This is a genomic window from Streptomyces sp. NPDC002276 (genome assembly GCF_053891435.1).
The window spans coordinates 171,217-226,693 of the sequence record NZ_JBSFCQ010000004.1; the positions used below are offsets into that span (position 1 = coordinate 171,217).

The window sequence follows — 55,477 nt, forward strand, 5'->3', positions numbered from 1 at the left end:
ACACGGCACGAACGACGCCCAGAAGACCATGGGCGTCATCACCCTGACCCTGATCTCCGTGGGCGCGCTCGGCCACGACGCCGGTCCGCCGGTGTGGGTCATCGCCTCCGCGGGCCTCGCGATCGGGCTCGGTACCTACATCGGCGGCTGGCGCATCATCCGCACGATGGGCAAGGGCCTCACCGACATCGAGTCCCCGCAGGGCTTCGCGGCCGAGGCCGCCTCCACGACCGTGATCCTCACCTCCGCCCACCTCGGCTTCGCGCTCTCGACCACCCAGGTCTGCTCCGGCGGCATCCTGGGCGCGGGCCTCGGCAGGCGCCTCGCCGAGGTGCGCTGGGGCACGGCCGGCCGTATGGTCATCGCCTGGCTGGTCACCCTGCCGGCCGCGGCCCTGGTCGGCGGCCTGTCCGCGAGTGTCGTCAAGCACGGCGGCAACCTCGGTACGGCCCTGATCGCGCTGATCGCCGCCGCCGTGGCCGGATTCATCGTGATCGCCTCGCGCCGCAACCCCGTGCACGCCGACAACGTCAACGAGACCCACGAGGTCACCATCCGCGGCGGCGCGTCCTCGGACGTCCGTACGGCCGCCTGAGTCAAGGGAGTTGACTGATGAGCGTGGACTGGAACGCCCTCGGCGAGGTGGCCGCGGTGAGTGTCGGAGTGACCGTCGGTGTGGTCGTCGTCTTCGCGCTGGGGGTGCTCGGCATCGCCCAGGTCGAGGCCGCCCGCGAACAGGACGGCGGCACCCATGCCCTCGGATTTGCCCAGGCGGGGTTGTGCTTTGTCGCCTGTGCGGCTGTCGTGGCATACGGCATATATCTCATCGTGCCGCAGTTCCACTGAATACCGCTGATCACTGAACCGCATCGAGAGGAGGCCGGGATGACTGAGCTGTTGTCGGGGCTGCGCGTCGACTACACGGACCAGGACGACCCGGTGCTGATCCGGCCCGACGGCAGCCCGGTGGACACCTGGCGGGAGAACTACCCGTACGAACAGCGCATGGAGCGCAAGGAGTACGACTGGCACAAGCGGCTCCAGCAGATCGAACTGCTGAAGCTGCAACGCTGGATCAAGGAGACCGGACGCCGGCTCGTCATCGTCTGCGAGGGACGGGACGCGGCCGGCAAGGGCGGCACGATCAAACGGTTCACCGAGCACCTGAACCCGCGCGGCGCCCGCGTGGTCGCCCTGGAGAAGCCGAGCGAGCGCGAGAGCGGTCAGTGGTACTTCCAGCGCTACGTCCAGCATCTGCCGACCGCCGGCGAGATCGTGCTGTTCGACCGGTCCTGGTACAACCGGGCCGGAGTGGAGCGCGTGATGGGCTTCTGCTCGGAGGACGAGTACCGCCGCTTCATGCGCCAGGCCCCGCTGTTCGAGCGGATGCTGACGGACGACGGCGTCGACCTGATCAAGCTCTGGTTCTCCGTCTCACAGGGTGAACAGCGCACCCGTTTCACGATCCGCCAGGTGGATCCCGTACGGCAGTGGAAGCTCAGCCCGATGGATCTGGCCTCGCTGGACCGCTGGGACGACTACACGGCCGCCAAGGTCGCCATGTTCCGGGAGACCGACACCGAGCAGGCCCCCTGGACCGTGGTGAAGAGCAACGACAAGAAGCGGGCCCGAGTCGAGGCCATGCGCAGCGTGCTGGCCCGCTTCGACTACGCCGACAAGGACGAGGAGGTCGTCGGCAGCCCCGATCCGCGCATCGTCGGCGAGGCGGCCACCTTGCTGGAGGCGGGGGAGGACGACACGGCGGCGGTGTTCTAGGGGCGAGGTCCTTTTGGACCGGTCCTAGTCGCCGTCGCGCGGCACCAGCGTCACCCGGTGGAAGTTGCAGCCGGTCATGGGCGGGTTCCCGGAAGGGGGCCCGCCCGCGTGTGCTTTCAGGGCGACGCTGACCAGGCTCAGCAGCAGATCGACGTCCGTCTCGCAGTCCAGGTGGACGGTCACCCAGCGGGAGCCCGGGATGATCCGGATCGCGGTGGACTCACTGAGGTCGTCATGGAATCGCAGGATCGCCCCGACGGTGAGATGCAGATCCACATCGTGGTCGGAGTGGAAGTGCACGATCTCGCTGTGGACGGACCGCAGCGCCTGCCCCGTGCCACAGCTGGCCGGGCCCGGACTGAGGTCGGGCCAGCCTGTCAGTCGCTGCATGGCTCTCTCGGCCAGGGTCATGTCCCCATCGTGTACTGCTCACCGCTTCGCAACCAGAGGTTGAGCGATTTGTAACCGGGGCGTGAGGTACCGCACACCTCCGGAGTGTCCGGCGTGCGGTACCTCGCACCGGGTCAACTCCCGTCCGCCACCAGCTTTTCGTAGCCCACGAGCCGTACACACGTGGCCACCCCGTCGATGATCTCCTCGATCTCCGAGGCGTCCGGGAAGGAGGGAGCGATCCGGATCGTACGGTCCTGGGGGTCGTCGCCGTACGGATGGGTGGCGCCCGCCGGTGTGAGGGCGAGACCGGCGTCCGCCGCGCGGCGCACCACGTCGCGGGCGCAGCCGTCGGGGACGTCGAGGGTGATGAAGTAACCGCCCCTGGGCGTGGACCAGGTGGCGAGACCGGTGTCTCCCAGCCGGTCGGCGAGGATGCGCAGCACGGTGTCGAACTTCGGCCGCAACAGCTCACGGTGCTTGCGCATATGGGCGCGCACCCCGTCCGCGTCGCGCAGGAACATCACGTGCCGCAGCTGGTTGATCTTGTCGGGTCCGATGGACCGCTTGGCGCTGTACCCGCGCAGCCAGTCCACGTTGGCCGGGGACGAGCCGAAGAACGCCACGCCCGCACCGGCCAGCGTGATCTTCGAGGTGGACCCGAACACGAAGGCCCGGTCCGGGTGTCCACTGTCGGCGCAGGCGTCCAGCAGGTCGGCGATCTCCACCTCCTCGTCGGTGAGGTGGTGCACGGCGTAGGCGTTGTCCCAGAAGATCCGGAAGTCCGGCGCCGCGGCCGGCATCGCGGCGAGCCGTCGTACGGTCTCGTCGCTGTAGCAAGTCCCGTCCGGGTTGCTGTACTTGGGCACGCACCAGATGCCCTTGACCGCCGGGTCCGCGGCGACCAGCCGCTCCACGACGTCCATGTCGGGGCCGTCGGCGGTCATCGGCACCGGGATCATCTCGATGCCGAAGCGCTCGCACAGCGCGAAGTGCCGGTCGTAGCCGGGGACCGGGCACAGGAACGCGATCCGCTCCTCGTCCGCCCAGCGGCGGGCCGCCCCGGGCAGCGTGCCGAGCAGCGCGTGCACCAGACAGTCGTGCATCAGCTCCAGGCTGGAGTTGCCCACGGCGAGCAGCTGCCCGGCCGGCACCTGGAGGAAGCCGGCGAAGATCGCGCGGAGCTCCAACAGCCCGTTCGCGCCACCGTAGTTGCGGCAGTCCGTGCCGTCGGCCGAGGTGTGGCGGCCGTCCGGCAGCGAGAGCAGTTCGGCGGACAGGTCGAGCTGCCGCGCGGAGGGCTTGCCGCGGGTCAGGTCGAGCGACAGCTTCTTCGTGAGGAGGGCTTCGTAGTCGCTCCGGGCCGCGTCGAGGCGGGCCGGGAGGGAATCGGCGCTGTGCGAGGGTGAGGGAGAGGTCACGGAGGTCGACGCTACAAAGCCGCGTCTCACACCACAAACCGATAAGCCCGGCCCCCACCGGCAGTGACCCGGGCGAGGACCAGGCCACGCGACGTCGATGTCGGATTCCCGCCAGCCCCGGTCCGGCGCGTATCGGATGCTGGACACATGCAGAACGGGATGCACACCGACACGGAGCGCTGCGTGCGCGCGGTCCAGTCCAAGGACGCGCGCTTCGACGGCTGGTTCTTCACGGCCGTCACCACCACCCGCATCTACTGCCGGCCCAGCTGCCCGGTCGTACCGCCCAAGCCCGAGAACATGACGTTCTACCCGAGCGCGGCGGCCTGTCAACAGGCGGGTTTCCGGGCCTGCAAGCGCTGCCGCCCCGACACCAGCCCCGGCTCCCCGGAGTGGAACCAGCGGGCCGACCTGGTGGCCCGCGCGATGCGACTGATCGCCGACGGAACCGTGGACCGCGAGGGCGTTCCCGGCCTCGCCGCCCGCCTCGGCTACAGCACCCGGCAGATCGAACGCCAGCTCCTCGCCGAACTCGGCGCCGGTCCCCTCGCGCTCGCCCGCGCCCAACGCGCCCAGACGGCAAGGCTGTTGATCGAGACGACCGGGCTCCCGATGGCGGAGATCGCCTTCGCCGCCGGCTTCTCCTCGATCCGCACCTTCAACGACACCGTGCGCGAGGTCTTCGCCCTCTCCCCGAGCGAGCTGCGCAACAGGCGCCCGAGGACAACGGTGTTGACCCCCGGCACGCTCACGCTCCGCCTGCCGTTCCGCGCCCCCCTCAACCCCGACAACCTCTTCGGCCACCTGGCGGCGACCGCCGTACCAGGCGTCGAGGAGTGGCGGGCCGGCGCCTACCGCCGCACCCTCCGCCTCCCCTACGGCCACGGCATCGCGTCGCTCACTCCCCAGCCCGACCACATCGCCTGCCGCCTCACCCTCAGCGACCTGCGCGACCTGCCCGTGGCCATCAGCCGCTGCCGCCGCATGCTCGACCTGGACGCCGATCCGGTCGCGGTGGACGACCAGTTGCGTACGGATCCGGTACTGGCACCCCTCGTCGACAAGGCACCGGGCCGACGCGTCCCGCGCACGGTCGACGAGGCCGAGTTCGCCGTACGGGCCGTCCTCGGCCAGCAGGTCTCCACGGCGGCGGCCCGCACCCACGCGGCCCGCCTGGTCACCGCCCACGGCGAACCGGTCGACGACCCCGAGGGCGGCCTGACCCACCTCTTCCCGTCCCCGGAGTCACTGGCCGCGCTGGACCCCGAGTCCTTGGCGATGCCGCAGACCCGCCGCACCACCTTCACCACCCTGATCGCCCAACTGGCCGACGGAACCCTCCACTTGGGAGTCGAAAGCGACTGGTCGGAGACGCGCGCCCGCCTCCTGGCCCTCCCCGGCTTCGGCCCCTGGACGGTCGATGTCATCGCCATGCGCGCCCTCGGCGACCCCGACGCCTTCCTCCCCACCGACCTCGGAATCCGGCGCGCCGCCCAGGAGTTGGGCCTCCCGTCGACCCCGGCCGCCCTCACCGCCCGCGCGGCGGCCTGGCGGCCGTGGCGGGCGTACGCGGTCCAGTACCTGTGGGCGACGGACACCCACCCGATCAACTTCCTGCCTGCGTAAGGGAAAACAGAAGTGACGAAGCACCACACCGTGATCGACAGCCCCTACGGCCCGTTGACCCTCGTCGCGGACGAGGACGGCGCCCTGTGCGGCCTCTACATGGTCGACCAGCGCCACCGCCCCCCGGAGGAATCCTTCGGCACCCCCGACGACACCCCCTTCCCCGAGACCACCGCCCAACTACAGGCCTATTTCGCGGGCGAGTTGAAGGAGTTCACCCTCGAACTGCGCCTGCACGGAACCCCGTTCCAACGCACGGTCTGGGACCAGCTCCGCCGCATCCCCTACGGCGAGACCCGCTCCTACGGCGACCTCGCCGACGCCCTCGGCAACCCGGGCGCCTCCCGCGCGGTCGGCCTCGCCAACGGCAAGAACCCCGTCGGGATCATCGTCCCCTGCCACCGGGTCGTCGGCGCGAACGGCAGCCTCACGGGCTACGGCGGAGGCCTGGACCGCAAGCAGCGACTGCTGGACTTCGAGAGCGGGGCGGCGCTTTTCTGATCCCGTCAAAGTGCTTTGTGGGCAAGGGAGTTGAAAGGGGTCGTTCGGCAGGTCCGTGTAGTGTCCTGTCGTGTGCTGGCTGAACAACGACATCAACTCATCCTGCGGGCCCTGAGATCCGGCGGCACTGTCACCGTGACGGATCTCGCCGGCCACCTGGACGCCAGTGCCGCGACAATCCGTCGTGACCTCCTCAAACTGGAAGCGGACGGGTTGCTCACGCGGGTTCATGGCGGAGCGGTCGTAGAGGAGGCCCCCGCGCCGTTCACCGAGGCTGCCGAGGCCCAGGTGGACGCCAAGGACGCCATAGCCGCCGAGGCGGCCAGGATGATCGAGGACGGCCAGTCGATCATCCTGGACTCCGGCTCGACGGTTCACCGGCTCGCCCGCCGGTTGCACGGGCGCCGGATCACCGTGATCACCAACAACCTGGCGGTGTACGAGGAACTCGTCCAGGACGAGCACGTCCAGCTCATGCTGCTCGGCGGCATGGTCGTACGGGAGTCGCGCATGCTGGACGGCTTCATGGCGGAGGACAATCTTCGCCAGGTGCACGCCGACTGGCTCTTCATGGGAGCCTGCGGGGTCCGCGCGGGTGCTCAGGTCATGGACACCACGGTCGCCGAGGTGCCGGCAAGACGGGCCATGATCGCCGCCAGTGACAAGGTGGCGCTGCTAGTCGACGACACCAAGTTCCCCGGAACCGGCATGGTGAAGATCTGCGGTCCGGAGGACCTGGACGTCGTCGTGACCGACGCGGTGCCGGGCGCCGCAGCCTGGACGGCCTTCGAGGAAGCGGGCGTGGACGTGATCCGGGCGAACCCCGTTGGAGCGGTCCAAACCGCCGCTGCCGCCGCTGCCGTCGATGCCGTCTGCGCCTAGCAGTCCCGCTCCTGGCTCAGCCGGCGCAGCAGCTCGGGCAGAGCCGTCCCGATCGGCTCCCGTACGACCTCGTCGGCGAGTTCGTCGTAGGGCGTGGGCTCGGCGTTGACGATGATCAGGCGGGCCCCGTGGTCGGCGGCGACGCCGGCGAGGCCCGCGGCGGGCTGGACCTGGAGGCTGGTGCCGACGGCGATGAAGACCTGGCAGGCCTTGGTGATGGCGGCGGCCTCGCCGAGGACGACGGGGTCGAGCCGCTCGCCGAAGAAGACGGTCGCCGACTTCAGGATGGCGCCGCACTCCAGACACGGCGGATCCGCCTCGCCGGCCGCGACCCGGGCGAGGGCGTCCTTCATCGGCCCCCGCGCATGGCATCCGGTGCAGCTGAACTCCCGTGCGGTGCCGTGCAGTTCGAGCACCTTGCGGGCGGGCAGGCCGGCGAGCTGGTGCAGTCCGTCGATGTTCTGCGTGATGACCCGCACGGGTACGCCGGCCTTCTCCAGTTCGACGATCGCCCGGTGCGCGGCGTTCGGCTCCGCCCCGAGCGCGCGGTTGTCGCGGCGCAACTGCCAGGAGCGGCGGCGGATCTCGGGGTCGCCCATGTAGTACTCGTAGGTCACGAGTTTCTCGGCCTCGGGGTCGCGCCGCCACAGCCCGTTGGGGCCGCGATAGTCGGGGATACCGGAGTCGGTGGAGATGCCCGCGCCACTCAGGAGGGCGACGAGAGGCTTGTTCATGGGCCGAGGGTAGGTCGCCCGGGTGCCGGGAGGCGAACGGATATCAACCGCCCGTCGCCCAGCGGGTCGCCGCGATCACACCGGCCAGTACGGCGGGGCCCGTCCACCACCAGCCCATGATCCGCCGGACGGACGGCAGCGCGCACACCCCCACCACCGCACCGGCGGCACCGATCGCGAGGACGCACGCGAGCACGATCCCGGCGTACGCGTCGTCGTCCCAGGGCCCGGACGGGCGGATGGTCACCGCCGTCCAGCAGCACGACGCGGCGACAAGGGTGAGCAGGACGAGCGGTACGGCGAGGACCAGACGCAGGCAACCGCGGTCGTCGTCCACGGGGGAAGGGCCGGTCATCGGTGCGGTGGGTTCCTTGCCTGGTGCGGATGTCAGGGGCGCGCCGACGGGCGTCGGCGTCCACGTATGGCCAAGGTGAGCGTCTCGCTCGACGCGGCGCTCGTCGTCCGCGACCGCATCCGGCGCGGCCACCGCACCGGGGCCCGCGACGACTCGTGGTGCGAGGTGGACGTGAAGGCCCGGGAGGTCGAGGAGCGAGGGCGAGACCGGGACCGTCGGGAAAGGGTTCAGCCCACCCGCCGTCCGTTCTCCAGCTCCGCCGTCCCCGACCCCTCCGCCAGCACATCGAGCCCGACCAGGACCCGGAGTCCCAGGGAACCCGGCAGGTACTCGGTCAGTTCCCCGCGCGGGACGAGGCGCCACGACAGCAGTTCCTCCTCCTGGAGCCGGATCGACTTGAGGTCGTTCGCGGTGAGGACTCCGCCGTCGTACAGGTAGGCCACCAGCGGCGGGTAGTCCGGCCCGTGGTAGATCCAGTCCACGGCGAGGAGTTGGCCGAGTTCGATGTCGAGGCCGATCTCCTCCAGCGTCTCGCGGCGCGCGCCCTGGCGCGGTGTCTCGCCGTCGTCCGACTCGATGGTGCCGCCCGGAAGTGCCCAGCCCTCACGGTAGTTGGGCTCGACGAGCAGGACGTTGCCCTCGGTGTCGCGGAAGAGCGCGGCGGCCCCGGCGAGGATGCGGGGGAGGCCGGCGAGGTACGTGGCGAAGTCTGGCGTGGTGGTCATTCAGGAAGGGTAACCAGCCCGCGCGGCCGCCTCTCCGAGAGCGCCGGTGTCCCGTCCCGCCGAGGTGAGGCGGCGGGGCGGGACACCACCGTGCGGTGAGCCCGTCAGCCGAGTGGGACCAGGCGGGCGCCCCCGTCGGTCTCGAAGACGGCACCGGTCAGATTGGCGTTGGTGGCGGCCAGGGCCACCACCTCGGCGATCTCCTGTGCCGAGGCGACGTGGCGGACCGGCAGGACGTCGGCCATCTGTGCGAAGTACGCGCGCTTGGCGTCCTCCGGCAGACCGCTCCACCAGGGCGTGTCGACGAGCCCGGGAGAGACGGCGTTCACCCGTATCGGGGCGAGTTCCGCGGCCAGCGGTCTGACCAGGGCCTCGACGGCGCCGTTGAGGGCGGCGATACCGGCGGTTCCCGGCATGCCGGCCCGCGCGGTGATGGCACTGAGCAGCGTGATCGATCCGTCCGGCGCGAGGTGTGGCAGGACCGCCTGGATCGTGGTGATGTGCGGCCAGAACTTGGCCTCGAACGCGCGTCGCAGCATCGTCAGGTCGAGATCGGCGACCGGCCCCGGCCCCTCGCTGCCGGCGGCGGCCAGGACCAGCCAGTCGACACTGCCGATCGCCTCAGCGAGGGCGCTCATCTCCTCGGGGATTCCCGCGTCGGCCCGATGCCCGACCAGCCCGGGATCGGTGTCGGCAAGGGCGTCGAGGCGCTCCTTGCCGCGGCCGACGATATGCACCGTGGCCCCCCGTGCCTGGAGCAGGCGGGCCGTCGCGAGCCCGATACCGGACGTTCCCCCGACCACTAAGGCAGTGTGCTGGGACATGACATCTCCTTATTTCGAACCGTGGCGTCTCGAATTAAGCTAGCCTCCATGGTCATGGACAAGCAACCCCCTTCGGAGTCACGCCCGGGACGCAAGCGCAGCGAGGAGAGCCGGTTGGCGATCCTGGTCGCGGCGTTCGAACTGGTCGACGAGGTCGGCTACGCGGGCCTGACGATCGAGGGAATCGCCCAACGCGCCGGATGCGGCAAACAGACGATCTACCGCTGGTGGCCCTCCAGGGCCCACGTTCTCCTCGAAGCGCTCGCCGTGAAGGCCGATCTGTACGTCACGAACGCCGATCACGGTTCCTACGCCGACGACCTGAGGGCCTTCCTGGAGGACTCGTTCCGGCTCGGCCGCCGACAGCGCGTCGTCGACATCCTGCGCGTCCTGATGGCGGAGGCCCAGATCAACGAGGAGTTCGGCCGGCTCTTCCGCGGCGCCTTCCTCCAACGGCGGCGCGACGCGCTCCAAGTCGTCCTCGACCGGGCCCGGACGCGGGGCGACCTGCCGCCCCGTCCCGCCGCGTCCACCGTCCTGGACATCGTGTTCGGCACCTTGTGGTACCGCGTCCTGGCCACGGGTGAGCCCATGGGCGACGACCTCGTCGAGGAGCTCACGACCCTCCTCACGCGGGCCGCACCACCCCCGACCGGCGCGGCGAGCACCCTGGGAGACCCGCGATGACCCCTTCCCGTACCGTCCTCGTCACCGGCGCCACCGACGGCCTCGGCCTGGCCCTGGCCGAACGCCTGGCGGCGGACGGCGCCGACCTGATCCTGCACGGCCGCGATCAGGCGAAACTCGACCGCATCGCGGACCGGTTCACGGCCCGCGGTACATCCCGGCCCCGGACCGTGACCGCGGATCTCGCCGACCTCGACCAGGTCCGCCGTATGGCCGCCGGGATCCGCGCGTCGACGGACCGGCTCGACGTCCTGGTGAACAACGCCGGCATCGGCGGCGGGCAGCCGGACGGCCGCACCCGCCGTACCAGCGCCGACGGCCACGAGCTGCGCTTCGCCGTCAACCACCTCGCCGGCTTCCTGCTCACCCTCGAACTCCTGCCGCTGCTGCGCGCGTCGGCCCCGGCCCGCATCGTCAACGTCGCCTCCATCGGCCAACACCCGCTCGACTTCGGGGACTTGATGCTGGAGCGCGACTACGACGGCTTCCGCGCCTACGGGCAGAGCAAGCTCGCCCAGATCGCGTCCGGCTTCGAACTCGCCGCCCGCCTGCCCGCGGGCGAGGTCACGGTCAACAGCCTGCACCCCGCCACCTACATGCCGACGAAGATCGTCCTCGCCGAGACCGGATACAGCATCGACACGCTGGAGGAAGGAGTGACCGCCACCTGTCGGCTCGTCACCGATCCGGCACTCGCCGGCATCACCGGACGCTTCTACGACCGCACCCGTGAGGCGCGCGCTCATTCCCAGGCGTACGACACCGAGGACCGACTGCGCCTGTGGCGGGCGAGCCTGGAACTCACGCAAGCCGAGAGTCCGTTGTGATGAGTGCCGCTGACGGTGTTCGCCGCGCGGGCTTCTAGCGGGCCGCCCGCAGCCCGTCGACGACGAGATCGAGGATCCGCCCGGCCCGCGCCTCCGAGCCGGGCCGCGCCGGATCGATCCGCCACAGCACGCTGAGCTGGAGCAGCACGTCCTCAGGGTCGATCCCGGACTTCAGCGAACCGTCGGCGGCCCCCGCCCTCAGGAGTACGTCGATCGCGGCCACGAAGGGCGCGAAGTACTCGTCGTCCGCGCCCCCGTCGGTCGCCGCGTGGATGACCTCGGCGACGCCGTACTTGAGCCGCCCGTAGTGGGCGACCTCGTCCAACCAGAGTCGTAGCGCCGCGAGCGGCGGATGTTCCGCCAGCAGCGCGGGCGCGCGGTCGATCAGGTGCTGGATGTCGTGCCGGTACAGCTCCAGGATCAGCGCCTCCCGGGTGGGGAAGTGCCGGTAGAGCGTCCCGATGCCGACGCCCGCCTGCTTGGCGATCGAGGTGAGGGACACATCATTCGACGCACCGCTCGACGCGGCGATCGCCTCGCGGGCGACGGCCAGGATGCGCTCCCGGTTGTCGAGGGCGTCACGGCGGGTCGGTTTCGGGTTCACGGGTGCGGGCCGTCCGTCCGGTGTCGGATTGCTAAGAGGAGGGTCCTCCGGTACGTTGGTGAATGTACCGGAGGGGCCTCCGTTTCGCTCTCCATTCTGGCACATCCCCACCCGACACCCCGACACCGCAGGGAGCACCGCCATGCCCGAACTCGTCCTGGTCACCGGAGGCAGCGGCTACATCGCCGGCTGGTGCATCGCCGAACTGCTCCGCCGCGGCTACGACGTCCGTACGACCGTCCGCGCCCCGGGCAAGGAACGTGCGGTCACCGACGCCGTCGCGACCGTCGCCGACCCCGCCGGGCGGCTGGGCTTCGCCGTCGCCGACCTCACCGCCGACGAGGGCTGGGACGCCGCGCTCAAGGGCGTCGACCATGTCCTGCACGTCGCCTCCCCGCTCGGCGCCGCCTCGGACGACCCCGAGGCACTGATCGCGGCGGCCCGCGACGGCGCCCTGCGCGTCCTGCGCGCGGCCACCGGGGCGGGTGTACGACGTGTCGTGATGACCTCGGCCGCGAACGCCGCGAGCCCCTCGTCGTACGCCTCGGAAGGCGTCACCGACGAGACGCTTTGGACCGATCCAGACGACCCGACCCTGATCCCGTACCGCCGTTCCAAGACCCTCGCCGAGCGGGCCGCCTGGGACTTCATGCGCGGCTACGACGGTCCGACCGAGCTGACCACCGTGCTCCCCGGCGCCGTCTTTGGACCGGTCCTCACCACCGCGAACCTCGGCTCCGTCGGCATCATCGCGCGCATGGTGGGAGGGAAGATGCCCGGCGTCCCGCGCATCGGCCTCGAAGTCGTGGACGTCCGGGACCTGGTCGACGTCCACATCCGGGCGATGGAATCACCGGAGGCCGCCGGTCAACGCTTCCTGGCCACCGGGGAGTTCGTGTGGATGGCGGACATCGCACGCACCCTGCGCGAGGGCCTCGGCGAGCACGGCCGTACCGTCTCCACGCGCCGCCTACCGGATTTCGCGGTGCGCCTCGCGGCCCGCTTCCTGGACCGGTCCCTGCGCGAGATCACCCCCGCGCTCGGCCGCCGCAACCGGCACAGCACGGAGAAGGCGCGCCGTGTCCTCGGCTGGGAGCCGCGCCCGGCCCGGGAGGCCGTCCTCGACTGCGCCCGGAGTCTCATCGCCCAGGGGGCCGTCTAGTTGACGGCGGTTTCCGCCAACTGCGTGGTCCGTTCGGCCAGTTCACTGATCCGCACGCCGTCGAACCCGAACACCGCACTGCGCACGGTGTTTTCGAGCGGGTCCTTCCACTGTCCCGGGATCGCGGCGGCGCCGTTCAGCACCCCGGCGACCGAACCGGCGGTCGCGCCGTTCGAGTCGGTGTCGAGGCCGCCGCGCACGGTGAGAGTGATGGTGCGGGTGAAGTCGCCGTCGCCGTACAGGAGTCCGGCCGTCAGGACGGCCGCGTTCGGGACCGTGTGGATCCAGCCGAGGCCCGCCGTCTCCTCGGACAGTGTGGTGAGCGTGTCCTCCCAGGTCATCCGGGTCTCGTGCAGCGTGAGCACCCGGCGCACCGTGCGCGCGAGGCGGCAGCCCGGCGGGATCACGGTCAGCGCCGTGTCCAGCGCGTGCCGCACGGTCGGCGCGGTGAACGCCGCCGAGATCAGGGCGGCGGCCCACATCGCGCCGTAGACACCGTTCCCCGTGTGGGACAACACGGCGTCCCTGCGCGCCAGTTGGGCCGCGCGGAGCGGGGCACCCGGGCTGGTCCAGCCGTAGATGTCGGCGCGGATCAGGGCGCCGATCCACTCCTGGTACGGGTTGTCGTACGTCGCCGTCAGCGGCGGCTTGAGGCCGTTGGCGAGGTTGCGATAGGCGGCGCGCTCGGCCGTGTACGTCTGGAGGTACGGCAGGCGCAGCAGCCACAGTTCGCCGACCTGCTCGGTGCTGAAGCCGAAGCCGTGGGTCTCCAGGAGGGCGAGGCCGAGGACGGCGTAGTCGACGTCGTCGTCACGGCAGCTGCCGTGGATCCGGCCGCGCACGCACCGCCGCCACTCGGGGCGCAGTTCGAAGCCGTCGTCCTCGCCGGGAGGCTCCGGCAGGTAGTCGGTGAGCGGCAGGGCGGCGGCCCGCCGGAGATAGCGGTCGATGCGGTCGCGCGTCCACAGGTCGCCCTGCTCGACCGGTTTGCCGAGCATGTTGCCCGCGATCCGGCCCAGCCAGCCCCCGAGGACACGGTCCGCGAGCATCTGCTCAGTACCTACTGGGGTCATGTCCCCGGTCTACCCGATTCCGGGCCCGGCAGCGGCACAGCGGACGCTCAGCGCGGTCCCAGCGTTCGGTCGGGGCATGACGGCGGGGGTGTCCGCCGGTTAAGGTCGCAAGCGGCGCGACTGGCCCTGAAGTGTGCGGGGCCCGTAGAGCAAGGGGATCGCAAGGTGGCGGACGCTGCACAGAGGGGTGCCCACAGGGTGCTCATCGCCGCGGACAAGTTCAAGGGGTCGCTGACGGCCGTGCAGGTCGCCGAGCGGGTGACGGCCGGGCTGCGCCGGGTCGTACTCGATCTGGAGGTCGCGGCGGTGCCGGTCGCCGACGGCGGCGACGGCACGGTGGACGCGGCCGTCGCGGCCGGGTTCGAGCGACGGGAGATACGGGTCGCGGGGCCTCTCGGTGACGAGGTCACCGCGGCCTTCGCGGTGCGCGGCGACACGGCCGTCGTGGAGATGGCCGAGGCGAGCGGGCTGCAACGCCTGCCCAAGGGCGTCTTCGCCCCGCTCACCTCCTCGACGTACGGCTCCGGCGAACTGCTGCGGGCCGCGCTCGACGCGGGCGCCCGCACGATCGTGTTCGGCGTCGGCGGCAGCGCCACGACCGACGGCGGCGCGGGCATGCTCTCCGCGCTCGGCGCGCGCTTCCTGGACGCGGACGGCGAACCGGTGCCCTCGGGCGGCGGCGCCCTGATCGACCTGGCCTCGGCGGACCTCTCCGGCCTCGACCCGCGCCTCGCCTCCGTCGCCCTCGTCCTCGCCAGCGACGTCGACAACCCGCTCACCGGCCCCAAGGGCGCCGCCGCGGTCTACGGCCCCCAGAAGGGCGCCGCACCGGACGACGTGGACGCCCTCGACGCGGCCCTCGGCCACTACGCGAAGATCCTGGAGGAGTCGACCGGCACCAGGGCCGCCGAGTACGCCGTCGCTCCCGGCGCGGGTGCCGCCGGCGGCATCGGTTACGGCGCGCTCCTCCTCGGCGCCCGCTTCCGCCCCGGCATCGAGGTCATGCTCGACGTCCTCGGCTTCGCCGCCGCCCTGGAGGGCGCCACCCTCGTCATCACCGGCGAGGGCTCCCTCGACGAACAGACCCTGCACGGCAAGGCCCCGGCCGGCGTCGCCGCGGCGGCCCGCGCGGAGGGCAAGGAGGTCGTCGCCGTCTGCGGCCGCCTCGCCCTGCCCCCACAGGCCCTCGGCCACGCGGGCATCCGCCGCGCCTACCCGCTGACATCGGTCGAACCGGACGTAGTGAAGTGCATCGCCGACGCGGGCCCGATCCTGGAGCAGGTCGCGGAGAACATTGCCCGGGACTTCCTGGTCTGAGCCCCGCACGAGGAACGCCGAAGGGCCCCGAGCCAAGTAGCGGCTCGGGGCCCTTCGTCTTCGTCTGCTACGACCGCTACCGCTACGGCTGCGCTGCCCGCGCCTCGCGTCGGTTGTCACGGAAGTTGTTCACGCGGCGGGCCGTCGCGAACAGGGGGATCACCGCGCCCATCACCAGCTGGAGCGCGCAGCCCGTCTGGAGGAGCAGCTGGCCGCTCGGGGCGTCGAACGCCCAGGCCGCCAGCAGGCCCATCGACAGGACGATCCAGGCGAGCATCGCGACCGCGAGGCGACCGCGCGGCTTCGGGTACTCGACCCGGCTCACCATCAGCCAGGCGGTGCCCAGGATCGCCATGAGCGTCGCCACGAAGGGCAGCTCAAGGAGCACGATCGAGACCACCGTCAGCGCGCCGAACGGGGAGGGCATGCCCTGGAACATGCCGTTCGGCGGGGTCACGCACGAGAAGCGCGCGAGTCTCAGCACCACGGCCAGCAGCACCACGATCGCACCGACCGCGGCCACTCTCTGGTGCGCGTCGTCCGCGACCATGCCGTAGACGAGGACGAAGTACGCCGGTGCGAGGCCGAAGCTGATCAGGTCCGACAGGTTGTCCAGCTCCGCGCCCATGGGGGAGGAGCGCAGCTTGCGGGCGACGAGGCCGTCGAAGAGGTCGAAGACCGCCGCGCACAGCATCAGGATGACCGCGGTGGCCGCGCTGTGGCGGGCCATGCCGGTCGACTCGTCGTTGCCCGTCAGGTGCGGGATCAGGATGCCGGTGGTGGTGAAGTACACCGCCATGAAGCCGCAGGTGGCGTTGCCGAGGGTGAGGGTGTCCGCTATTGAGAGGCGGAGAGAAAGAGGCATCTCCTCCTCGTCGTCCACCTCATCGGCCTCGGGCACCCAGCCCGCCTGTGTCTCCGGATCAATCACGGTCAATGCGAGTCACCCCAGCCACCGTCTTCTGACCGACCTCCACGTCCACCTCGACACCCTCGGGGAGGTAGATGTCGACACGCGAACCGAAGCGGATCAGTCCGATGCGCTCGCCCTGCTCGACCTTCGTGCCCTGCGGGACGTAGGGGACGATGCGGCGGGCGACGGCGCCGGCGATCTGGATCATCTCGATGTCACCGAGCTCGGTGTCGAAGTGCCAGACGACCCGCTCGTTGTTCTCGCTCTCCTTGTTGAACGCGGGAACGAAACCGCCGGGGATGTGCTCGACCGACGTCACCGTGCCGGAGAGCGGCGCGCGGTTGACGTGGACGTTCAGCGGGCTCATGAAGATGGCGACGCGGGTGCGACCGTCCTTCCACGGCATGATGCTCTGCACCACACCGTCGGCGGGCGAGATGACCCGGCCCCGGGTGATCTCGCGCTCGGGGTCGCGGAAGAACCACAGCATGCCCGCCGCGAGCGCGGTGGCGGGTACGGCCACGGCCTTGGCGGCGCCGGACTTGCGCGCACGTACCAGGCTGAGGGCTGCGGTGGCGACGGTCGGCAGGAGCCACGGCGATGCTCCGCGCGCGAGGCGTACGCCTGCCAGGCTGTCGCGTGGTGCAGAGGTTTGGCTGTGGGGCATGGATGACCTTCGTAGCGGATGATGCCGCACTGTAACGGGGGACGGCGGCTTTCCCGGGATCGTACCGGTCGTGAGCCACAACTGGCTAAGCCAGTAAGTCGAGTCGGCGGCTGAAGAGCGTTGACGGGGTGTGATCTTCTTCTCGAAGAAAACACCCCGAAACGGACAATCAGCCCTGGAATCGATACTCTTCGAGCAACCTGCGCCCGATGATCATTTTCTGGATTTCGGCGGTACCTTCGCCGATCAACAGCATCGGCGCCTCGCGGTAGAGGCGTTCGATCTCGTACTCCTTGGAGAATCCGTACCCGCCGTGGATCCGGAAGGCGTCCTCCACGACCTCCTTGCAGTACTCGGAGGCGAGGTACTTCGCCATCCCTGCCTCAAGGTCGTTTCGTTCGCCGGAGTCCTTTTTGCGTGCCGCATTTACCATCATCGCATGGGCGGCCTCGACCTTGGTGGCCATCTCCGCCAGCTTGAACTGGATCGCCTGGTGCTGGGCGATCGGCTTGCCGAACGTGTGCCGCTGCTGCGCGTAGGAGACCCCCAGCTCGAAGGCACGCTGAGCGACGCCGCAGCCACGCGCCGCCACATTCACGCGGCCCACCTCGACTCCGTCCATCATTTGGTAAAAACCTCGGCCGGTCTCGCCGCCGAGCACCCGGTCGGCCGGAATGCGCAGACCGTCCATGATCAACTCGGTGGTGTCGACGCCCTTGTAGCCCATCTTGTCGATCTTCCCGGGGATGGTGAGACCGGGCCGGACCTCACCGAAACCGGGCTCCTTCTCCACCAGGAAGGTCGTCATCGACTTGTGCGGCGCGGTGCCCTCCGGGTGCCCCTCGTCACTGCGCACGAGTACGGCCACGAGGGACGAGGTGCCGCCGTTCGTCAGCCACATCTTCTGGCCGGTCAGGACGTACTCGTCACCGTCCTTCACCGCCTTCGACGTGATCGCCGAGACGTCCGAACCGAGCGCCGGCTCCGACATCGAGAACGCGCCCCGGATGTCGCCCGCCGCCATGCGCGGCAGGAAGTGGTCCTTCTGCTCCTGCGTGCCGTGCTGCTTGAGCATGTACGCCACGATGAAGTGCGTGTTGACGATCCCGGACACCGACATCCACCCGCGCGCGATCTCCTCCACGCACAGGGCGTACGTCAGCAACGACTCGCCCAGGCCGCCGTACTCCTCCGGGATCATCAGGCCGAAGAGGCCCAACTCCTTGAGCCCGTCCACGATTTGCTGCGGATACTCGTCGCGGTGCTCCAGCTCGGTGGCGACCGGGAGGATCTCCTTGTCCACGAAGTCGCGGACGGTGGACAGGATTTCCCGCTGGATGTCGGTGAGACCGGCGGTCTGGGCGAGTCGCGCCATGGCTACTTCTCCGTCTGCTTCGGCTGGGGGCGGCCGGGCTGCTCGCCGCCGCGCTCCTTGATGTACGTCTCGGTCGGCACCATCACCTTGCGGCGGAACACACAGACCAGCGTGCCGTCCTGCTTGTAGCCCTTGGTCTCGACGTAGACGATCCCGCGGTCGTTCTTCGACTTCGAGGGCGTCTTGTCGAGGACCGTCGTCTCCCCGTAGAGCGTGTCCCCGTGGAAGGTCGGCGCCACGTGCTTCAGCGACTCGATCTCCAGGTTGGCGATCGCCTTGCCCGACACGTCCGGCACCGACATGCCCAGCAGGAGCGAGTAGATGTAGTTGCCGACCACCACGTTCTTGCCGAAGTCCGTCGTGTTCTCGGCGTAGTTGGCGTCCAGGTGGAGCGGGTGGTGGTTCATCGTCAGGAGACAGAAGAGGTGGTCGTCGTACTCGGTGACCGTCTTCCCGGGCCAGTGCTTGTAGACCGCGCCGACCTCGAACTCCTCGTAGGTGCGTCCGAACTGCATGGTCACGCCTCCGGAATCTCGAACTCGGTGGTGCGCTTCATGCCCGCCGCGCGCCCCTTGCCGGAGATGACCAGCGCCATCTTGCGGCTCGCCTCGTCGATCATCTCGTCGCCGAGCATCGCCGAGCCCTTCCTGCCGCCGGCCTCGGACGTGTAGTAGTCGTACGCGTCCAGGATCAACTCGGCGTGGTCGAAGTCCTCTTGGGACGGCGAGAAGATCTCGTTGGACGCCTCGACCTGGCCCGGGTGCAGCACCCACTTGCCGTCGAAACCGAGCGCGGCGGCCCGCTGGGCGACCGCGCGGTAGCCGTCGATGTTGCGGATCTGGAGGTAGGGGCCGTCGATCGCCTGGAGGTTGTTGGCGCGGGCGGCCATCAGGATCTTCATCAGGATGTAGTGGTAGGCGTCCGCCGGGTAGCCGGGCGGCTGCTCGCCCACGACGAGGGACTTCATGTTGATCGACGCCATGAAGTCGGCCGGTCCGAAGATGATCGTCTCGACACGTTGACTGGCTTGAGCGATCGCGTTGACGTTGTTGAGTCCCTGCGCGTTCTCGATCTGCGCCTCAATACCGATCTTGCCGACCTCGAAGCCCATCGTCTTCTCGATCTGCGTGAGCAACAGATCGAGCGCCACGACCTGTTGGGCGTCCTGCACCTTCGGCAGCATGATGCAGTCGAGGTTCTGGCCCGCGCCCTCGACGACCGTGACGACATCGCGGTACGTCCACTCGGTCGTCCAGTCGTTGACGCGCACGACCCGCGTCTTGCCCGTCCAGTCGCCCTCGTTGAGGAACTTGACGATGGTGTGCCGCGCGTCGGGCTTGGCCAGCGGCGCGCACGCGTCCTCCAGGTCCAGGAAGACCTGGTCGGCCGGGAGACCCTGCGCCTTCTCCAGGAAGCGCGGATTGCTGCCCGGGACCGCGAGACAGGAGCGCCGCGGGCGAAGCCGGTTGACGGGGGCGGGCGTGGTCATGCGGGGACCTCCAAGGGGTCGAGCAGGGGGTCGAGCTTGTTCGCCTTCCGGATCTCGTCGACGATGCGGCCGATGATTCCGGTGATGTCGAAGTCCTTCGGGGTGAAGACCGCGGCCACGCCCGCAGCCCTCAGCTGTTCGGCGTCACCATTGGGGATGATCCCACCGGCGATGACAGGTATGTCTGTGGCACCGGCCACACGGAGCCGTTCGAGCACGTCCGGCACCAGCTGGGCGTGCGAGCCCGACAGGATGGACAGGCCGACCGCGTGCACGTCCTCGGCGACGGCCGCGTCCACGATCTGCTCCGGGGTCAGCCGGATGCCCTGGTAGACCACCTCGAAGCCGGCGTCACGCGCGCGTACGGCGATCTGCTCGGCGCCGTTGGAGTGCCCGTCCAGGCCCGGCTTGCCGACCAGGAAGCGCAGTTTGCCGACGCCCATCTCGCGCGCCGTCACATCCACCTTGCGGCGCACCCCGGCCATCGCCGAGCCCTCCTCCGCGGGGACCGCGACCGGCGCCGACGAGACGCCCGTGGGCGCCCGGAACTCGCCGAAGACCTCCCGCAGCGCCCCGGCCCACTCGCCGGTCGTGACACCGGCGCGTGCGCACTCCAGAGTGGCCTCCATGAGGTTGTCGGTGCCCTTGGCGGCCTCCTTCAGCCGCTCCAGCGCCTTGCACGGGCGCGGGTGGTTGAACGGCGGCTGGTAGCGCGTGTCCCGCCAGTGCTGCAACGACGCGATGACCCGGGCCTCGACGGCCGGGTCGACCGTCTGGATCGCTTGATCAAGGTCGGCGGTGAGTGGATTGGGCTCGGTCGTGTTGAAGATGTTGACTCCGACGATCTTCTCTTGACCGGACTCAATACGACCCCGCCGCTCCGCGTGCGAGGACACGAGCTGCGACTTCAGATAGCCCGACTCGACGGCGGCCATCGCGCCGCCCATCTCCTCGATGCGGTCGATCTCCGCGAGGGACTCCTCGACCAGGGAGGCCACCTTCGCCTCGATGACATGGGAGCCGTCGAAGATGTCCGCGTACTCCAGGAGGTCGCTCTCGTGGGCGAGCACCTGCTGGATGCGCAGCGACCACTGCTGGTCCCAGGGCCGGGGGAGCCCCAAGGCCTCGTTCCACGCCGGGAGTTGCACGGCACGCGCGCGTGCGTCCTTCGACAGCGTCACGGCCAGCATCTCCAGCACGATCCGCTGGACGTTGTTCTCCGGCTGCGCCTCGGTCAGCCCGAGCGAGTTGACCTGGACGCCGTAGCGGAACCGGCGCTGCTTCGGGTCCTCGATGCCGTAGCGCTCGCGCGTGATCTTGTCCCAGATGCGGCCGAAGGCGCGCATCTTGCACATCTCCTCGATGAAGCGGACGCCCGCGTTCACGAAGAAGGAGATACGGGCGACGACATCGCCCCTGCGGTCCTCGGGGATCTGCCCGGACGCGAACACCGCGTCCAGGACGGCGATCGCGGTGGACATCGCGTACGCGATCTCCTGGACCGGGGTGGCCCCGGCCTCCTGGAGGTGGTAGCTACAGATGTTGATCGGGTTCCACTTGGGGATGTGGTTGACCGTGTAGCAGATCATGTCGGTCGTCAGCCGGAGCGAGGGCACCGGCGGGAACACGTGCGTGCCCCGGGAGAGGTACTCCTTGACGATGTCGTTCTGGGTCGTCCCCTGGAGCTGGGTGATGTCGACGCCCTGCTCCTCGGCGACGACCTGATAGAGCGCCAGCAGCCACATGGCGGTGGCGTTGATCGTCATCGAGGTGTTCATCTGGTCCAGGGGGATGTCCTGGAACAGCCGGCGCATGTCACCGAGGTGCGCGATCGGCACGCCGACCCGGCCGACCTCGCCGCGGGCGAGGATGTGGTCGGAGTCGTAGCCGGTCTGCGTCGGCAGGTCGAACGCGACCGACAGACCGGTCTGGCCCTTGGCGAGGTTGCGCCGGTACAGCTCGTTGGACGCCTCTGCCGTGGAGTGACCGGCATACGTGCGCATGAGCCACGGCCGGTCTTTCTGGCGCTCAGTCATCGATGACCTCAGTGTCCTCAGATGTTCCGGAAGCGGTTGATCGCGTCGATGTGCTGGGCGCGCTTCTCCTCGTCGCGCACGCCGAGGCCTTCCTCGGGGGCGAGGCATAGGACGCCGACCTTGCCCTGGTGGAGGTTGCGGTGGACGTCGTAGGCGGCCTGCCCGGTCTCCTCCAGGGAGTACACCTTGGAGAGCGTCGGGTGGATCTTGCCCTTGGCGACCAGCCGGTTGGCCTCCCAGGCCTCGCGGTAGTTGGCGAAGTGCGAGCCGATGATCCGCTTCAGGGACATCCACAGGTAGCGGTTGTCGTACTCGTGGTTGAACCCGGAGGTCGAGGCGCAGGTGACGATCGTGCCGCCCTTGCGGGTGACGTAAACGCTTGCGCCGAAGGTCTCGCGGCCCGGGTGCTCGAAGACGATGTCCACGTCCTCGCCGCCGGTGAGTTCACGGATCCGCTTCCCGAACCGCTTCCACTCGCGCGGGTCCTGGTTGTGCTCGTCCTTCCAGAACCGGTAGTCCTCGGCGTTGCGGTCGATGATCGCCTCGGCGCCCATCGCCCGGCAGATGTCGGCCTTTTGCGGGCTGCTCACCACACAGATGGGGTTGGCGCCGCCCGCGAGCGCGAACTGCGTGGCGTACGAGCCGAGTCCGCCGCTGGCGCCCCAGATCAGGACGTTGTCGCCCTGCTTCATGCCGGCGCCGTTGCGGGACACCAACTGCCGGTAGGCGGTGGAGTTCACGAGCCCCGGCGCGGCGGCCTCCTCCCACGACAGGTGGTCCGGCTTGGGCATCAGCTGGTTGGACTTGACGAGCGCGATCTCGGCGAGCCCGCCGAAGTTGGTCTCGAAGCCCCAGATGCGCTGCTCGGGGTCGAGCATCGTGTCGTTGTGCCCGTCGCTCGACTCCAGCTCGACGGAGAGGCAGTGCGCGACGACCTCGTCGCCGGGCTTCCAGGCGTTGACGCCGGGGCCGGTGCGCAGGACGATGCCCGCGAGGTCGGAGCCGATGACGTGGTACGGCAGGTCGTGTCGCTTGGTCAGCTCGCTGAGCTTGCCGTAGCGCTCCAGGAAGCCGAAGGTCGACAGCGGCTCGAAGATCGAGGTCCACACGGAGTTGTAGTTGACGCTCGACGCCATGACGGCCACCAGGGCTTCGCCCGGGCCGAGTTCGGGCACCGGGACGTCGTCCAGGTGGATCGACTTGCGGGGGTCCTTGTCGCGGGTGGCGAGGCCCGCGAACATGTCCGTCTCGTCCTTGTGCACGGTGATCGCGCGGTACGACTCGGGGATCGGCAGGGCGGCGAAATCGGCCGGAGTCGAGTCCGGCGACTGGATCGCGGCGAGGATGTCCTTCACGGTCACGGTGTTGCCTCCGGCGAAGTGCGCCCTGAGGGAGGGGCGCCGATGGTTACGTCGGTGCTGCTGCTGAGGGTGGGTGGAGAGGTGCCGTCGGTTCGGCGGGTGGTGCTTCGGCAGCGCTTTGTGGCGCGGGAGGGTGCCTGTGACGCAGGCGTCCGGGCGCGCACCCCAGTGGTGGGTTGCGGGGACAGCCGACGTACGAGAGGTCTCTCTACGCCGGCCGCCCGGACACCTTCAACGTATGACACTGCGTGTCACCCCGCAAGGCACCGAGTGCCATGAATCGCTCTCAGGTGAAATCTTTACGTAACAAATGAGCGATGATCGATCGAACGGGGTCTGAAAGGTGCGTGAAAAGGTGCTCTGACATGCCAAAACGGCCACCCCGGAGGGTGGCCGTCATCACATCGTACGGAAGGGCTCAGCGGTCCCTGAGTGCCTCTTCGATGGTCCGCATGACCTCGTCCAGCGGGGCGTCGGTGCGGGCGACCGTCACCAGGACCTCGCCCTGCTGGTGCACCATCGCGGTGGCCGGCTTGGGGGTCGTGGTGCGGCCGGCGCCGATGCCGCTGCCGAACGTCTTCCGTACGATCCCGAAGGCGTGGTCGAGCTGTGCCTCCACGTCGCCCTGGCCGCCGGCCCGCAGCCAGCGCCGCAGCACGTGGTTGTGGGCGGTCACCACGGCCGAGGCGGCGACCTCGGCGAGCAGCGGGTCGTCGTTGGCGTCGTCGTCGTGCGCGTGCTCGTCGAAGTGGCCCAGCAGATAGCGCGTGAACAGCCGCTCGTAGCGGGCCACCGACGCGATCTCCGCCTCGCGCAGGGTGGGCACCTCGCGCGTCAGCTTGTAGCGGGCGACCGAGATCTCCGGCTGCGCCGCGTACATGCGCATGACTTCCTTGATGCCCCGGCACACCGTGTCGAGCGGGTGCTCGTGCGCGGGGGCGGCGTTGAGGACCGCCTCGGCACGGATCAAGGTGTCGTCGTGGTCCGGGAAGATCGCCTCTTCCTTGGAGCGGAAATGGCGGAAGAACGTCCGGCGCGCGACCCCGGCCGCCGCCGCGATCTCGTCGACGGTGGTCGCCTCGTACCCCTTCGTCGCGAACAGCTCCATCGCCGCCGCCGCCAGTTCACGCCGCATCTTGAGGCGCTGGGCGGCGGCACGACTGCCCGCGGCACTCTCCGGTGCGTCGGGCGCGGCTGCGGTACGTGAGGGCTTGGCGGGCTGGGGCATGACCCGAACGTACTGCATGTGCGCAGCTTGCCGCGCACGTCGGGGGTTTCCCCCGCCCGCCAGGGGCAGGGGCCCTCCGGGGGGACCGAGCAGCCCGCCCCAGTCCCCGTCGCCGTCCTCGTCGCGCCCGAACCAGTCGCCGGGAGGCTCAGCGGCGGGCATATTCGCGGAAGCCGCGGCCCGTCTTGCGGCCGAGGCAGCCCGCGGCCACCAGGTGCTCCAGGAGCGGCGCCGGAGCGAGGCCCGGGTCGCGGAACTCGCGGTGCAGGACCTTCTCGATGGCCAGGGAGACGTCGAGCCCGACGACGTCCAGCAGCTCGAAGGGGCCCATCGGGTAGCCGCCGCCCAGCTTCATCGCGGCGTCAATGTCGTCAAGAGACGCGTAGTGCTCCTGCACCATCTTGATCGCGTTGTTGAGGTACGGGAAAAGCAGTGCGTTGACGATGAATCCCGCTCGGTCACCACAATCAACCGCATGCTTCTTGATCTTGACGCAGACCTCGTGAACTGTTGAGTGGACGTCAACATCCGTCAACACTGTACGGACGACCTCGACCAGCTTCATCGCCGGTGCGGGGTTGAAGAAGTGCATGCCGATCACGTCCTGCGGACGCGAGGTGGCACGGGCGCACGCGACGACCGGCAGCGACGAGGTCGTGGTGGCCAGGACCGCGCCCGGCTTGCAGACCTTGTCCAGCGTCGCGAACAGCTGCTGCTTGATCTCCAGGTCCTCGGCGACCGCCTCGACGGCCAGATCGACGTCGGCGAACGCGTCGTAGGAGCCCGCCGGAGTGATCCGCTCCAGGGTCTCCGCGGCGGCCTCGGCGGTCATCCGCCCCCGGTCGACGGAGCGCGAGAGCGACTTGCCGATACGGGACTTGGCGAACTGCGCCTTCTCCTCGCTGCGGGCGGCGAGGACCACGTCGTACCCGGCCTTGGCGAAGACCTCGGCGATACCGGACGCCATGGTCCCGGAACCGGCGACCCCGACCGAGCGGACCGTACGGCCCGGGGTGAGCCGCGCGCCCTCCGGCGGGGTCAGCGCGTCCCGCACGACGGTCGCGCTGCCTTCAGCCTCGTAGGAGTAGAAGCCGCGGCCCGTCTTGCGGCCGGTCAGGCCCGCCTCGCTGAGCTGCTTGAGGATCGGCGCGGGGGCGTGCAGGCGGTCGTGGGACTCGGAGTACATGGCCTCCAGGACCGTGCGCGCGGTGTCGATGCCGATGAGGTCGAGCAGCGCGAGCGGGCCCATGGGCAGTCCGCAGCCGAGCCGCATCGCCGCGTCGATGTCCTCGCGGGAGGCGTACTTCGCCTCGTACATCGCGGCGGCCTGGTTGAGGTAGCCGAACAGCAGCCCGTCCGCGACGAAGCCGGGCCGGTCGCCGACCGCGACGGGCTCCTTGCCCAGCTCGATCGCCAGCTCGGTGACGGCGGCGACGGCGGTGGGCGCGGTCAGCACCGAGGAGACCACCTCGACCAGCTTCATCGCGGGCGCCGGGTTGAAGAAGTGCAGCCCGAGCACCCGCTCCGGCCGCGCCGAGTCGGCGGCGAGCCGGGTGACGGACAGGGCGTTCGTGCCGGTCGCGAGAATCGTCCCGGGACGCACGATCCCGTCCAGCTCGCGGAAGATCTGGTGCTTGATCTCGTACGACTCCGGGGCCACCTCGATGACCAGGTCGGCGTCGGCCGCCGCGCTCAGGTCGGTGGAGGTGCGGACCCGGGCCAGGGCGTCGGTGCGCTCCTGCTCGGTGAGCCGGCCGCGCCGCACGGCGTGGGCGGTCGCGGTCTCCAGGGCGGCGACGGCGTGCGCGGTCGCGGCCTCGCTGACGTCGATGCCGACGACCTCGCGGCCGGCCCGGGCGAGGACCTCGGTGATACCGGTGCCCATGGTGCCGAGACCGACGACGGCAATGGTCTTGAACGGGGACAGGGGAGCGTCGGACAGGGGAGCTGCCATCGCGGGACTCCTGGAATGAGGGTGACGACTGGGAGCGCGCGCCGTACGCCGAGGGGCGCACGGGGTGCGAGAAGGAGTGCGGGTGGTGCCGGGCAACGAGCGCACACGCCCGGCGAGTTGAGAGTTCCGACCGGCCCTGTCCCAAGCCGTGTCGTACTGCGGCACACGAGGTGCCGAACCGACTGCACTCGCGATGGCTGCGTCACCAGGCCACCGCAAGGAGATACACGAGTGGGTAACTCGCTCACCTGAGCTTAACCGGTGGGTAACGAGCGCGCCAGCCCCCGGAGTTTGTGATGTAGGTCCCGTCTGTCCCGCGACCCCCATAGGCTCGGTTTCATGGACGAAGAGTTGCGATCACTCACGGAGCGCTTACGGGAGGAGTCGGGTGGGACGGGGTCCTACGAGCGCCTCGCGGCGACCGGTGACCTCGACGAGCTGGCGGAGGTGCTCACGGCCGTCGGACAACCGCTCTGGGCCCGGGAGTTGGCCGCGTTCCGGCTCGGCCTCGCGGGCGACCGGCGGGCCTTCGAGTCCCTCGTCCTGTTCCTCAACCACCGCGACCCACCGCGCTGCGCCTCCGCCGCGTACGCCCTCGCCCGCCTCGACGACCCCCGCACCGCCCGCGCGGCAGCCGCCCTCGCCACCAACGAACTCCGCGTCGCCTACGCCCTCCACCCCGTCCGACTCCTGGCCGACCTGCGCGCCCCCGAGTCCGTCCCCGCCCTCATCACCACCCTGGAGCGACGCCTGCGCCCGCACGACCCGTACCGCCGCGTGGCCCTCGCCTGTGTACAGGGCCTCGGCGAACTGGGCGACCCCCGCGCCAGACCGGTCCTGAACGACGCCCTCGCCCACCCGGCACTGGCGGAGGCGGCGGTGCACGCGCTGGGGCGGATTCCCCGGCAGCGCTGAGCCGCTCAGTCGGTCGCTTCCCTCACGTAGCGCACCTCGGGAACCGGGACTCCGTCCACCTCGTACGGCTCCTCCGCCCCGTCCGCCCGGAAGCCCGCCCGCTCGTAGAAGCGGCGGGCGCGGGCGTTGCCCCGGACGACCCAGAGGTACACGCGGTCGTGACCGAGGGCCGCGCACCGCCGCAGCGCCTCCTGCATCAGGGCCCGGCCGACACCGGTGCTCAGGTGGTGCGGGTCGAGGTAGATCGCGTACAACTCGGCTTCCCCCGTGCGGACTTCACCGTCCCGGTACGGCCCGACCGCGGCCCAGCCGACGATCTCCTCGCCCCGCTGGGCGACCAGGTTCACCACGCTGCCGTCGCCCCGCGCGAAACGGGCCCGGCGGCGCTCGGCGTCGTCCTTCGCGCTGAGGGCGTCGAGGAAGGACTGCGGCATGAGGCCCCGGTACGCGAACTGCCAGCCGAGCACACGGATTTCGGAGACGCGGTCGCAGTCGGCGAGGACCATGGGGCGGATCTGGAGGGGGTCGGCATCGTCCATGGCGGGCACCCTAAGGACTCGGCCGCCGGGTCGGCCCCTGATTATTCACCGATCACCGCGAAGGCCTCGATCTCCATCAGGAACTCCGGCCGCACCAGCGCGGCGACCTGCACGGCCGATGCGGCCGGGAGTCGGTCGTCGGGTATGTGGGCGGCGCGGGCCGCGCGGATCGCCGGCATGTACGCCATGTCCGTGACGAAGAAGGTCAGTTTGACCACGTCGTCGAAGCCGGCGCCCGCCGAGGCCAGGCAGCGGCGGAGGTTCTCGAAGATCTGGCGGGCCTGGGCCGCCGCGTCGCCCTCGCCCACGAGCTTGCCGTCCTCGTCCAGGGCGAGCTGGCCGGAGATCGCGACGAAGCGGCCGGTGCCGATGACGACGTGCGTGTAGGCCGTCGCGGGGGCGACGCCGTCGGGGGCGGGAATCCTCGTCAGTTCACTCATGCGTCCATGGTGGACCATGGGTCTGACAACGAGGATTCCCGCCCCCGAGGGGCCGTCAGGGAGTGCTCAGCCGCGGAAGCCCAGCAACCCGTGCAGCGTCGAACCGTGTGCCGTGCTCGTCGCCGACTTCGCCGTGGTCAGCGGTTTCGGGTCGGGCGTCTTCTGGCACACCGCGTCGACCTCGCCGCCGCCGCGCGGCACCGTGCCGTCGGTCAGATAGGTCGCCAGGTACTTGTCCAGGCAGGCGTTCCCGCTCAGCGTGATGCCGTGGTTCCCGCCGCCCTCCTCGACCACGAAGCTGGAGTCGGCCAGCAGCTGGTGGACCGTCGCGCCGCCCTGGTACGGGGTCGCCGCGTCGTTCGTCGCCTGGAAGAGCAGCACCGGCGGCAGCTTGCCGTTGGCGATGTTGATCGGCTGCTCGGACTTCGTCGGCCAGAACGCGCACGGCGCGTTGTACCAGGCGTTGTTCCAGACCATGAACGGCGCCTTGTCGTAGGCCGCCCAGTTGTCCTTGCGCCACTGGTTCCAGTCGCGCGGCCAGGACGCGTCACGGCACTGCACGGAGGTGTAGACGCTGTACCCGTTGTCCCCGGAGGCGTCGATCGCGGCGAAGTTGTCGTAGGCCTCGACCAGGGGATCGGCGTTCTTGTCGTTGACGTACGCGGCGAACGCCTCGGCGAGGTAGGGCCAGTAGCCGTTGTAGTACCCGCCCGGGATGAAGGTGTCCTCCAGCTCGGAGGCGCCCACCTTGCCACCCGCCGGCTTCTTGGCCAGCGCCTTCCGCATCGCGTACCACTTGGCCTCGATCTTGGCCGGGTCGGTGCCGAGCTTGTACGTCGAGTCGTACTTCGCGATCCACGCCATCAGCGCCTGCTGACGGTCGTTGAAGGCGTAGTCCTGCCCGAGGTTGTCGTCGTACCAGACACCCGTGGGGTCGACGATGGAGTCCAGCACCAGGCGGCGCACGCGCTCCGGGAAGAGCTTGGCGTACACGGCGCCCAGGTAGGTGCCGTACGAGTAGCCGAAGTAGTTGATCTTCTTGGCGCCGAGCGCTGCCCGGATCGAGTCCATGTCCTGCACGGCGCTGATCGTGTTGATGTACGGCAGCACGCTCGCGTACTTCTTGCCGCAGGCCGCCGCGTAGGCCTTCACGCGCGTGAGGTTGGCCTTTTCCAGCGCCGGGGTGCTCGGCACCGAGTCGGGGCGCACCGGGTTGAAGTACCCGGGCTCGCAGTCGAGGGCCGGTGTGCTCTTGCCGACGCCGCGCGGGTCGAAGCCGATGACGTCGTACTGGGACGCCACCGCCTTGGGCAGCGAGGAGGCCACGAAGCCCGCGAGGGTCAGTCCGCTGCCGCCGGGGCCGCCGGGGTTGACCAGCAGGGGCCCCTGGTACGTCTTCGCGGTGTGCGGCACCCGGGACAGGGCGAGCGTGATCCGCGTGCCGTGCGGGTTCGCGTGGTCGAGCGGCACCTTGACGCTCGCGCACTGGAGCGTCGGATAGTCGGTGGTGGCACAGCTCTTCCAGCTGAGCTTCGCCGCCTGGACGGTGGTCGTGGGATGCGTGGTGCTCGCGTCGGCGGGGAGAGCGGTGACCGTCCCGGCCACGACGACGGCGGCACCGCACAGTACGGCTGCGCGTTTTCTCATGAGTCCTCCCAGGACGGAGAGGCGGTGGACCACGGTTCTCGCGGTCGGTCCTCGCCGCATAGTCCCGAAAAGCCGGGGTGGAGGAACCTGTTCAGCCGATACTTGACCCAATTGGGCCGCCGGATGCGCTCGAACGCCCTCAGATGAACGAGAGCTGCGTCGGCTCGCCCACCGGCTCGTCGACCGGGTCCGCCGGTTCGGGAATCCGGCGCGGCATCCCCGCGCGCGCGGGACCGATGCCGTACTCCTGCGCCAGGTCGTGGACCTGACGGGTGATCCGGCGCTGGTACCACTTCGGGGCGTACGAGCCCTCCGCGTACAGCCGCTCGTAGCGGCGCACCAGATGCGGGTGGTGCTGCCCGAGCCAGGCCATGAACCACTCACGGGCACCGGGCCGCAGATGCAGCACCAGGGGAGTCACCGAAGTCGCCCCGGAGGCCGCTATCGCCCTTACGGTGGCGCGCAGTTGGGCCGGGTCGTCGCTCAGGAAGGGGATCACCGGGGCCATCAGGACGCCGACGTCGATGCCGTGCTCGGTCAGGGTCCGTACGGCGTCCAGGCGCCGCTCCGGGGAGGGTGTGCCGGGTTCGACCGTGCGCCACAGCGCCGGATCCGTGAAGCCGACCGAGACCGAGATGCCGACGTCGGTGACCTCGGAGGCCTGCACCAGGAGGTCTAGGTCGCGCAGGATCAGGGTGCCCTTCGTCAGGATCGAGAAGGGGTTCGCGTGGTCGCGCAGGGCGCCCAGGATGCCCGGCATCAGCCGGTAGCGGCCCTCCGCGCGCTGGTAGCAGTCGACGTTCGTGCCCATCGCTATGTGCTCGCCGAGCCAGCGCCGGGAACCGAGCTGGCGGCGCAGCAGGTCGGGCGCGTTCACCTTGACCACGATCTGCGAGTCGAAGCCGAGGCCGGTGTCGAGGTCCAGATAGCTGTGCGACTTGCGGGCGAAGCAGTACACGCACGCGTGGGAGCAGCCCCGGTACGGGTTGACCGTCCACTCAAAGGGCATGCGGGAGGCCCCCGGCACCCGGTTGATGATCGAGCGGGCCCGCACCTCGTGGAAGGTGATTCCGCGGAACTCGGGCGTGTCGAAGGTACGGGTGGTCACCGCGTCCGCGCCGAACAGCGCTACGTCGGCCGTCCGGCTGTGGCCGTCGGACTCCAGGGTGAGGTTCTCCCAGCGCATGACGCCTCCTAGGTAGGCCTGCCCCCCGAGTGAAACACTTGTTCGAATTACTGTGCAAGTGTCATTCCCTACCTCTTCCGACGCCCTGGGGCACCCCGATTTGGGTGACCGAGTGCGGGGGTGGTTGGCTTGCCCCGACCCCGAGAACGCAAGTCCTGGAGGAACGAAATGGCGCAGGTCGAGGCCACCACCGAGCGGGTCGTCGCAGCCGACGCGGAGAAGGTGTTCGACGCCCTCGCCGACTACACCGGCACGCGCGCGAAGCTGCTGCCCGAGCAGTTCAGCGAGTACGAGGTGCGCGAGGGCGGCGACGGCGAGGGCACCCTCGTCCACTGGAAGCTCCAGGCCACCAGCAAGCGCGTCCGCGACTGCCTGCTGGAGGTCGGCGAGCCGACCGACGGCGAACTGGTCGAGAAGGACCGCAACTCCACCATGGTCACCACCTGGCGGGTCACCCCGGCCGGTGAGGGCAAGTCCCGCGTCGTCGTGACCAGCACCTGGAACGGCGCCACCGGCATCGGCGGCTTCTTCGAGCGCACCTTCGCCCCCAAGGGCCTCGGCCGCATCTATGACCTGGTCCTCGACAAGCTCGCCACCGAGGTCGAGAAGTAGACCCCAAGGGCCAAGCCCCCAGGGCGCGTTGACGCCCTGAGGGCTTCCCTCACCGGTTCGAGTGGATCTCCGTTCGAGCCGGGCGTACGCCGTAACTCGTCACGCTTGCTCGCAGTTGTCGCCTAAAGCGGGAATTGTGCGGCAGGCGCGACGAGGGGAGCGGTACGTGGGCGGGACGACTCTGGTGCAGGACGAACAGGCCCCGGCACCCCCGGAAGCGCCCGTCCCCGCACCCGTCGACAAGGCCGAACTCAGCCCGCGCCGCGTGCGGTTGGTCTTCCTCGGCCTGATGCTCGCGCTGCTCCTCGCCGCCCTCGACCAGATGATCGTCGCCACCGCGCTCCCGAAGATCGTCGGCGAACTGCACGGCCTGGAGAAGATGTCCTGGGCGATCACCGCCTACCTCCTCACCTCCACGGTCGGACTGCCGGTCTACGGCAAACTCGGCGACCTCCTCGGCCGCAAGAGCGTGTTCCAGTTCGCGATCGCGGTCTTCGTGATCGGCTCCGCACTCGCGGGCCGCGCCCAGTCCATGGACCAACTCATCGCGTTCCGCGCGGTGCAGGGCATCGGCGCCGGCGGACTCATGATCGGCGTCCAGGCGATCATCGCGGACATCGTGCCGCCCCGGCAGCGCGGCCGCTTCATGGGCCTGATCGGCGCCACCTTCGGACTCGCCTCCGTGGCGGGCCCGTTGCTCGGCGGCTACTTCACGGACCACCTCTCCTGGAGGTGGTGCTTCTACGTCAACGTGCCCTTCGGCGTGGTGACGTTCGCCGTCGTGACCGTCGTACTGAGACTGCCGAAGCCCACCGTCAAGGCCCGCCTCGACATCCTCGGCGCACTGCTGCTCGCCGCCGCCTCAACCTGCCTGGTGCTGCTGACCAGTTGGGGCGGCACCGAGTATGCCTGGGGCTCGCGCGTCATCCTCGGCCTCGGCGCGGGAGCCGTGGCCGCAGTCGTCCTCTTCGTCGTCGCCGAGCGCTTCGCGCCCGAACCCCTCATCCCGTTACGGCTGTTCAGGGACGCGGTCTTCAACGTCACCGCCCTGGTGGGCCTGGTGATCGGCGTCGCGCTGTTCGGCGCCGCCAGCTATCTGCCGACCTTCCTCCAGATGGTCGACGGGGCGAGCGCCACCGAGTCCGGACTGCTGATGCTGCCCATGATGGGCGGCATCGTCGGCGCGTCCATCGTCTCCGGCCAACTCATCAGCCACACCGGCCGCTACAAGATCTACCCCGTCCTCGGCAGCGCGCTGGCCACCCTCGGCATGTGGCTGCTGTCCCGGCTCGAAGTCGACACGTCCCGGCTCCAGTACAGCGTCTGGATGGCCGTCCTCGGTGCCGGTATCGGACTGGTGATGCCCGTCCTGGTCCTCGCCGTGCAGAACTCCGTACGGCCCGCCGACCTCGGCACCGCCACCAGCGCCAACAACTACTTCCGGCAGATCGGCGGCAGCGTCGGCGCCGCGATCTTCGGCACGCTCTTCGCCGACCGGCTCACCGACGCGCTGCGCGACCGCCTCCCCACACGCGCGGGGGCGGGCCTCCCCGACCCCGAGTCCATCACCCCGCAGCTCGTCCACGCGCTGCCCCCGGCGCTGCGCGACAGCTACATCCGGGCCTACGCCGACGCGATGCCCCGGATCTTCCTCTACCTGGTGCCGGTGCTCGCCCTCGGCCTGTTCATCGCCTTCTTCCTCAAGGAGACCCCCCTGTTGAACCATGCAGCGTCCCACAACGCCCCCGCCGAGACCGCGGAGACCGCGCCCTTCAACTCCCCGATCCCGCAGGCCCGTTCGGCCTACGCGGCCGGAATCCCCGTCTGTGGAACGGTCCAACACCCCGACGGGACCGTCGTGCCCCGGGCCGCGCTCACCCTCATCGACGTGTCCGGACAGCAGATCGGGCGTGGCGCCAGTGGCGCGGACGGGCGGTACGCGCTGTCGACGCCCGGCTCCGGGTCGTACGTCCTGATCGCGGCGGCGGGCGGGCACCAGCCGCAGGCGGTGTCGGTGACCGTGGGGGAGCGGCCCGTCGAACTCGACGTCGTCCTCGGCGGCGCCGGACGCCTCGCCGGGAGTGTGCTGACCGCGGACGGCACCCCGGTGCGGGAGGCCGCCGTGACGCTCACCAATGTGCACGGCGAGGTGGTGGCCAGTACCCGCAGCGGACGCGAAGGCACCTATGTGATCAGCGAGTTGGTGGCCGGTGAGTACACCCTCGCGGCCAGCGCGCCCGCGTTCCGCCCCGCCGCGCTCCCCGTCAGCGTGCAGTCCTCCCGCGAGACCCGGCAGGACGTCGAACTCGCCGGCGGCGCCGTGCTGCGCGGCACGGTCAGGGCGAGCGGCGGGCGGCCCGTCGAGGACGCGCGCGTGACGCTCCTCGACGCGGCGGGCAACGTCGTCGACACCCTCACCACGGGCCCCGACGGCACCTTCCGGTTCGTCGACCTGTCCTCCGGCGAGTACACGGTGATCGCCGCCGGGTATCCGCCCGTGGCCACCGTGCTCCAGGTGGCGGGCGGGGGACGCACCGAGCGCGATCTGCAACTCGGCCACGAGGACTGATCCCCTGCCCCACGGGGCGCGCAGGCGCACGCCGGTGCGGATTGGATGGAACCAATTCCAGGAATGCCGCACATCGCCACCGGACGCCCCCGTAGCGTGGTGGATGGCGGCACAGATCTTGCGGAGCCGTGGGGAGAGAGGGCCTGGGCCATGGACCGTGGCACCGAGCGGGAGGCGCCTCCCGGCCGCGGAGCCGGGGACGACGTGGTGAGCGAACACACCGCGGCGGGCCGTATCCCGCTGGCTGTGATCCTGATCGACCGCGACGGACTCGTCTCGCACTGGAGCCGGGGCGCCCGGCGGCTGTTCGGCACCACCAAGGAAGAGGCGATCGGCCAGACGGCCGTCGACCTGCTCCCCGTCTCCGGCGCCCTGCCAGACGAGCAAGAGGCCACTCCCTACGGCGCGTTCGACGCCTACGACGGGCTCGGCCCCGACCTGGAGTCCTCCCTCGACGGACAGCTGTCCTACCCGGCCGCAGGACGCGCCCGCCTCACCGTGCCCGAGCGAAGCGAGACGGGGGTCCTCCTGGCCGAAGGCTGGGGGAGCGACCGCGTGGACGTCCTGTGGTGGGCGTACCCGCTGGTCGGCCCCGGCCGCGAGCGGCTGCTCGTGCTCGCCGCCGACGCGGGCGGCCTGCGCCAGGACCTGCCCGAGGCGGACGGCGCCTTCGAGCGCATAGCACCCGGCTTCGCTCACCACACCGACTTCTCCGGCGCCGACGAACTCGCCCGCAGGCTCCCCGAGATCCTGCCCAGCATGAGCGTCGACGAGAGCGCCCGCATCGTCGCCCAGGTCCTCGAACTGGGCTATCCCGTCCTGGAGTTCAGCCAGAACGAGCGGGTGCCGGTGACCCCGGACTGGGGCGTCGCCCGCCGCGCCGAGCGCAAGGCGCGCCGCGAACGGGCAGCGGCGGCGGTCGCCGAGGGCCTGCCCGTGCCCGAGGAGGTCGTGGACGAGCGCGAGGACCTCGAATACGCCGCCGTACGCGAGCGGTTGGAGTTCCTCAACGAGGTCAGCGGACGCATCGGCACCTCGCTCGACCTCGCCACCACCATCGTCGAAGTCAGCCGGGCCGTCGTCCCCCGCTTCACCGACGTCGCGGGCACCTATCTGCGCGAACAGGTCGTCGCCGGCGAGGGGTTCCCGGACGGTGTGCCGGACACCACCACCATGTGGCACCGGGTCGCGCTGGAGCACACCGACGAACCCGGCCGCTGGGACGACGTCGTACCGGTCGGCGAGGCCATGCCGTTCCCGGCGCACACCCCGTTCTTCCAGTGCATGACCACCGGCGAACCCGTGCTCGTGCCGCGCATCAGCGAACAGATGGGGCACATGATCGCCTCGCAGTTCGAGAAGCGCGACATCCGGCCACTCATCACCGGCCGCTCCATGCTGGTCGTCCCGCTCAAGGCACGCAATGTCGTCCTCGGCTTCATGATCCTGCTGCGCCACCCGGAGCGCGTCGAGTTCAACGACATGGACCGCGTCACCGGCGCCGAACTCGCCGCCCGCGCGGGCCTCGTGCTCGACAACGCACGCATGTACACCTACCAGGAGAGTGTCGCCGAGACCCTCCAGGACAGCATGCTGCCGCACATCCCGGCACGCATGGCGGGCTGCGACATCGCCACCCGCTATCTGCCCGGCACACTGCTCGGACGCGTCGGCGGCGACTGGTTCGACTCGGTGAAACTGCCCGGCGCCCGCACCGCGCTCGTCGTCGGCGACGTCATGGGCCACGGCCTCAACTCGGCAGCGATGATGGGCCAGTTGCGCACCGCCGTGCAGACCATGGCAGCCATGGACCTCCCGCCCGCCCAACTCCTGCGCAACCTCGACGACTTGGCACAGCGCCTCGGCGACACCTACCTCGCGACCTGTCTCTACGTCGTCTACGACCCGATCGCGAGCGAACTCCACATCGGCAACGCGGGCCACATCCCGCCGGTGATCGTGCGGGCCCGGGACGGCCGCAGCGAGCTGCTGGACCTGCCCACGGGCGCGCCCATCGGCGTCGGCGGGGTGCCCTTCGAGGCGGTCCGCGTGCGCGTGGAGCCCGGCGACCGGCTCGTGATGTGCACCGACGGTCTGGTCGAGGTGCGCGGCGAGGACATCGGCGTAGGACTCGCGACGCTGAGCGAGTCGGCCGCGCATCCGGCCGCGTCCATGGACGACGCCTGCGACACGATCATCCGCTCCCTCAACACGCGCGGCGGCCGCAAGGACGACGTGGCCCTCCTGATGGCCCGACTCAACGGCATCGAGCCGGACGACGTCGCCGAGTGGCGGCTCGCCCTCGACCCGGCCGAGGTCGGCCGGGCCCGCGCGGTGGTCCGCGAACAGCTCCACGAGTGGGGCCTCGCCAAACTCGCCGACACCGCCGCCCTGTTGGCCGACGAACTGGTCACCAACGCCGTACGGCACTCCCACGGCCGCCGGATCGAACTGCGCCTGGTGCGCGGCGACACCCTGCTGTGCGAGGTGGACGACGATGACCCCACCCTGCCGACCCTGCTCAGCGCGGGCCCCGACGACGAGTTCGGGCGCGGACTGCATGTGATCGGCACACTCGCCCGCGAGTGGGGCGCCAGCCGTACCACCGCGGGCAAGACCGTCTGGTTCGAACTCACCCTGCCCCGCCGCTGAAACCCTGCCGCGCCACTGAAGCGCAGGTGACCGAGGGGGCGCGCGGGGCGCACATCGGCGTACACGTGTCGAATGAGCGGTGAAGGAATGCGCCGTGTGCTTGTGAGCGGGACCCGGGCGCGATAAACCGTACTGGCCCGTCACTTACGGCGGAACGGCCTTGCATCCTGGGGAGTTGGGCATGAGCGTGACCAGTCGGTACCGGGACGCCTGGGAGGGTTTCTGGCGCGAGGCGCCCGAGGAACAGGGGGCCGTCTTCTGGGACGCGTCGCCGACGCAGACGGTGGGACTCCATCTCGCCCTGTTCGAACCGAAGTTGCGGGACCCGGGCCTCCAGATGATCGACCTCGGCTGCGGCAACGGCACGCAGACCCGGTTCCTCGCCGACCGCTTCAACCATGTAGTGGGCGCCGACCTCTCCGCCGCGGCCGTCGACCACGCCCGGCACGCGGACCCGGCGGGGCAGGCGACCTACCGCCTGCTGGACGCGTCCGACAAGACCGAGGTCGAGACGCTGCACGCCGAACTCGGCGACGCCAACGTCTATATGCGGGGTGTGCTGCACCAGGTCGACGCCGACGACCGGCAGCCGCTGGTGGACGGGATCGCCACGCTCGTCGGGGGGCGCGGCCATGTCTTCCTCGTCGAACTCGCCGAGGCCGCCCGCCCGATCATCGGCGGTCTGGCCCAGGACCCGGAGGGGCCGCCCGCGAAGCTCGCCCCGATCCTCCGGCACGGCATCGCCCCCGGCGAGGTGGCCGACGACGAGGTGCCCGAACTCCTCCGCGCGGCCGGTCTCACCATCCTCGCGAGCGGTGAACTCCCGCTGATCACCACCGAGTTCAGGCCCGACGGCGCCCGCATCGAGCTGCCGTCGAAGTGGCACATCGCGGGCCGCGCGACCAGTTGAGGCGACAGGGGGAGGCGGGGCGGCTCACCGCCTCCCCCTGCCCGTCCTATCTATCCGAACTGGTGCTTGAGGAACGACCCGGACCACGCCATCAGGTCCGCGGGCACGTAGTACCCCTTCTCGTCGTTGATCGCGTCCCAGTTCTTCGCGATGTCCTCGACGGAGGCGTCGCCCCCCTCGTGCGCGTACCCCTCCGTCGAGGCCAGGAAGACCCGCGCGAAGCGGCCCGCGCCGGCCGTGTAGATCTCCCCGCTCACCGGGACGCTCTCGTGCGCGAGGTAGGCCACCATCGGCGCCGCCGCCGACGACGGCATGTACGGCATACCCGCCACGGTCGCGGCGGGCTCCTCGTCGGGGCCGCCGCCCATCCGGGTCATCGCGGCGGGCGCGATCAGGTTGACCTTGATGTTGTGCGGCTCGCCCGCCAGCTTCGCGCTGCGTGCCATGCCGACCGTGCCCGCCTTCGCGGCGGCGTAGGACAGGTTGTTGTCCATGCCGAACATGCCGCTGGAGGTGGTGAGGACGACCCGGCCGTAGCCCTGCTCGACGAAGTGCGGCCAGGCGGCGCGCATCGTGTTGAAGGAACCGAGGAGGTGGACGGCCAAGTGCCGTTCCAGGTTGTCGAGTTCGATCTCCGGCAGGCCCGCGTAGCGGATGATCCCGGCGTTGTTGACGAGGACGTCGATCCGGCCGAAGGTCTCGATCGCGGTGCCGATGATGGCCTCGCCGCCCGCGGTCGTGGACACGTCGTGGGTGTCGGCCACCGCCTCGCCGCCCGCGGAGATGATCCCGTCGACGACCTTCTGCGCGGGTCCGGCGTCCGAGCCCTCGCCCTCCATCGACCCGCCCAGGTCGTTGACGACGACCTTCGCCCCGCGCTCCGCCAGCAGACGGGCGTAGGCGCGGCCGAGGCCACGGCCCGCGCCGGTGACGACGGCGACGCGTCCCTCGAAGCTGAACTCGCTCATGCCTGACTCCTGTCGTACGCGTCACACACCGTTGTCGACGCTGTCATGGTGATCGTCCTACTGCGTGGAGCTGCCCGGACTACCAGGTGACGGGCAGCTCACGGATGCCGCCGGCGAGATCGTCGGCGGTCCGGAAACTGAGCTCGTCGAAGGGGACCGCGAGCTTCAGGGTCGGGACACGCCGATAGAGCGTGCCGTACACGACCTGGAGCTCGATCCGTGCGAGCTGCTGGCCGAGGCACTGGTGGATGCCCCAGGCGAACGCGTGGTGATGGCGTGCCTCCCGGCCGATGTCGAACTTCTCCGGCTCGGGGAACGCCGCCGGGTCCCAGTTGCCCGCGGGCAGCGGTACGACGATGCCCTCGCCCGCCTTGATGGTCACGCCCTCGATCTCGATGTCCTCGCGGGCGATCCGCCGCTGCCCGAGCTGCGGGACCGTCACATAGCGCAGGATCTCCTCGACCGCGTTCGCGACGACCTTCGGGTCGTCCGTCTCCTGAAGCACGGCCAGCTGCTCCGGGTTCTCCAGGAGCAGGGCGGTGCCCAGCGTGATCATGCTGGAGCTGGTCTCGTGACCGGCGATCAGCAGGATCATGCAGAGGAGGGTGGCATCGGGAAGGGTGATCTCGCCCGCTTTGATCCGCCCGGCGAACTCCGAGATCACGTCGTCGGTCGGCTCCTCCGTCTTGGCCTGGAGCAGCTTGGCCAGATAGCCGGCCAGCGCCCCGTTGGCCGCCTGCTGCTCCTCGACGGTCTTGTCGCTCCGGGTCGCGTAGGAGGCGTGCTCCTGGAAGAAGTCGTGGTCCTCGTAGGGCACACCGAGCAGGGCGCAGATCATCAGCGAGGGCAGCGGCAACGACAGCGCGGTGACCAGATCCACCGGCTTGGGGCCCGCCAGCATCTTGTCGATGAGCTCGTCGGTGAAGCGCTGGATGTCCGGCCGGAGCTTCTCCATCCGGTTGCGCGTGAACGGAGCCGTCATCATGCGGCGGATCCGCGTGTGGTCGGCGCCGTCCGCGTTGAAGATGGTCAGCGGGTGGTGGTGATGGGTCGCCTTCATGACCTCGTTCGGAAACGGGAACCCGGGCTGTTTGTCGTCCGAGCTCACCCGGGGGTCCGAAAGGATCACACGCTGCGCGGCATGCCCTGTGACGAGCCAGGGGGTGCTGCCGTCGAAGATCCGGCCCCGTGACACGGGCGCCTTGTCGTTCAGGGCGACAAGCGCGGCCGGCGGAGCGAACGGGCACCGGCTGTCCTTGACGCCCGGGTAGTCGAAGATCTCCGGGTCGGGGGCGGCCAGATCTGTCTCGGCCATGGTCTTTCCTCCAACGAGTGAGGGTGTGGGGGGAACGGGGGACGCTCTGCTACTCCTCGATACGGATCGCCAGCGCCGGGCACACGGCCGCCGCGTTCCGTACGTCGTCGGCCAGTTCGGCCGGCGGGTTCTCGTTCAGCAGGACGACGATGCCGTCCTCGTCACGCTGGTCGAACACGTCCATCGCGGCGGCGACGCACTGTCCGGCGGCGACGCATTTGTCCTCGTCGACGACAACCTTCATGACAACTCTCCTGATCGTTCAGTGGGCCGGGGAGGAGACGGGGGCGGGGGAAGAGACCGAATCGACGATCTCCTGACGGCGCTGCCTGGCCTGCTTGGGCATGTTCCAGCCGAGGATCCCGGTGACCCGGCCGCCGCTGCGGTACCGCGCGACGAACCGACGGGCCGTCAGGTCACCGTCCACGACGTCCACTTCGGCATCGGCCGGCAGGAATCCGTGTACCTGGAGCTTGGCGTCGAACTGGTCGGTCCAGAAGTACGGCACCGGTTCGTACGGCCGGTCGTCGCCGAGGATCGCGCCGGCGACCGCCATGGCCTGCTCGGTGGCGTTCGTCCGGTTCTCCAGCCGGATCAACCGGCCAAGCTGCTCGTGGTGCCAGCGGGCCACGTCACCCACGGCGTAGATCCCGGGCGCGGCCCGGCAACGCGAGTCGCACACCACGCCGTTGTCGAGTTCCAGCCCGCTGTCGGCCAGCCACTCCGTCGCCGGACTCGCCCCGATCGCGACCACGACCACATCGGCGGGCAGTACCTCGCCGGTGCTCAACTCCACGCCGGAGACGCGGCCTTGGGCACTGGTGAACCCCGAGACACCGTTCCCGAGCCGGAGCCGCACGCCCCGCTCGGTGTGCAGCTCCGCCAGCAGTCCCGACACCAGCGGGCCCACCTGAAGGGCCAGCGGTCCGGCGAGCGGTCCTGCCAGGGTGACGTCCAGGTCCAACATCCGTGCCGTAGCGGCGATTTCGGAGCCGAGGACTCCTTCGCCGACGACGACCAGACGGGACCCGGCGAGCAGATCGGTGCGCAGGGCGAGCGCGTCGTCGAGGGTGCGCAGCACATGCACGCCGGTCAACTCGCCCTGTCCGGGCAGCACTCGGGGCCGTACCCCGGTGGCGATCACGATCGCGTCCGCGCTCAGCTCGCGCCCGGACTCGGTGCGTACGGTCCGGGTCGCCGTGTCGAGGGCGACGGCCGGATCGCCGTAGACGAACTCGGTGTCCAGGCCGCTCAGCGTCTCCTCGGTGCGCAGCGCGGCCCGCTCGGGGTCCCAGGCGCCGGAGAGGATCTGCTTGGACAGCGGCGGCCGGTCGTACGGGGCGTGCGGTTCGGCGCCGAGCACCGTGATCCGGCCGGTGTACCCCTTGCGGCGGAGGGCCTCCACCGTGGTCAGCCCGGACGCGGAGGCGCCCACCACCAGCACGTGGGCCACGGCCCCGGTGTCGTCCTCGATGCTCATGTGCGGCTCCGTTGCTGCGTCGTTGCGATGTACTTTGCGGGTGCTCACACGAGGTAGCGTCCGCCGTTGGTGCTGAGGGTCTGGCCGGTGACGTAGGAGGCCTCTTCGGAGGCGAGGTAGGCCACCGCGTAGGCGACGTCCTCCGGCAGTCCGGCGCGCTTCATCGGCATGGTGGCGGCTGCCTTCTCCACGTCGACGGGGCCCTGGCGGACCAGCGGGGTGTCGATGAAACCGGGCGGCACGTGGTTGACCGTGATGCCCTTCTCGATGTACTCGATCGCGAGGGCGCGGGTGAGGCCGATGACACCGCCCTTGGAGGACGCGTAGTGGGCCATCGCGGGCGCGCCGGTCTGCGCGGAGGACGAGGAGATGTTGATGATCCGGCCCCAGCCCGCCGCGACCATGTCGGGCACGATCTCCTGGGTGACCAGGAACGGGCCCTTGAGGTTGATCGCGATCATGCGGTCCCAGGACGCCTCGGAGATGCTGGTGAACGGCTCGTAGGCGGTGATGCCGGCGTTGTTGACGAGGATCGTGATGGGACCGAGGTCCTCGCGGGTACGGGCCGCGGCGGCTGCCACCGCGCCGGCCTCGGCCGCGTCGCCCGAGACGGCGATCGCCGTACCGCCCGCCTCCTGGATGGCCGCCGCGGTCTTCTCGGCGCCCTCGGTGTTGAGGTCCCACACCGCGACCGCGGCTCCCCTGGCCGCGAGCACCTTCGCGATCGCCTGGCCGATGCCCCGGCCGCCACCGGTGACGACGGCGACCTTTCCTTGCAGTGACATGTGCGCTCCCTTGCGCTCGTGCGCGGTGCCGGAGAAGGGGCACCGGTGGTTCGTCCGGCTATTCGCCCAGGGCCTCGCGGGCCGCCGTACGGGCGCCTACGGCCTTGGGGAAGCCGGTGTACCCGGCGGAGTGGTAGATGACCTCGGCCAGCTCGTCCCGGGTCACCCCGTTGGTCAGGGCCACCCGGACGTGGGTCTTCAGCTCGGTCTCGGCGCCGAGCGCGATCAGGATGCCGAGGGTGACGAGGCTGCGGTCGCGCGGGGCCAGACCCTCGCGGCCCCACAGCGCGCCCCACACGGTGGACAGGCCGATCTCGACGAGATCCTCGCCGAACTTGCCGTCCCGCATGTCGAGATCGCCCTCCGCGGGCACCACCCCGGGCAGCGCGGCACGAAGGGCTTTCAGCCCCGCGGCGCGCAGATCGGTGGTTTCCTTGACGTCTTCGACGCTCATGCGTGACTCCCGGTGCATGCGGATTGCATTCGTCCCAAACGAAAGTTAGATCAAACGGTCGGTACAATCAATGCCTGTCGCGGATATGGCTGGTCCAAGCTCTCTCCGTCATCGCCATTGATCGGGCCAAGTCCCTCATCTACTCTCGGTCTGAATATTCGACCGACTGGTCGAACTATCAAACCAGGCTCATGTGGGAGCCGCAGCCCCAGTCACCATGGAGCGCAAATGAGCGAATCTTCGAAGCCGGCGGTCCAGGACCGGGTCGACGTCCTCGTCATCGGGGCCGGCGTCACCGGCATCTACCAGCTGTACACCGCCCGCGAGGCGGGCTTCTCGGTGCGGCTCCTCGAAGCGGGCACGGGTGTGGGCGGCACCTGGTACTGGAACCGCTACCCCGAGGCGCGCTTCGACTCCGAGAGCTACACCTACGGCTACCTCTTCTCGAAGGAGCTGTGGGAGGAGTGGGAGTGGTCGGAGCGGTTCGCGGGCCAGCCCGAGATCGAGCGCTACTTCAACCACGTCGTCGACAAGTTCGACCTGCGGCAAGACATCCGCACCGGCGTCAAGGTGACCTCGGCCGTCTTCGACGAGCCCTCCGGCACCTGGACCGTCCGGGGCAGCGACGGCACCGAGGTCAGGGCCCGCTACGTCGTCGCGGCCACCGGCAACCTCTCCGTGCCGTTCATCCCGGGCATCCCCGGCCGCGAGGACTTCCGCGGCGAGCAGCACCACACCTCGCGCTGGCCGAAGACGCCCATCGACTTCACCGGCAAGCGGGTCGCCCAGATCGGCACCGGCTCCAGCGGGGTGCAGATCATCTCCGCGATCGCCGACGACGTAGCGCAGTTGACGGTGTATCAGAAGGACGCGGACTGGCTCACGCCGCTCAACAACGGGCCGATCACCGCGGAGGAACAGGCGGAGCTGAAGGCCAACTACGAGTCCATCCGCGACACGTTGAACACCTCGCCCAGCGGCTTCCTGCACCAGATCGTCATGCGCTCCGGCCTCGACGACAGCCCGGAGGACCGCCAGGCGTTCTACGAGGAGCGTTGGAACGGTCCAGGCTTCACGAAGCTGACCGAGCACTACATGGACATGCTGTCGAACGAGACCGTCAACGCGGAGTGGTGCGCGTTCATGGCCGACAAGATCCGCAGCATCGTCAAGGACCCCGAGACCGCCGACAAGTTGATCCCCAAGGGGCACGGCTACGGCGGGCGTCGGCCTCCCTTCGGCACCGGCTACTACGAGACGTACAACAAGCCGAACGTCTCCCTCGTCGACATCAACACGACGCCGATCACCCGCATCACCGAGGACGGCATCGAAACCGCCGACGGTGTCGAGGAGTTCGACATCATCATCTGGGCCACCGGCTACGACTTCGGCACCGGCGCCCTCAACAGGCTCGGCGTACAAGGCCGTCAGGGTCTGTCGCTCAAGGAGTACTGGTCGGACGGCCCGCGCACCTACCTCGGTGTCGCCACGGCCGGCTTCCCCAACTTCTTCTTCCCCGGCGGCCCGCACGGCGCGACCGGCAACAACCCGCGCTACGCCGGCGACCAGGTGGAGATCATCACCGACGCCATCGTCCACGCGCGCGACCACGGCTACGACGTCGTCGAGGTCACCGAGGCCGCCGAGGAGGAGTGGACGGACAGCATGAACAACAGCAAGATGTCCTCCTTCCTGGAGAGCAGCTACTTCTACGGCGGCAACATCCCCGGCAAGCCGGTCAAGCAGCTCCTCAACCCGACGGGGCGGTGGGCGCTCCAGGAGGCGATCAACACCGTCAAGCAGAACGAGTTCCCGACCTTCGTGCTCACCAAGGCCGAGGCTCCGGACGCCTGAACGCCCCGACGCCCGTGCCGCCCTGGACGTGGGCGGCACGGGCGTCGGGGTCCGTGCGGTGCGGTCGGCCGGACTACGGCAGGAAGGTCGTCGTCCGGTACTGGAAGCGCCACTCGCCCTCGTGCCGGCGCAGGACGTCGTCGTAGCGCCCGACCAGCTCCACGGACCAGCCGGCGTCACCGCGTCCGAAGAACGCGAGGTTGCTGGTGGCGGTCACCTCGTCGTCGGTCGCGGAGGTGACGACGGTGTTGGCCACCAGGTGCAACTGCGGCTTCTGGGGCTTGAAGCCGCCGAAGCCCTGCCGGATCGCCTCCCGGCCCTCGAACTTGGCCATGCCGACGATCTCGGCGACGCCGTCGGGGGTGAACAGGGCGGCGACGTCGTCGGGGCGGTCGGCGTCCAGGGCCTGGGCGTAGGCGGCGATGGCGGTCTGCACGGCCGCGGTGACGGACGGGTCGATCGAGGTGGTCATCTCACTCCAAGGTCGGGAAGTCTCAAGTGGGCTGAGGGGCAAGGCCGTCACGCCTGGTACGTGGTCTTCCTGCGGTGCAGCAGCCAGGTGCCGTCCTGGCGGCGCAGGGTGTCGTCGTAGTGCCCGACCACGCCGATCGCCCAGCCCGCCTCGCCGCGCTGGAGGAAGACCACGTCGCTCAGCGCGCGGGCCTCGTCCTCGCCCGTGGACGTCACGACGGTGTTGGTCACCAGGTGGAGCTGCGGCTGGACCGGCTCCCATCCCTTGAAGGCCGCGTGGATCGCGTCGCGCCCCTCGACCGGGTCCATGCCCGGTATCTCCAGGACGGCGTCGGGCGTGTACAGCACGGCGAGGTCGTCGGTGCGGCCGGCGTCCTGGGCCTGGGTGTGCGCGCCGAGCACGGCCCGTACGCCCGCCACGACCCACGCCTGTGTGGATTCGCTCATTCTTCGCTCCAAGGTCAGGGTGTTTCGACCACTCAGTCTATTGATGAGTCGAAGATAAAGGGAGGGGGGTGCGCCGGATTCGTTGACCGATCGGTACAATCACAAATAACATGCGGGCGGCTGGTCAACGGGGACTGCCGCCGAAGGAGGCGTGAACATGACGAAGCGTTGGAAGCAGCGTCCGCCGGGCTCGACGTGGGGCGATTGGGGCGATGACGACGAACTGGGTCGCATCAACCTGCTCACCCCCGAGAAGGTGCTCCAGGGGGTCCGCGAGGTCGAGCACGGCATCAGCTTCAGCCTGAGCCTGCCGCTCGACTATCCGGGCGGGAGCGAGCTGAACCAGCGACGCTACCCTCCGATCCTGCGGCCCACCGAGGACCTCGAACACAAGCAGGACGTCTTCTACAACATCAAGGCGCGCGAGCACTTCTCGCCGCACCTCAGGGACGTCTGGTCCGACGACGTGGTGACCCTCTGGCTCCAGTACTCGACCCAGTGGGACGCACTCGCCCACCAGGGCCAGGAGTTCGACGCCGACGGTGACGGCGTCGAGGAGGCCGTCTACTACAACGGCTACCGTGCGGACACCGACATCGTCGGACCGCAGGAGGACGCCAAGGGCGACGGCAGCGGCACCCTCGGCTTCGCCCGCCACCTGGGCCTTGAGCACATGGCGGAGCACGGGGTCCAGGGCCGGGGCGTCCTGATCGACCTCGCCCACCACCTGGGCAACACCTGGCAGCCGGTCAACCTGAAGACCCTTCAGGAGATCATGGCGGCGGACAACATCGTCGTCGAACCCGGCGACATGCTCCTCCTGCACACCGGCTTCGACACCGCCGTGATGGCCTGGGGCAAGAACCCCGACCCCGTGGGCATCCACACCACGGCCTCCTACCTCGACGCGTTCGACCCGGCGCTGCTGGAGTGGATCGCCGACTCGCAGATCTCGGCGCTGATCTCGGACAACTACGCCGTCGAGGGCGTGGGCGTCGGCCCCGAGGACAACACCCCGCACTCGCTGCTCCCGATCCACAACCTCTGCCTCTTCAAACTGGGCGTCCCGCTGGGCGAGTTGTGGTACCTGGAGAAGCTGGCGGCCTGGCTCCGCGAGCACGACCGCAGCCGCTTCCTGCTCACCGCGCCCCCGCTCAACCTGCCCGGCACCCAGGGCAGTCCGCTGACACCGGTCGCGACCGTCTGACCGCCTGACAGCCGCTACGACGGGAAGGGCCCCCAGAGATTCTGGGGGCCCTTCCCGTGCGCCTCGTCATACCGCGGCGATCCGCCGTACCGTGTCCGCGATCGTGTCCCGCGACGGCAGCCAGACGTGCTCCAACGAGGGCGCGTACGGCGCCGGGACGGACGGCGGGGCCACGCGCGTGACCGGGGCGTCCAGGTGCCAGAAGCCCTCGTCGACGGCCATCGCGGAGAGTTCCGCGCCGACGCCGAAGTCCCGTACCGCCTCGTGCGCGATGACCAGGCGGTTGGTCTTGGCGAGGGAGGCGAGGACCGTCTCGCGGTCCAGCGGGGCGATCGTGCGCAGGTCGATCACCTCGACGCTGATGCCCTCGCCCGCGAGCAACTCCGCGGCGGCCAGGGCGTCCTGGACCATCCGCGACCAGGAGACCAGGGTGATGTCGGTGCCTTCGCGGATCACCTTCGCCTTGCCCAGCGGGATCAGATGGTCGGCCGGGGGCTTGGGGCCCTTGAGGCCGTACTGGAGCCGGTTCTCGACGAAGACCACCGGGTTGGGGTCCTGGATCGCGGCGCGCAACAGGCCATACGTGTCAGCGGGGTTGGACGGCATCACGACCGTCAGGCCGGGGATGTGCGCGAGGATGGCCTCCAGGCTCTGCGAGTGCTGGCTGCCCGAGGAGCGGCCCGCGCCGAACTGGGTGCGCACGACCAGCGGCATGGAGGCCCGGCCACCGGTCATGAAGCGGAGTTTGGCGGCCTGGTTGAGGAGCATGTCGAGGCAGACGCCGATGAAGTCCATGTACATGATCTCGACCACGGGCTTCATCCCGGCCATGGCCGCCCCCACCGCCGTACCGACGATGGCGCTCTCGCTGATCGGCGTGTCCCGCACCCGGCCGGGGAAGGCCTGCGCGAGTCCCCGGGTGAGCCCGAAGACGTTGCCGCCCGCGCCGACGTCGATGCCGGCCACGAACACGCTCGGATCGGCGGTCAGTTCATGCTCCAGGGCCAGTCGTACGGCGTCCATGGAGCGGAAGATCTCGGCGTCGGCCGGGAGCGGCGCGGGCTCGGGGAGGGGGAGGCGAGGAGCCGAGACGTAGTCGTGCAGGGTCTCGGGGGCCGGTTCCGGCAGGCTCCGCGCCCAGTCGATCGCCGCCTCGATCTCCTTGTCGATCTCCTCGTCCACGGCGTCGGCCGCCGCCTTGTCCAACTGGCGGCGGGCGATCAGCAGCGGGTCGCGCTCCTTGGCGGCGGCGACCTCCTCGGCGGGGCGGTAGCGCTCGGGGTCGCCCTCGTAGTGGCCGTGCCAGCGGTAGGTCTCGGCTTCGAGCAGGACCGGACCGCCGCCCGCGCGCAGCCGCGCGACCAGCCCTGTCATGGTCTGCGCCACCGCCAACACGTCGTTGCCGTCCACGTATTGGTACTCGATGCCGTATCCGGCGGCGCGCGCGGAGAGCGGCGCGCGGTGCTGCTCGGACTCGGGGGAGAACTCGGAGTAGTGGTTGTTCTCACAGAGGAAGACCACCGGCAGATCCCATACGGCGGCCAGGTTCACGGCCTCGTGGAACATGCCCTGGGCCACCGCCCCGTCCCCGAAGAACGCCACCACCACGTCACCGGCCGCCCGCAGTTTCGCGGCGGTCGCGACCCCGGCGGCGATCGGGAGGCCCGCGCCGACGATGCCGTTCGCGCCGTAGATCCCGAGACCGGGGTCCGCGATGTGCATCGAGCCGCCGCGGCCGTGGCAGGTGCCCGCGTCCTTGCCCATCAGCTCGGCCATCATCGACGCCGAGTCCAGGCCCTTCGCCAGGACGTGGCCGTGGCCGCGGTGCGTGGAGGTGATGCCGTCGCGCGCGCCGAGCGGCCAGCAGGCGCCGACGGCGCTCGCCTCCTGGCCGATCGACAGATGCAGGAAGCCCGGGATCTCCGTCGCCTTGTAGAGGTCGGAGGCCCGCTCCTCGAAGCGGCGGATGCGGCGCATCCGCCGGTACATCTCCAGGAGCTGGTCCGTCCGTGCGGTGCCGGTGGCGGTTCCGATGTGGTGCGATGCCTGAGTCATACGGTCCTCGCTTTAATGTACCGTTTGGTCTAGCAAACTAGAGCGACGTCCCCGGGGCCGCTTCCCCCAGGCGTGCCGCAGCGCGGCGCCTGTGCGGGCCCGGGACAACACGCACGTCGTCACAGCCAGGGGAGAGAAGACATGCCACGACCGCCGGGTCATGGGCCGGGCTTCGAAGTCAGACGCCAGAAGATCATCGACACCGCGGCGTCCCTGTTCGCGCAACAGGGCTACGCGGCGACCTCCATCAACGACCTGGGCCGCGCGGTCGGGCTCGCCAAGGGTGCCCTGTACTACTACATCGGCTCCAAGGAGAACCTGCTCATCGAGATCCAGTCGCGGGTGCTCGGCCCGCTGCTGGCCCGCGCCAAGGAGATCGCGGCCCTCGACGAGGTGCCGCTGCTGCGGCTGCGGCTGCTGTCCGAGTCGCTGCTGACGATCATCTTCCGCCGGCTCGACCACATCTGGGTCTACGAGCACGACTACCGCAGCCTCAGCGGCGACGAGCTGGAGATCGTGCTGCGGCAGCGCGCCGACTTCGAGCACCTGATCACCGGCCTGCTCACCGAGGCCGTCGAGGAGGGCAGCTTCCGCGCGGTCGAACCGCACCTGGCCACCCTCCAGTTCCTCAACCTGCACAACCACACCTACCAGTGGGTGCGGCCGGGCGGCAGCTGGGACGCCGCGTTCCTGTCGGGCGAGTACTGCTCGACCCTGTTCCGCGGTTTCGCCGCGAACGTCGGCGAGCTGCCCGATGTCGAGGCGCTGGCCGTCGAGTTCAAGCGGGCCAGGCCCGAACTGCCCCTGGATCCCGAGGCGTTGTGGGAGTCGGAGGCGGTCTCCGTCGCGAGCTGACCGGATCCGCGGTGCGCCGCCGCTTCGGCGCACCGCGGGACCCGTCGCCTCACGCGCCCTTGACGAGGGCCTTGGCGATGACATTGCGCTGGATCTCGTTCGTGCCCTCGCCGATCTCCAGGATCTTGGCGTCGGCGTAGAAACGGGAGATCTCCGACTCGCGTACGTACCCGTAGCCGCCGTGGATCTGAACCGCCTGCGAGGCGGCCCGGTTGGCGACCTCCGAGGCGTACAGCTTGGCCATCGCGGCCTCCGTGCTGTGCGGGCGGCCCTGGTCGGCCAGCCACGCGGCGCGGTACACCATCCAGCGGGCCGCCTGGTACTCCGTACCGATGTCGGCGATCTTGTGCGCCACGGCCTGGAAGTCGGAGAGCGGACGCCCGAACTGGTGCCGTTCCTTGGCGTGTTTGATCGCGAGGGCCAGTGCCGCCTTGGCCAGCGACAGTCCCAGCGCCGCCACGCTGATCCGGCCGCCGTCGAGCACGGACAGGAACTGCTTGAGCCCGTTGCCCTCCTCGCCGATCAGATGGTCGTCGGAGACCCAGCAGTCGGTGAACACCAACTCCCTTGTGTCCATGGCGTGCCAGCCCAGCTTCTTCAGCTTCGCGCCGACCGTGTAACCGGGCGTCCCGGTCGGCACGTAGAAGGTCGCGTAGCCCTTGCGGCCGTCCGCGCCCTTGCCGGTCGTGGCCAGCAGGGTGACGCCCTGGCTGATGTCGGTGCCCGCGTTGGTGATGAACATCTTCGTGCCGTTGATCACCCAACCCCCGTCCGCCCGGCGGGCGGTGGTCGCGATACCGGCCGCGTCGGAGCCCGCGTCCGGCTCGGTCAGCCCGAACGCGCCGATCGCCTCGCCCTTCGCCAGCGGGGTCAGCCAGCGCCGCTTCTGCTCCTCGGTGCCGTACGCGAGCAACGGCAGCGTGCCGATCGTCGAGTGCGCGTTCCACGAGGAGGCCACCGACTGGTCGGCGGCGCCGAGTTCCTCCATCACCGCGACATAGGTGACCGTGTCCGAGCCCGCCCCGCCGTACTCCTCCGGCACGAGCATGCCCATCAGGCCGAGTTCGCCCAGCTTGGTGAAGATCTTGGTGGGGAAGATCTCGTTCTCGGACCACTCGGCCGCGTGGGGCGTGATCTCGTTGGCCGCGAACTCGCGGACCATGTCCTGGAGAGCGAGGGTCTCCTCGGGCAGGTCGAAGTCCATGTCACAGTCCCTTCGGGGTCAGCAGCACCTTCAGGTGCTTGGCCCGGTCGGCCGCCAGGTCCTCGAAGACACCGGCTCCTCCCGAGAGCGGAAAACGGCCGGTGATCAGGGCGGAGGCATCCAGACGTCCGGTGCTCATCAGATCGATCACGCGCGGGATGTCGAAGTTGTAGCCGAGCGTGCCGACCACCGACCGCTCGTAGAACACGAGTTGGCCCATGTCGAACTCGACGCTGCCGTGTCCGACGCCGGCCAGTACGACCCGTCCGCCACGCCTGACGATCGACACGGCCTGGCCCGCGAGGGCGGGCACGCCGGTCGCGTCGATGACGACGTCCGGGCCGATGCGGTTCGTTCGCACGAACACCTCGCGCCGTACGTCCACCGCGCGCGGGTCGAAGGCCTCGGTGACGCCGATGCCGAGCAGCATCTCGCGGCGGCCCGCGAGGGGTTCGCTCACGAACAGGCCCGCGGCGCCCGCGATTTGGGCGGCGAGGACGACTGCCACGCCGATCGGGCCGCCGCCGACCACGAGAACGTTGTCGCCCGGCTTGACCCCGGCACGTGTCACCGCGTGCAGGCCTACCGCCAACGGCTCCGCCACGGCGGCGAGTTCGTCGCTCACGTTGTCCGGGAGGCGGGTCAGGCCGGCCAGCGGGACGGTGACGCGTTCCGCGAAGCCGCCGGGGGAGGCGAGGCCCACGGAGCCGCTCTTGGGGCAGATGTGGTACTCGCCGCGCGTGCACCAGAAGCAGGTGCCGCAGCGCCAGACGGGGTCTGCGGTGACGCGGTCGCCGATGTTGATGCCGGGTACCGGTGTGCCCAACGCGGTTACTGTGCCGCTGAGTTCGTGGCCGAGGGCCAGGGGTGGCTTGGTGCCGGTGAGAGGGTGGGGGCCCTCCCGGATCATGTGGGGGCCTTCTAGGTATTCGTGGAGGTCTGTGCCGCAGACTCCGCACCAGGACACTTCTACGACGGCCTCGTGCGGGGCTGGGTCCGGTGGTTCGGGTACTTCTTCGAGACGTAGGTCTTGTGCACCGTGCCAGACGAGTGCCTCCATGCTTTCCGCCCCTTTCATGTCGTGTTTTGGGTGCCGGCCGGTGGGGGCTGGTCGCGCAGTTCCCCGCGCCCCTTGGGTGACTTGCGGCTCAGGAAGTTGTGGAGTCCCGTGGTTGCGTCCTCCGTGGCGAACACGCCCGTGAACAGGGACCGTTCGAGCGCGAGCCCCGCTGCCATGCCTGCGTCCGTGCCGTGGTCCACTGCCTCTTTGATCGCTTCCAGGGCTGCCGGTGGGCCCTCGGACAGTTGGCGGGCGTAGGTCAGGGCGGCTTCCCAAACGGAGCCCGGCGGGACGACCTCGTCCACCAATCCCAGCCGTAGCGCCTCGTCCGCCTTCACCCTGCGGCCGGTCATCAGGAGGTTCTTCGCGCGGGACGGGCCGATCAGGCGGGCGAGGCGTTGCGTGCCACCCGAACCCGGCATGATGCCCAACTGGACCTCCGGCTGGGCGAAGACCGCGTCCTCCGCCGCCACCCGGTAGTCCGCGGCCAGGGCCAGTTCCATACCGCCGCCGAGGGCGTAGCCGGTGACCGCCGCGATCACCGGCATGGGGAGGCGGGACACCTCGTCGAACGTGCGTTGCAACGCGCGGTTCCAGCCACGTATCTCCTCCGGGCCCATCGCGGCCAGGGCCTTGATGTCGGCGCCCGCGGCGAAGAGCCGTTCGCCGCCGTAGAGGACCACGGCCCGTACCGCGGGGGAGTCGGCCAGCTCGCGTACGCGGGCGGACAGCTCCTCCCTCTGGAGGGAGTCGAAGGCGTTCATCGGCGGGTTGTCGAGGCGGAGTGTGACCACTGGTCCTTCGGTGTCCAGCCGGATGCGTGGCACGTGGGAACCCTCCTCGTCAGCAGAAGCGGCGGAAGCGGCGGCACCTGCGCCCGGGTGGTTGTCGATGCGCACGTGCCGTCGTAAAGTGCGGCTCATAAGGTTTTATAGACCAAGGGGTACACTAAATTATGTGAGTGGGCAACCGACCGGTCGGGATCCGGTTTGCCCCATGAGCCGTGGTCGAGCCGTGTTCAGCGCCGAACACCACAGAGCGAGAGTGAGCCGTGCACAATTTCGCGAGCATCCTCGATTACCACCTGGCGCAGCGGCCCGAGGCCGTCGCCGTCGTCCAGGACGAGCGTTCTCTGACCGTCCGTCAACTGCACGAGCGGGTGAACCAGTTGGCGGCCGGCCTGGCGGAGCTGGGCGTCGGGCGCGGCGATGTCGTAGGTCTGCTGCTCTACAACCAGCCCGAATTCCTGGAGCTGGTGTACGCCACCAACCGGCTCGGCGCGGTGTTCCTGCCGCTCAACTACCGCCTCTCCGAAGAGGAATGGCAGTACATCCTGGGGCATGCCCAGGCCAAGGTGATCGTCACCGAGCCGGAGTTCGTCCGGGCGGTCGAGCGCAGCGCCGGGTGTCTGACGGATCTGGAGCACCGGGTGCTGATCGCCGGGGGTGAGCCCTCCGAGGAGCCGTGGACCGACTACGAGGAGTTGCTGGCCCGCCACAAGGGGGAGCGGGTGGAGCCCGTGGACGTCGAACTCGACGATCTTCAGCGGCTCATGTACACCTCCGGGACGACGTCTCGGCCCAAGGGCGTTCGGATCACCTACGGCAACCTTGAGGCGAAGAACCTCGCGCACATCGTCCACTTCGGGCTCACGGCGGCGGACACCACGCTGGTGTGCGGGCCGCTCTATCACGTGGGTGGGCTGGACATGCCCGCTCTCGGGGTGCTGCACGCGGGCGGGAGCGTCGTGCTTCAGCGGAAGTTCGATCCGCAGGGTGTGCTGGACGCGATCGAGAAACACCGGGTCACCAATGCGTGGCTGGCGCCCGCCATGGTCAACGCGGTGCTTGAGGTGCCCGACCGCGAGGAGTACGACACCAGTTCCGTGCGCTTCATCCTCGGGGGTGGTGAGAAGACTCCCGAACCGGTGCTGCGGCGCATCATGACCGCCTTCCCCAACGCCTGGTTCGCCGATGCCTACGGGCTGACCGAGACCGTCTCCGGCGACACCTTCCTCGACCGCGAGCACTCGCTGTCCAAGCTCGGGTCGGTCGGGCGGCCCGTGCCGCACACGCGCGTGCGGATCGTCGACGACACGGGCGTCGAGGTTCCGGCCGGTGAGCTGGGCGAGATCACGCTGCGCGGGCCGAAGGTCTTCGCCGGTTATTGGAGAGATGAGAAGGCCACGGCCGCCGCGCTGCGGGACGGCTGGTTCCACACCGGCGACATCGGGCACGTCGACGAGGACGGCTTCCTCTATATCGACGACCGGAAGAAGGACATGATCGTCTCGGGCGGTGAGAACATCGCCACGCCCGAGGTGGAGCGCGTGCTGTACGAGCACCCGGCCGTTCTGGAGGCCGCCGTGGTCGGGCTCAACCATCCCCGGTGGGGTGAAGTGCCGCGCGCCTTCGTGGTGTTCAGGCCCGGCGAGGACGCCGGCGCGGAGGAGCTGCGGGAGTTCTGCCGGGCCCGGCTCGCCAAGTTCAAGGTGCCGGCCCGCTTCGACATCGTCGACGAGCTGCCCCGCACCCCGTCCGGCAAGGTCCTCAAGCGGACCCTGCGCGACATCCCCGCGGAGGGCTGAGCCATGACCGACGTGAGCGACCTGAAAGACGTGAACGCCCAACTCCGGCTCGACGGGCGGACGGTGTGGGTCACGGGCGCGGGGAAGGGGCTGGGCCGGGCGGTCGCCGTCGCGCTGTCCCAGGCGGGTGCCACCGTGGCCGCAACCGCCCGTACCGCCGCGGACCTTGAGAGTCTGGAGGCCGAACTCGCCGCGCACGGCGGCAAGGTGCTGGTGCTGCCCGGTTCGGTCGCCGACTCCACCGTCGTACGGACCATCGTCGAGCGCATCACCGACGACACCGGGCGCCTCGACGCGGTCGTCAACTGCGCCGGTACGAGTCCCCACTTCACCCGCAGCGAGCGCGTCACCGACGAGGACTGGCAACAGGTCATCGACGTCAATCTCCAGGGCACCTTCTACTGCTGCCGCGAGGCCGGCAAGGTGATGCTGGAGCAGCGCTCGGGTTCGATCGTCAACGTCTCCTCGGTGCACGCCCGTACCGGCTTCGAGCGGATCGCCGCCTACGCGGCCAGCAAGGGCGGGGTCGAGGCCCTGACCAAGTCCCTCGCCGTCGAGTGGGCCGACCGGGGCGTTCGCGTCAACGCCCTCGCGCCCGGCTACTTCCACACCGACCTCAGCTCCGGGCTGCTGGCCAGCCGCTGGGGCGAACGCATCGTCGACAGCACGCCGTTGGGCCGCGTCGGCGATGTCGAGGAACTCGGCGGTGCCGCCGTCTTCCTCGCCTCGGACGCCTCGCGCTTCGTCACCGGGACGACGCTCACGGTGGACGGCGGGTGGACCGCGCGGTAGCGCCCGCGGTCACCGCCGCGGGGCGGGCCGCACGGTGAGTGTCTGCTGCGCGTGCCCGACCGGGCCGTCGACGTCGTGCAGCACGGTGCTGGTGAGGCCCTGCCCGGTCGGCCCGAAGGTCACCGTGGTGTCCAACCCCGTCCAGCCGCCCACGGGTTGGCGGTGCAGATGGACGGTCAGGTCGACGTTCGGGTAGATCCACGCGGTCGGCGGCTGCCATACGGCGATGCCGTTCGCGGTGTCGACCAGGGCGAGGTAGGACGCGAGCGGGCTGCTGGGCTCGCCCGCGACCAGGGTGTGCGGGGTGGAGATCCAGGCCGTCGTGCGGCCCGGCCGGGGCGGCGCGAGCGGTCGTACGTCCACGGAGGCGATGTAGCCGCCGGGCCACAGGGCGGACATCTCCCACCGGTCCAGCTCCTCGGGCGGGGGGAGCCGGTCGGCGGGGCCGCCCGCGACGGCGGAGGTGTCCAGCGTCGCCAGGTACCAGGCGCGGGCCCGCACCACCGGCCGGTCGGCGACCCGCACCACGGCCTCGACCAGCTC

Annotated in this window: 54 protein-coding genes (2 of these 54 running past the window's edge); 20 read left to right on the forward strand and 34 right to left on the reverse strand. The window is 69.9% G+C overall.

Going from position 1 to position 55,477, the window contains the following annotated elements:
* The 3 genes in view from ACWIHT_RS12780 to ppk2 are tightly spaced (at most 39 nt apart) and all read left to right on the forward strand, a layout consistent with a single transcriptional unit that may run on beyond the window.
* Positions 1-595, forward strand: the 3' portion of a protein-coding gene (locus ACWIHT_RS12780) for an anion permease (protein ID WP_456167346.1). Its footprint begins 560 nt before the window's first position; the window shows 595 of its 1,155 coding nt (coding positions 561-1,155); the start codon falls outside the window, past its left edge; the stop codon is at positions 593-595.
* Positions 596-612: 17 nt separating this feature from the next.
* Positions 613-846 (forward strand): hypothetical protein, encoded by a 234-nt coding sequence (locus tag ACWIHT_RS12785; protein ID WP_456167348.1) that lies wholly within the window; start codon positions 613-615, stop codon positions 844-846.
* A 39-nt stretch (positions 847-885) separates the two neighbouring features.
* On the forward strand, positions 886-1,776 hold the full coding sequence (ppk2, locus tag ACWIHT_RS12790) for a polyphosphate kinase 2 (RefSeq protein WP_456167350.1): 891 nt from the start codon (positions 886-888) through the stop codon (positions 1,774-1,776).
* A gap of 24 nt (positions 1,777-1,800) precedes the next feature.
* Here the strand turns inward: ppk2 and ACWIHT_RS12795 are convergent, their stop codons facing one another.
* Entirely contained in the window at positions 1,801-2,187 is a 387-nt protein-coding gene (locus ACWIHT_RS12795) for a luciferase domain-containing protein (protein ID WP_456167352.1), read from the reverse strand.
* Between the two features lie 113 nt (positions 2,188-2,300).
* A complete protein-coding gene (locus ACWIHT_RS12800; protein WP_456167354.1) occupies positions 2,301-3,587 on the reverse strand; it encodes an aminotransferase class I/II-fold pyridoxal phosphate-dependent enzyme in 1,287 nt (428 codons plus the stop codon).
* 147 nt (positions 3,588-3,734) lie between these two features.
* Here ACWIHT_RS12800 and ACWIHT_RS12805 point away from each other — a divergent pair, with 147 nt between their 5' ends.
* From ACWIHT_RS12805 to ACWIHT_RS12815, 3 genes are all read left to right on the forward strand, one after another.
* On the forward strand, positions 3,735-5,213 hold the full coding sequence (locus ACWIHT_RS12805) for an AlkA N-terminal domain-containing protein (RefSeq protein WP_456167356.1): 1,479 nt from the start codon (positions 3,735-3,737) through the stop codon (positions 5,211-5,213).
* Positions 5,214-5,225: 12 nt separating this feature from the next.
* A complete protein-coding gene (locus tag ACWIHT_RS12810; RefSeq protein ID WP_456167358.1) occupies positions 5,226-5,714 on the forward strand; it encodes a methylated-DNA--[protein]-cysteine S-methyltransferase in 489 nt (162 codons plus the stop codon).
* A 72-nt stretch (positions 5,715-5,786) separates the two neighbouring features.
* On the forward strand, positions 5,787-6,596 hold the full coding sequence (locus tag ACWIHT_RS12815) for a DeoR/GlpR family DNA-binding transcription regulator (RefSeq protein ID WP_456167360.1): 810 nt from the start codon (positions 5,787-5,789) through the stop codon (positions 6,594-6,596).
* Here ACWIHT_RS12815 and ACWIHT_RS12820 read toward each other — a convergent pair.
* The 4 genes from ACWIHT_RS12820 to ACWIHT_RS12835 all read right to left on the reverse strand — a co-directional run bounded on the left by ACWIHT_RS12820 (position 6,593) and on the right by ACWIHT_RS12835 (position 9,234).
* Positions 6,593-7,330 carry an SIR2 family NAD-dependent protein deacylase gene (locus tag ACWIHT_RS12820; protein ID WP_456167362.1) on the reverse strand — a complete coding sequence of 246 codons (738 nt, stop codon included), beginning with the start codon at positions 7,328-7,330 and terminating at the stop codon, positions 6,593-6,595. The two genes, ACWIHT_RS12815 and ACWIHT_RS12820, sit on opposite strands and share 4 nt — an antisense overlap.
* 43 nt (positions 7,331-7,373) lie before the next feature.
* Positions 7,374-7,685, reverse strand: coding sequence for a hypothetical protein (locus ACWIHT_RS12825; protein WP_456167364.1), 312 nt, complete (start codon positions 7,683-7,685; stop codon positions 7,374-7,376).
* A 227-nt stretch (positions 7,686-7,912) separates the two neighbouring features.
* Positions 7,913-8,410: an NUDIX domain-containing protein gene (locus tag ACWIHT_RS12830; protein ID WP_456167366.1), complete on the reverse strand. Its 498-nt coding sequence runs from the start codon at positions 8,408-8,410 to the stop codon at positions 7,913-7,915.
* A gap of 104 nt (positions 8,411-8,514) precedes the next feature.
* Positions 8,515-9,234 carry an SDR family oxidoreductase gene (locus ACWIHT_RS12835; protein WP_456167368.1) on the reverse strand — a complete coding sequence of 240 codons (720 nt, stop codon included), beginning with the start codon at positions 9,232-9,234 and terminating at the stop codon, positions 8,515-8,517.
* A gap of 54 nt (positions 9,235-9,288) precedes the next feature.
* Between ACWIHT_RS12835 and ACWIHT_RS12840 the strand changes: the two genes are divergently transcribed.
* Both ACWIHT_RS12840 and ACWIHT_RS12845 read left to right on the forward strand, forming a co-directional pair.
* Positions 9,289-9,921 carry a TetR/AcrR family transcriptional regulator gene (locus ACWIHT_RS12840; RefSeq protein ID WP_456167370.1) on the forward strand — a complete coding sequence of 211 codons (633 nt, stop codon included), beginning with the start codon at positions 9,289-9,291 and terminating at the stop codon, positions 9,919-9,921.
* Positions 9,918-10,748: an SDR family NAD(P)-dependent oxidoreductase gene (locus ACWIHT_RS12845; protein WP_456167372.1), complete on the forward strand. Its 831-nt coding sequence runs from the start codon at positions 9,918-9,920 to the stop codon at positions 10,746-10,748. The genes ACWIHT_RS12840 and ACWIHT_RS12845 overlap by 4 nt, the downstream gene beginning before the upstream one ends.
* Before the next feature lie 34 nt (positions 10,749-10,782).
* On the opposite strand, the gene ACWIHT_RS12850 is transcribed toward ACWIHT_RS12845, so the two are convergent.
* Positions 10,783-11,352, reverse strand: coding sequence for a TetR/AcrR family transcriptional regulator (locus ACWIHT_RS12850; RefSeq protein ID WP_456167374.1), 570 nt, complete (start codon positions 11,350-11,352; stop codon positions 10,783-10,785).
* A 142-nt stretch (positions 11,353-11,494) separates the two neighbouring features.
* Here ACWIHT_RS12850 and ACWIHT_RS12855 point away from each other — a divergent pair, with 142 nt between their 5' ends.
* Positions 11,495-12,514 carry an NAD-dependent epimerase/dehydratase family protein gene (locus ACWIHT_RS12855; protein WP_456167376.1) on the forward strand — a complete coding sequence of 340 codons (1,020 nt, stop codon included), beginning with the start codon at positions 11,495-11,497 and terminating at the stop codon, positions 12,512-12,514.
* Here the strand turns inward: ACWIHT_RS12855 and ACWIHT_RS12860 are convergent.
* Positions 12,511-13,587, reverse strand: a complete 1,077-nt coding sequence (locus ACWIHT_RS12860) for an ADP-ribosylglycohydrolase family protein (protein WP_456167378.1) — start codon at positions 13,585-13,587, stop codon at positions 12,511-12,513. The two genes, ACWIHT_RS12855 and ACWIHT_RS12860, sit on opposite strands and share 4 nt — an antisense overlap.
* 198 nt (positions 13,588-13,785) lie before the next feature.
* Here ACWIHT_RS12860 and ACWIHT_RS12865 point away from each other — a divergent pair, with 198 nt between their 5' ends.
* Positions 13,786-14,904 carry a glycerate kinase gene (locus ACWIHT_RS12865; RefSeq protein WP_456167380.1) on the forward strand — a complete coding sequence of 373 codons (1,119 nt, stop codon included), beginning with the start codon at positions 13,786-13,788 and terminating at the stop codon, positions 14,902-14,904.
* An 82-nt stretch (positions 14,905-14,986) separates the two neighbouring features.
* Here ACWIHT_RS12865 and pssA read toward each other — a convergent pair whose 3' ends face one another.
* The 9 genes from pssA to ACWIHT_RS12910 form a co-directional block, all read right to left on the reverse strand.
* Positions 14,987-15,805, reverse strand: a complete 819-nt coding sequence (gene pssA, locus ACWIHT_RS12870) for a CDP-diacylglycerol--serine O-phosphatidyltransferase (RefSeq protein WP_200711556.1) — start codon at positions 15,803-15,805, stop codon at positions 14,987-14,989.
* 22 nt (positions 15,806-15,827) lie between these two features.
* Positions 15,828-16,484 (reverse strand): phosphatidylserine decarboxylase, encoded by a 657-nt coding sequence (locus tag ACWIHT_RS12875; protein WP_200711547.1) that lies wholly within the window; start codon positions 16,482-16,484, stop codon positions 15,828-15,830.
* A gap of 169 nt (positions 16,485-16,653) precedes the next feature.
* A complete protein-coding gene (locus ACWIHT_RS12880; RefSeq protein ID WP_019071294.1) occupies positions 16,654-17,859 on the reverse strand; it encodes an acyl-CoA dehydrogenase family protein in 1,206 nt (401 codons plus the stop codon).
* A gap of 2 nt (positions 17,860-17,861) precedes the next feature.
* Positions 17,862-18,374: a MaoC family dehydratase gene (locus ACWIHT_RS12885; protein ID WP_456167382.1), complete on the reverse strand. Its 513-nt coding sequence runs from the start codon at positions 18,372-18,374 to the stop codon at positions 17,862-17,864.
* A gap of 2 nt (positions 18,375-18,376) precedes the next feature.
* The gene (locus tag ACWIHT_RS12890) at positions 18,377-19,348 is read right to left on the reverse strand and encodes an HpcH/HpaI aldolase/citrate lyase family protein (protein WP_456167384.1); all 972 of its coding nucleotides are present in this window, start codon (positions 19,346-19,348) and stop codon (positions 18,377-18,379) included.
* Positions 19,345-21,384: a protein meaA gene (locus tag ACWIHT_RS12895; RefSeq protein WP_456167386.1), complete on the reverse strand. Its 2,040-nt coding sequence runs from the start codon at positions 21,382-21,384 to the stop codon at positions 19,345-19,347. The genes ACWIHT_RS12890 and ACWIHT_RS12895 overlap by 4 nt, the downstream gene beginning before the upstream one ends.
* 17 nt (positions 21,385-21,401) lie before the next feature.
* Positions 21,402-22,745 (reverse strand): crotonyl-CoA carboxylase/reductase, encoded by a 1,344-nt coding sequence (gene ccrA / locus ACWIHT_RS12900; protein WP_456167388.1) that lies wholly within the window; start codon positions 22,743-22,745, stop codon positions 21,402-21,404.
* Positions 22,746-23,163: 418 nt separating this feature from the next.
* Complete coding sequence (locus ACWIHT_RS12905) at positions 23,164-23,973, reverse strand: TetR family transcriptional regulator (RefSeq protein ID WP_200711542.1); 810 nt, start codon at positions 23,971-23,973, stop codon at positions 23,164-23,166.
* 148 nt (positions 23,974-24,121) lie between these two features.
* The gene (locus tag ACWIHT_RS12910; protein ID WP_456167391.1) at positions 24,122-25,927 is read right to left on the reverse strand and encodes a 3-hydroxyacyl-CoA dehydrogenase family protein; all 1,806 of its coding nucleotides are present in this window, start codon (positions 25,925-25,927) and stop codon (positions 24,122-24,124) included.
* A 339-nt stretch (positions 25,928-26,266) separates the two neighbouring features.
* On the opposite strand from ACWIHT_RS12910, the gene ACWIHT_RS12915 reads away from it, so the two are divergent.
* Positions 26,267-26,842, forward strand: a complete 576-nt coding sequence (locus ACWIHT_RS12915; RefSeq protein ID WP_456167393.1) for an adenylosuccinate lyase — start codon at positions 26,267-26,269, stop codon at positions 26,840-26,842.
* A gap of 5 nt (positions 26,843-26,847) precedes the next feature.
* On the opposite strand, the gene ACWIHT_RS12920 is transcribed toward ACWIHT_RS12915, so the two are convergent.
* The 4 genes from ACWIHT_RS12920 to ACWIHT_RS12935 all read right to left on the reverse strand — a co-directional run bounded on the left by ACWIHT_RS12920 (position 26,848) and on the right by ACWIHT_RS12935 (position 30,654).
* Positions 26,848-27,381 (reverse strand): N-acetyltransferase family protein, encoded by a 534-nt coding sequence (locus ACWIHT_RS12920; protein ID WP_456167395.1) that lies wholly within the window; start codon positions 27,379-27,381, stop codon positions 26,848-26,850.
* Positions 27,382-27,422: 41 nt separating this feature from the next.
* On the reverse strand, positions 27,423-27,821 hold the full coding sequence (locus tag ACWIHT_RS12925; RefSeq protein WP_456167397.1) for a RidA family protein: 399 nt from the start codon (positions 27,819-27,821) through the stop codon (positions 27,423-27,425).
* A gap of 66 nt (positions 27,822-27,887) precedes the next feature.
* On the reverse strand, positions 27,888-29,468 hold the full coding sequence (locus tag ACWIHT_RS12930) for an alpha/beta hydrolase (protein ID WP_456167399.1): 1,581 nt from the start codon (positions 29,466-29,468) through the stop codon (positions 27,888-27,890).
* Positions 29,469-29,607: 139 nt separating this feature from the next.
* Complete coding sequence (locus ACWIHT_RS12935; protein WP_456167401.1) at positions 29,608-30,654, reverse strand: Rv2578c family radical SAM protein; 1,047 nt, start codon at positions 30,652-30,654, stop codon at positions 29,608-29,610.
* Between the two features lie 168 nt (positions 30,655-30,822).
* Here ACWIHT_RS12935 and ACWIHT_RS12940 point away from each other — a divergent pair, with 168 nt between their 5' ends.
* The 4 genes from ACWIHT_RS12940 (at position 30,823) to ACWIHT_RS12955 (ending at position 37,397) form a co-directional block, all read left to right on the forward strand.
* Positions 30,823-31,266: an SRPBCC family protein gene (locus ACWIHT_RS12940; protein WP_406452405.1), complete on the forward strand. Its 444-nt coding sequence runs from the start codon at positions 30,823-30,825 to the stop codon at positions 31,264-31,266.
* Positions 31,267-31,432: 166 nt separating this feature from the next.
* Positions 31,433-33,835, forward strand: coding sequence for an MFS transporter (locus ACWIHT_RS12945; RefSeq protein WP_456167404.1), 2,403 nt, complete (start codon positions 31,433-31,435; stop codon positions 33,833-33,835).
* A gap of 150 nt (positions 33,836-33,985) precedes the next feature.
* Entirely contained in the window at positions 33,986-36,487 is a 2,502-nt protein-coding gene (locus ACWIHT_RS12950) for a SpoIIE family protein phosphatase (RefSeq protein WP_456167406.1), read from the forward strand.
* Positions 36,488-36,668: 181 nt separating this feature from the next.
* Positions 36,669-37,397, forward strand: a complete 729-nt coding sequence (locus ACWIHT_RS12955; RefSeq protein WP_456167408.1) for a class I SAM-dependent methyltransferase — start codon at positions 36,669-36,671, stop codon at positions 37,395-37,397.
* 50 nt (positions 37,398-37,447) lie between these two features.
* On the opposite strand, the gene ACWIHT_RS12960 is transcribed toward ACWIHT_RS12955, so the two are convergent.
* From ACWIHT_RS12960 to ACWIHT_RS12985, 6 genes are all read right to left on the reverse strand, one after another.
* Entirely contained in the window at positions 37,448-38,365 is a 918-nt protein-coding gene (locus ACWIHT_RS12960; protein ID WP_456167410.1) for an SDR family NAD(P)-dependent oxidoreductase, read from the reverse strand.
* Between the two features lie 79 nt (positions 38,366-38,444).
* Positions 38,445-39,680, reverse strand: coding sequence for a cytochrome P450 (locus ACWIHT_RS12965; RefSeq protein WP_456167412.1), 1,236 nt, complete (start codon positions 39,678-39,680; stop codon positions 38,445-38,447).
* Between the two features lie 49 nt (positions 39,681-39,729).
* Positions 39,730-39,924 (reverse strand): ferredoxin, encoded by a 195-nt coding sequence (locus ACWIHT_RS12970; protein ID WP_033279370.1) that lies wholly within the window; start codon positions 39,922-39,924, stop codon positions 39,730-39,732.
* Between the two features lie 18 nt (positions 39,925-39,942).
* Complete coding sequence (locus ACWIHT_RS12975; RefSeq protein WP_456167414.1) at positions 39,943-41,160, reverse strand: NAD(P)/FAD-dependent oxidoreductase; 1,218 nt, start codon at positions 41,158-41,160, stop codon at positions 39,943-39,945.
* A 44-nt stretch (positions 41,161-41,204) separates the two neighbouring features.
* Positions 41,205-41,945 (reverse strand): SDR family NAD(P)-dependent oxidoreductase, encoded by a 741-nt coding sequence (locus ACWIHT_RS12980; protein WP_456167416.1) that lies wholly within the window; start codon positions 41,943-41,945, stop codon positions 41,205-41,207.
* Between the two features lie 58 nt (positions 41,946-42,003).
* Positions 42,004-42,399 (reverse strand): carboxymuconolactone decarboxylase family protein, encoded by a 396-nt coding sequence (locus ACWIHT_RS12985; RefSeq protein WP_456167418.1) that lies wholly within the window; start codon positions 42,397-42,399, stop codon positions 42,004-42,006.
* A gap of 228 nt (positions 42,400-42,627) precedes the next feature.
* Here ACWIHT_RS12985 and ACWIHT_RS12990 point away from each other — a divergent pair, with 228 nt between their 5' ends.
* Positions 42,628-44,256 carry a flavin-containing monooxygenase gene (locus ACWIHT_RS12990; RefSeq protein WP_456167420.1) on the forward strand — a complete coding sequence of 543 codons (1,629 nt, stop codon included), beginning with the start codon at positions 42,628-42,630 and terminating at the stop codon, positions 44,254-44,256.
* A gap of 73 nt (positions 44,257-44,329) precedes the next feature.
* Here the strand turns inward: ACWIHT_RS12990 and ACWIHT_RS12995 are convergent, their stop codons facing one another.
* Entirely contained in the window at positions 44,330-44,728 is a 399-nt protein-coding gene (locus ACWIHT_RS12995; RefSeq protein ID WP_456167422.1) for a nuclear transport factor 2 family protein, read from the reverse strand.
* A gap of 47 nt (positions 44,729-44,775) precedes the next feature.
* Positions 44,776-45,174, reverse strand: a complete 399-nt coding sequence (locus tag ACWIHT_RS13000) for a nuclear transport factor 2 family protein (protein WP_456167424.1) — start codon at positions 45,172-45,174, stop codon at positions 44,776-44,778.
* 157 nt (positions 45,175-45,331) lie between these two features.
* On the opposite strand from ACWIHT_RS13000, the gene ACWIHT_RS13005 reads away from it, so the two are divergent.
* Positions 45,332-46,381 carry a cyclase family protein gene (locus tag ACWIHT_RS13005; RefSeq protein ID WP_456167426.1) on the forward strand — a complete coding sequence of 350 codons (1,050 nt, stop codon included), beginning with the start codon at positions 45,332-45,334 and terminating at the stop codon, positions 46,379-46,381.
* 66 nt (positions 46,382-46,447) lie between these two features.
* Here the strand turns inward: ACWIHT_RS13005 and ACWIHT_RS13010 are convergent, their stop codons facing one another.
* Entirely contained in the window at positions 46,448-48,436 is a 1,989-nt protein-coding gene (locus tag ACWIHT_RS13010; RefSeq protein ID WP_456167428.1) for an alpha-ketoacid dehydrogenase subunit alpha/beta, read from the reverse strand.
* 141 nt (positions 48,437-48,577) lie between these two features.
* Between ACWIHT_RS13010 and ACWIHT_RS13015 the strand changes: the two genes are divergently transcribed.
* Positions 48,578-49,291, forward strand: coding sequence for a TetR family transcriptional regulator (locus ACWIHT_RS13015; protein WP_456167430.1), 714 nt, complete (start codon positions 48,578-48,580; stop codon positions 49,289-49,291).
* 49 nt (positions 49,292-49,340) lie between these two features.
* Here the strand turns inward: ACWIHT_RS13015 and ACWIHT_RS13020 are convergent, their stop codons facing one another.
* From ACWIHT_RS13020 to ACWIHT_RS13030, 3 genes are read right to left on the reverse strand one after another with little or no spacing between them, the layout of a single operon-like run.
* On the reverse strand, positions 49,341-50,495 hold the full coding sequence (locus ACWIHT_RS13020) for an acyl-CoA dehydrogenase family protein (protein ID WP_456167432.1): 1,155 nt from the start codon (positions 50,493-50,495) through the stop codon (positions 49,341-49,343).
* A gap of 1 nt (position 50,496) precedes the next feature.
* Complete coding sequence (locus ACWIHT_RS13025) at positions 50,497-51,573, reverse strand: 2,3-butanediol dehydrogenase (RefSeq protein WP_456167434.1); 1,077 nt, start codon at positions 51,571-51,573, stop codon at positions 50,497-50,499.
* The gene (locus tag ACWIHT_RS13030; RefSeq protein WP_456168011.1) at positions 51,570-52,373 is read right to left on the reverse strand and encodes an enoyl-CoA hydratase/isomerase family protein; all 804 of its coding nucleotides are present in this window, start codon (positions 52,371-52,373) and stop codon (positions 51,570-51,572) included. The genes ACWIHT_RS13025 and ACWIHT_RS13030 overlap by 4 nt, the downstream gene beginning before the upstream one ends.
* A 233-nt stretch (positions 52,374-52,606) precedes the next feature.
* Here ACWIHT_RS13030 and ACWIHT_RS13035 point away from each other — a divergent pair, with 233 nt between their 5' ends.
* On the forward strand, positions 52,607-54,142 hold the full coding sequence (locus ACWIHT_RS13035) for an acyl-CoA synthetase (protein WP_456167436.1): 1,536 nt from the start codon (positions 52,607-52,609) through the stop codon (positions 54,140-54,142).
* Between the two features lie 3 nt (positions 54,143-54,145).
* Positions 54,146-54,934, forward strand: a complete 789-nt coding sequence (locus ACWIHT_RS13040; protein ID WP_456167438.1) for an SDR family NAD(P)-dependent oxidoreductase — start codon at positions 54,146-54,148, stop codon at positions 54,932-54,934.
* Between the two features lie 9 nt (positions 54,935-54,943).
* Here the strand turns inward: ACWIHT_RS13040 and ACWIHT_RS13045 are convergent, their stop codons facing one another.
* Positions 54,944-55,477: the 3' portion of a thioesterase family protein gene (locus ACWIHT_RS13045; protein ID WP_456167440.1), read on the reverse strand. The gene runs 273 nt beyond the window's last position; the window shows 534 of its 807 coding nt (coding positions 274-807); its start codon lies off the right edge, out of view — the gene reads right to left on this strand; the stop codon is at positions 54,944-54,946.

Bases quoted from the DNA above. Each gene is read 5' to 3' on its own strand.
- ACWIHT_RS12920 (WP_456167395.1), bottom strand. From the start codon at position 27,381: ATGGACGATGCCGACCCCCTCCAGATCCGCCCCATGGTCCTCGCCGAC.
- ACWIHT_RS13000 (WP_456167424.1), bottom strand. From the start codon at position 45,174: ATGAGCGAATCCACACAGGCGTGGGTCGTGGCGGGCGTACGGGCCGTG.
- ACWIHT_RS13010 (WP_456167428.1), bottom strand. From the start codon at position 48,436: ATGACTCAGGCATCGCACCACATCGGAACCGCCACCGGCACCGCACGG.
- ACWIHT_RS12910 (WP_456167391.1), bottom strand. From the start codon at position 25,927: ATGGCAGCTCCCCTGTCCGACGCTCCCCTGTCCCCGTTCAAGACCATT.
- ACWIHT_RS12885 (WP_456167382.1), bottom strand. From the start codon at position 18,374: ATGCAGTTCGGACGCACCTACGAGGAGTTCGAGGTCGGCGCGGTCTAC.
- ACWIHT_RS12965 (WP_456167412.1), bottom strand. From the start codon at position 39,680: ATGGCCGAGACAGATCTGGCCGCCCCCGACCCGGAGATCTTCGACTAC.
- ACWIHT_RS13025 (WP_456167434.1), bottom strand. From the start codon at position 51,573: ATGAAAGGGGCGGAAAGCATGGAGGCACTCGTCTGGCACGGTGCACAA.
- ACWIHT_RS12805 (WP_456167356.1), top strand. From the start codon at position 3,735: ATGCAGAACGGGATGCACACCGACACGGAGCGCTGCGTGCGCGCGGTC.
- ACWIHT_RS12960 (WP_456167410.1), bottom strand. From the start codon at position 38,365: ATGAGCGAGTTCAGCTTCGAGGGACGCGTCGCCGTCGTCACCGGCGCG.
- ACWIHT_RS12980 (WP_456167416.1), bottom strand. From the start codon at position 41,945: ATGTCACTGCAAGGAAAGGTCGCCGTCGTCACCGGTGGCGGCCGGGGC.
- ACWIHT_RS12825 (WP_456167364.1), bottom strand. From the start codon at position 7,685: ATGACCGGCCCTTCCCCCGTGGACGACGACCGCGGTTGCCTGCGTCTG.
- ACWIHT_RS12840 (WP_456167370.1), top strand. From the start codon at position 9,289: ATGGACAAGCAACCCCCTTCGGAGTCACGCCCGGGACGCAAGCGCAGC.
- ACWIHT_RS12895 (WP_456167386.1), bottom strand. From the start codon at position 21,384: ATGACTGAGCGCCAGAAAGACCGGCCGTGGCTCATGCGCACGTATGCC.
- ppk2 (WP_456167350.1), top strand. From the start codon at position 886: ATGACTGAGCTGTTGTCGGGGCTGCGCGTCGACTACACGGACCAGGAC.
- ACWIHT_RS12835 (WP_456167368.1), bottom strand. From the start codon at position 9,234: ATGTCCCAGCACACTGCCTTAGTGGTCGGGGGAACGTCCGGTATCGGG.
- ACWIHT_RS12860 (WP_456167378.1), bottom strand. From the start codon at position 13,587: ATGACCCCAGTAGGTACTGAGCAGATGCTCGCGGACCGTGTCCTCGGG.
- ACWIHT_RS12970 (WP_033279370.1), bottom strand. From the start codon at position 39,924: ATGAAGGTTGTCGTCGACGAGGACAAATGCGTCGCCGCCGGACAGTGC.
- ACWIHT_RS12995 (WP_456167422.1), bottom strand. From the start codon at position 44,728: ATGACCACCTCGATCGACCCGTCCGTCACCGCGGCCGTGCAGACCGCC.
- ACWIHT_RS12975 (WP_456167414.1), bottom strand. From the start codon at position 41,160: ATGAGCATCGAGGACGACACCGGGGCCGTGGCCCACGTGCTGGTGGTG.
- ACWIHT_RS12930 (WP_456167399.1), bottom strand. From the start codon at position 29,468: ATGAGAAAACGCGCAGCCGTACTGTGCGGTGCCGCCGTCGTCGTGGCC.
- ACWIHT_RS12890 (WP_456167384.1), bottom strand. From the start codon at position 19,348: ATGACCACGCCCGCCCCCGTCAACCGGCTTCGCCCGCGGCGCTCCTGT.
- ACWIHT_RS12985 (WP_456167418.1), bottom strand. From the start codon at position 42,399: ATGAGCGTCGAAGACGTCAAGGAAACCACCGATCTGCGCGCCGCGGGG.
- ACWIHT_RS12820 (WP_456167362.1), bottom strand. From the start codon at position 7,330: ATGAACAAGCCTCTCGTCGCCCTCCTGAGTGGCGCGGGCATCTCCACC.
- ACWIHT_RS12795 (WP_456167352.1), bottom strand. From the start codon at position 2,187: ATGACCCTGGCCGAGAGAGCCATGCAGCGACTGACAGGCTGGCCCGAC.
- ACWIHT_RS12990 (WP_456167420.1), top strand. From the start codon at position 42,628: ATGAGCGAATCTTCGAAGCCGGCGGTCCAGGACCGGGTCGACGTCCTC.
- ACWIHT_RS12880 (WP_019071294.1), bottom strand. From the start codon at position 17,859: ATGGCGCGACTCGCCCAGACCGCCGGTCTCACCGACATCCAGCGGGAA.
- ACWIHT_RS12875 (WP_200711547.1), bottom strand. From the start codon at position 16,484: ATGCCCCACAGCCAAACCTCTGCACCACGCGACAGCCTGGCAGGCGTA.
- ACWIHT_RS12785 (WP_456167348.1), top strand. From the start codon at position 613: ATGAGCGTGGACTGGAACGCCCTCGGCGAGGTGGCCGCGGTGAGTGTC.
- ACWIHT_RS13040 (WP_456167438.1), top strand. From the start codon at position 54,146: ATGACCGACGTGAGCGACCTGAAAGACGTGAACGCCCAACTCCGGCTC.
- ACWIHT_RS12925 (WP_456167397.1), bottom strand. From the start codon at position 27,821: ATGAGTGAACTGACGAGGATTCCCGCCCCCGACGGCGTCGCCCCCGCG.
- ACWIHT_RS13015 (WP_456167430.1), top strand. From the start codon at position 48,578: ATGCCACGACCGCCGGGTCATGGGCCGGGCTTCGAAGTCAGACGCCAG.
- ACWIHT_RS12855 (WP_456167376.1), top strand. From the start codon at position 11,495: ATGCCCGAACTCGTCCTGGTCACCGGAGGCAGCGGCTACATCGCCGGC.
- ACWIHT_RS12935 (WP_456167401.1), bottom strand. From the start codon at position 30,654: ATGCGCTGGGAGAACCTCACCCTGGAGTCCGACGGCCACAGCCGGACG.
- ACWIHT_RS12845 (WP_456167372.1), top strand. From the start codon at position 9,918: ATGACCCCTTCCCGTACCGTCCTCGTCACCGGCGCCACCGACGGCCTC.
- ACWIHT_RS12940 (WP_406452405.1), top strand. From the start codon at position 30,823: ATGGCGCAGGTCGAGGCCACCACCGAGCGGGTCGTCGCAGCCGACGCG.
- ACWIHT_RS13005 (WP_456167426.1), top strand. From the start codon at position 45,332: ATGACGAAGCGTTGGAAGCAGCGTCCGCCGGGCTCGACGTGGGGCGAT.
- ACWIHT_RS12915 (WP_456167393.1), top strand. From the start codon at position 26,267: ATGGACGAAGAGTTGCGATCACTCACGGAGCGCTTACGGGAGGAGTCG.
- ACWIHT_RS12830 (WP_456167366.1), bottom strand. From the start codon at position 8,410: ATGACCACCACGCCAGACTTCGCCACGTACCTCGCCGGCCTCCCCCGC.
- ACWIHT_RS12955 (WP_456167408.1), top strand. From the start codon at position 36,669: ATGAGCGTGACCAGTCGGTACCGGGACGCCTGGGAGGGTTTCTGGCGC.
- ACWIHT_RS12950 (WP_456167406.1), top strand. From the start codon at position 33,986: ATGGACCGTGGCACCGAGCGGGAGGCGCCTCCCGGCCGCGGAGCCGGG.
- ACWIHT_RS13020 (WP_456167432.1), bottom strand. From the start codon at position 50,495: ATGGACTTCGACCTGCCCGAGGAGACCCTCGCTCTCCAGGACATGGTC.
- ACWIHT_RS12905 (WP_200711542.1), bottom strand. From the start codon at position 23,973: ATGCCCCAGCCCGCCAAGCCCTCACGTACCGCAGCCGCGCCCGACGCA.